Here is a 56353-nt window from a genome sequence, read left to right as displayed (position 1 = left end):
CGAACTCGACGTCGAGATCCACCGCGCGCAGCACGTCCTGGCCGAGCACGACCGGAATGCTGGTACCCGCCATCCCCTCGACTGGAGACAGATCGTAGCTCGAGATATCGACATGGTGGAAGGTCGCGGCATCCAGCTCGAGATCGTCGAGCCGGTAGAGCGTGCCCGTCATGTCCTGGGTGAAGGTGGTCGCAACGACGGCGCCGACATAGGGCAGATCGAGATCGAGTGCGAGATCGTGGCGGACGACGCTGCGGCTGGCCCCGCTGTCGAGCATCGCGCGGAACGGCCGGCCGTTGAGCCGGGCCGGCAGGGTCAGATAGCGGCTGGTAGCCAGATCCAGCCCATGCCACGCGCCGACCGCACCATCTCTCATGCCGCGGCCGAGAGGGCCGTTGAAGGCGGCCTTTGCCTGACCGGCTAAAGCGAAAGCCCCGACACCGGCCCCAAACTGCAAGAGAGCCTCACGACGAGAGACGCTGGACACACTATTCTCCGCAGACCGGAGCTAATATTCCGGCCGATAATGAAGTGATCATCGACAATTTTCTGTCGCCGGGGACAGAACGACTTTGCATCGCCCTGTTGGTAGCCCCTCTCCTTTGAACGAGAATGGATATGAGACTTCATTTCGGATCGGGAAAGTGAAATTCCTTTCACTGCCGTCCCAACCCTTATGGCGGCTTACGGGGCCCGGATGCGCGCCAGGAATCCGGGCCTTCCGTTTCATCAGAAGGGATAATAGCGGAAGCTGACGAAGGCCATGTTCTGGCTTGCATGCGGTGCTCCGCCGACACCCACGAAGAGTTGGCGCTGCGTGTAGCTGTATTGGAGGCCGATCTGGGCGCGGCCGAACGGCCCTTGATAGAATTTGTCCCAGACGCCGGCGGTGAGCTGCCGCACCCGGCGGCTGTTGCCGCCGCAGGCGCCGCCCTCGATGAAGCAGCCGCTATTGTCGGCGGTCGGCAGGCCGATGCCATAGGCGCCGCCGAGCAGCTTGCGCTCCTGCTGCTCCTCACCGGCGAACCCATATATGTCGAGCGCCTTCGTCGCATGCAGCGTGAGCCCGGCGAGCAGCATATATTCGTTGATCGGATGGATCCGCCCGTCCGCCGCGAAGGTTACGTCCGGAAGCTGCGCCGAGCCATAGCGACCGATGCCCTTGCCGGTCATGCCGGAGAATTGGGCGTCAAGCAGATGCGGAACGACCTGAAAGACGATGCCGCCGCCATAGCCATAGCCATGTCCGGTCGTGCTACCGCCACCATTGAGATGCGCATCGAAGTTCCGGACGAGACCGAAGCCCTCGATATGCAGGCTGTGTCCCGCAATCTCGCCCTCATAAGCGACCTTGCCGACAAAATCCGGCACGTGGTTGATCGAGAGGGAGTTGGCCGCATCGAAGCCAGAGCCCGCACTCACTACGTTGGTGACGGTGGAGGGCACCGTACCGCCGAAAGTGGTCTGCGGATTTTCGGCCGAAACGGCCACCCACAGGCGATGATCCAGGAAATCGCCGGTCAGGCGGACCTGCGGCTGCCGCGCCCAGACGAAGCCGGGCACATATTGCGCATCGATCTGCGGCGGGGTCAGCTCGTTGCGCGGCGTGATGCCCTTGGTGTTCATCGTCACCAGCGACCAGTTCTGCCCGGCCAGCAGATGCCAGCCATGATCGCCGCGCGTCCAGTCGATCGATCCATAGAGGTTGCGGATGCGCGGGTTGAAGCTGTTGCTCTCGTTGGAATTGGCGGTCTGCGCGCCGCCGAGGAAATCGAACTCGCCGTACATGGCCAGCTTCACGGACGGATTGACCGCACCTTCGGCCAGGAAGGACAGGCGGCTCTGGCGGGCTGAGAAGCGGCCTTCGGACTCATGCGAGGCGCGGTTGTTCGGGAACGGTATGGCGAAGCTGGACGCCATGTCGTTGCCCTGGAAATGCTGGCGATACATGCCGGCCAGTTCGAGGAACCCGCCCGGCGTGATGGTGAGCCCGCGATAGTAGAATTTGTCGGCATGATGCGCCTTTTCGGTCGCCTTCGCGACTTCGCCCTGCACGGTGGCAGGCACCGCGGCGAGCTGTGTCTGCGTGGCCGCCTGATCGGTCTGGATCGTATGAACCTGATCCTGCGTCGCCTGGATCTGCTGGCGCGTATCCGCCTGTTCGGTCGCCTGCCCCGAAACCTGCGCCTTCAGCGACTGCACTTCGGCCTGGAGCGCGCGAACCTCGTCCAACAGCTCCCGGTTAGAGACGCCCGCTGCATGCAGCGACTTATGCGTTGCCGCGAAAGCCTGCGCATCGAACAGGCACGTGGATGCGACAGCGGCAAACAATGCCACCCGGATATTCATATATCTTCGCCCTTTTTAGTGAGGTGTAGTGACCGACGTCGCCGATAAGTTTATGTTGTTACACTAATATTACATTTAATTTTTAGAGAAGTTCACACGGTATTTTATCGCCGTAATTCCGCCGAACCTTGATGCAGTGAAATTAATTTCACCTGGAAATCGATCGATGAATATTCGTAGTGAAATTAATTTCACCTGACATCCGGCGATCGATTCATTGCATATGCTTTGATGACAAGAGCGCATTGCAGCGCTATCGGAACGCTATGTTGGTTTTCGACCTTCGACCGGGCAACCGGCTGGACGACAAGATGTGCACGGTCGTTTGCCGCGCGTCCTGCCGCACGAGGTCCTGTTAAGCCCATGTCACGCATCCTGGTCGTCGAGGACGACGAACCGACCGCCCTTGAAATCAGCACGGAGCTCGCAGCCCACGGCCACAAGGTGACCCGTGTCGGCAATGGCACCGAAGCGCTCGATCGTGCGATCCGCGAACCGTTCGATGCGATCACGCTCGATCGCATGCTGCCGGGCATTGACGGGCTCACCTTGGTCTCCCGGCTGCGCGAGCGGCGCGTGATGGTGCCCGTGCTGATGATCAGCGCGCTCAGCGACGTCGACGAGCGCATCGCCGGGCTGCGCGCTGGCGGCGACGATTATCTGGTGAAGCCCTTCGCCGCCTCGGAAATGGCAATGCGCGTCGAGGTGCTGCTGCGGCGACGCACGGATCCCGCGGAAAGCGCCATATTGCAGGCGGGCGCGGTCGAGATCGACCTCATCCGCCGTAAGGTGTATGTGGATCAGGAGCCCGTGCGCCTGCTGCATCTGGAGTTCAGGCTGCTGGAATTTCTCGCGCGTCACCAGGGCAGCGTCGTGAGCCGGAGGATCATCTTCGAGCAGGTATGGGGTTATTATTTCGATCCGGGCGCCAATCTCATCAACGTGCACATCGCCCGACTCCGCAAGAAGCTGGACCGGCCCGGCCGTCCGTCGATCATCACGACGGTGAAAGGTGAAGGCTATCGCCTCAATGCTGTCTGACAGGCTGCGGCTGCGGGACATCCGGAGCACGAGCACCTTCCGTCTGACGGTGCTGTTCGGTGTCATATTCACGATCGGCGTCGCGGCCCTTCTCGGCCTGATCTACGGCCTCACCGCGCACGAGCTGAATGCGCGCAGCGATCGCATCCTGCGCCTCAAGGCCGCCCAGCTCTCCGAAATACCGCCTGCCATGCTGGTCCAGCGGCTGCGCACGGAGCTGGATTACAACACCAGCGCGCTCAACTATCTGGCGCTGCGCGACCGGAGCGGCAGGATCGTGATCGGCAATATCGAGCCGCCATCCGATCTGCGCCTCGACAAGCCGGTCGACATCGCACCCCGACCCGGCCTCCCCCGGCCACTGCGCTTGCTGGCGATCCGCACGGACAGTGGGGAGACGCTGTATATCGGGCGCGATATCACTCCCTTCGCCGATCTGCGCCAGCGCGTGCTCGCCATATTGATCGTCAGCGGGCTCTCGATCGCCGCGCTCGTCTTCGCCAGCGCGATCGCACTGAGCGTCGCGCCGTTGCGCCGCGTGCGCGATCTGCAAAGCGCCTGCCGCGAAATCGGCGCCGGCAATCTCGACATGCGCATGCCGATCCTCGGCCGCGGCGACGAACTGGACCTCCTCGCGGAGACGGTGAACACGACGGTCGAGGAAGTCGGTCGCGTGGTGGCACAGGTGAAGCAGGCGACGGATGCCATCGCCCACGATCTGCGCACCCCGCTGACCCATCTCAGGAACCGGCTCGACCGCGTGCGCCACGATGGCCGTCTGCCCGCCGACCTCGCCTCGGCCGTCGATCTCGCGTCGGCCGACCTGGAAGAGGTGCTGGGCCGCTTCGCCGCCCTGCTGCGCATATCGGAGTTCGAGGCCGGACGGCGGCAGGAAGCATTCGGCCCCGTCCAGCTCGGCCCGCTTCTCCACGGAATATGCGATCTCTACGAACCGCTCGCCGAGGACGGCTCGATCATGCTGTCGCTGGACATCGGCATGGACGTGACCGTGCACGGTGACGAAAAGCTGATCTTCGAGGCATTGAGCAACCTCGTCGACAATGCACTCAAGTTCACGCCGCCGGGCGGAATTGTGGGCGTCACGCTGATCCGCGACGAAACCGGGAATCGCATCGAGGTACGCGACAGCGGCCCCGGCATCGCCGCCGACGAACGCAACGCCGTGCTGCGCCGCTTCCATCGGGCAGCCGACGCAGCGGAGATCCCCGGCCTCGGCCTGGGCCTCAGCGTGGTCGCCGCGATCATGCATCTCCATGGCTTCGGTCTTGAACTGGACGATGCCCATCCCGGCCTGCTGGTACGCATCCGTTGCCCGATCAGGCAGGACACCGGGCAGCATGTCCCGACGAATGACGATAGGCAATGATCTCAAATCATGCCGTCATGCCCGCCTTCGCAAAAACTGCGGTCAGGATCGATTAGGAGATGACGATAGATTGATACGTCATCCCAGCGAAAGCTGGGATCGCTATCTTCTTCGAGCGTTTCACCTTGTCGAACGCGATCCCAGCTTTCGCTGGGATGACGAACTTGATTCGATTCAGATTCTTCCAACTCCAAATATCATCCCGCTCCAGACCTAGACCATCTCTGCCAAATCGAAGCAACTCCGATCCGAATAGGCAGTGAAATTCATTTCACTAGCTCCCGCCGGCGAAATCGATCACTGACGGCTTCGTCGACGGCACACCGATGTGGCACTAAACCCCGCCAGCCGGTGACCGTCGACACCCCAGCGATTTGAGCGGGTCGTAATGCTCCATCTGGTTAAGCTTGCCCTGAGCAAGCCTTATACTTTCGTCGTTCTCGCGATACTCATCCTTCTCTCGGGCTCTATCGCCTGGATGACGACGGCGACCGACATTTTTCCGGACATCAAGATCCCCGTGATCGCAGCGGTCTGGACCTATCGTGGATTGCCGCCCGAGGATATGGCCGGACGCGTCGTCTATTATTATGAGCGCCAGCTCTCGACGACGGTCAACGACATCGACCATATCGAAAGCCAGTCGCTGAACGGCATCGGCATCGTGAAGATCTTCTTCCGGCCGGGCGTCGACATCCGCACCGCGACCGCGCAGGTGACCTCCGCATCGCAGACCGTGCTGAAGCAGATGCCGCCGGGCATCACCCCGCCGCTGATCCTGAACTACAACGCCTCGACCGTGCCTATCCTCCAGCTCGCTTTGTCCTCGCGGACGCTGACCGAGCAGAAGATCTTCGATCTCGGGCAGAATTTCATCCGCCCGGCGCTGGCTTCGGTGCAGGGCGCCGCGATCCCTTCGCCCTATGGCGGCCGCGAGCGGCAGATCCAGATCGATCTCGATCCGGACGCGCTGCAGGCGCACCGCCTGTCCGCCGCCGACGTCGGCACCGCGCTGGCCGCGCAGAACCAGATCGTGCCGGCCGGCACCGCCAAGATCGGCCAGTTCGAATATAATCTCCATCTCAACAACAGTCCCTTCGTGATCGACGATCTCAATCGCCTGCCGATCAGGACTGTGGACGGAACCACGATCGAGATGCGCGACGTCGCGCATGTTCATGACGGCTCGCCGCCGCAGCGCAACGAAGTCCGGGTCGATGGCCGTCGCGCAGTGCTGATGACCATCCTGAAGAGCGGATCGGCATCCACCATCGCGATCGTGGAACAAGTGAAGGCGCTGCTGCCCAAGCTACGCGAGACACTGCCCGCCGGGCTCGACGTCGCCGCCCTCTCCGATCAGTCGCTGTTCGTGAAGGCGGCCGTGTCCGGCGTAGTGCGCGAAGGCGTGATCGCGGCCGCGCTCACCTCACTCATGATTCTGATGTTCCTCGGATCCTGGCGCTCCACCGTGATCATCGCGGCCTCGATCCCGCTCGCCATCCTGGCCGCCGTCGCTGCGCTGGCCGCGGACGGCGAGACCTTGAACATCATGACGCTCGGCGGCCTTGCGCTCGCCGTCGGCATCCTCGTCGACGATGCGACGGTGACGATCGAGAACATCAACTGGCATCTGGAGCAGGGCAAGTCCGTGCGCCAGGCGATCCTCGACGGCGCGCAGCAGATCGTCGGGCCCGCCTTCGTCTCGCTGCTCTGCATCTGCATCGCCTTCGTGCCGATGTTCTTCCTGCCCGGCGTCGCCGGCTTCCTGTTCGCGCCGATGGCCAAGGCGGTGGTATTCGCGATGATCGCCTCCTTCGTCCTCTCGCGCACGCTGGTGCCGACGATGGGCAATTACCTGCTCCGCGATCACGGCTCCGCGCATACCGCCGAGATCATGGTCTCGCACGATGCCGGCGCCGGCCGGCCCGAGACGCAGAACCCGTTCCGCCGCTTCCAGCAGCGGTTCGAGCGGCGCTTCGAGCAGGTGCGCGGATATTATGTGGCTCTGCTCGATTATGCGCTCGCCCACCGCCGCCGCTTCGTGCCCTGCTTCCTGGCGTTCGTCCTCCTGTCGTTCGCGCTCATTCCGATGCTCGGCCGCAATTTCTTCCCGTCGGTCGATGCGGGGCAGATCAGCCTCCATGTCCGCGCGCCCGTCGGCACCCGCATCGAGGAGACGGCGGCGCTGTTCGATCGCATCGAATCCCGCATCCGCGCGACCATCCCGCAGAAGGAGCTGGTCTCGATCGTCGACAATATCGGCCTGCCGGTCAGCGGCATCAACCGCGCCTACTCCAATACCGGCGGGGTCGGCCCGCAGGACGGCGACATATTGATCACGCTCGGCGAGGGTCACGCACCGACGGCAGGCTATGTAAAAACCCTGCGCAAGCTGCTGCCCACCGTTTTTCCCGGCTCGACCTTCTCCTTCCTGCCGTCTGACATCATCAGCCAGATCCTGAACTTCGGCGCACCCGCTCCGATCGACGTGCAGGTCACCGGCCCGGACGTCGCCGCCAATGAGCGCTTCACCCATGCGCTGATGGCGCGGATGAACCATGTCGCCGGCATTGCCGACGTGCGTTTGCAGCAGGCCAACGACTATCCCGAGCTGGCCTTCGACGTGGATCGCAGCCAGGCCGACCGGCTGGGGATCACCGAGAATGACGTGACCAAGAGCCTATCGGTCAATCTTGCCGGCAGCTTCCAGGTCGCCCCGGCCTTCTGGCTCAATCCGAAGAACGGCGTCTCCTACCCGATCGTCGTGCAGACGCCGCAATACCGGCTCGATTCACTCTCGCAGATCGACAACATCCCGGTCACCGGCAGCGGCCGCGGCGATTTCCAGATCCTCGGCGCCCTCGGCACCATGCACCGGCAGCCCTCTCCTGCGGTGGTCTCCCACTATGCCGTCCAGCCCGCCTACGACATCTACGCGACCACCCAGGGCCGCGATCTCGGCGCAGTCGCGGGCGACATCCAGGCCATCGTCAAATCGATGGAGGCGCAGCGGCCGAAGGGCGCGACGATCGCGATCCGCGGCCAGGTGGAGACGATGAACACCGCCTTCACCGGCCTCATCCTCGGCCTCGCCGGCGCGATCGTGCTGATCTACCTGCTGATCGTCGTCAACTTCCAGTCCTGGACAGATCCGGCCGTGATCGTCTCGGCGCTGCCCGCGGCGCTCGCCGGCATCGTCTGGATATTGTTCACCACCCATACGCCGCTCTCCGTACCGGCGCTCACCGGCGCGATCATGTGCATGGGCGTGGCGACGGCGAACTCGGTGCTGGTGGTCAGCTTCGCCCGCGAAAGGCTGGCGATGACCGGCGATGCGATCCGCGCCGCCGCCGAGGCCGGGGCGACCCGCTTCCGTCCGGTGCTGATGACCGCGCTCGCCATGATCATCGGCATGGCGCCGATGGCGCTCGGCCTCGGCGAGGGCGGCGAGCAGAATGCCCCGCTCGGCCGCGCCGTGATCGGTGGCCTTCTCTTCGCGACCATCGCCACGCTGATCTTCGTGCCGGTCGTCTTCAGCATCGCCCACCGCAAGGACCGGCGCGTCTTCGACGCACCCCCCGCCCAGCCCCGTGAAGGAGAGCCGGCCTATGCCTGACGGCACGCCGCCCGCCGCCCCCAAGCATCTGAAGACCGCAGCTATCGGCGGCGGCATCCTCGCCGTCGCCATTGTCGCGGCTGGCCTCGCCACCCGCGCGAGCGACGCCAGCGAGGCCCAGCACTGGTCCGACGCGCGCGCCACGGCCACGGTGCAGCTCGTCGCGGCCAAGCCAGCCGCCGCATCCAGCGCGCTGGTGCTACCCGGAACGATGGAGGCGTGGAACGCCGCGAAAATCTATGCGCGGGTCAACGGCTATGTGAAGGCCTGGTACCACGACATCGGCAATCCGGTCGGCGACGGTACGCCGCTCGGCACGATCGACACGCCCGAGCTCGACCAGCAGATCGCCCAGGCGCGCGCCGACCTTTCGAGCACGCGTGCCAATGCCGGCCTCGCCCGCAGCACTGCGGCCCGCTGGAACGACCTGCTCTCCAGCAATTCCGTCTCGCACCAGGAGGCGGACGAGAAGAACGGCGACCTGGCGGTCAAGAACGCAGCGGTGCAGGCGGCCGAGGCCAATCTCCAACGGCTGCTGGCACTGAAGCAGTTCGCCACGCTGCGCGCGCCATTCGCCGGCATCGTCACCCAGCGCAACGCCGATATCGGCGATCTCGTCGGACCCGGTAGCAGCGGCCAGCAGGCGCTGTTCACCGTCGCGGACGTGCACCGCATCCGCCTCTATGTCAGCGTGCCGCAAATCTATTCGGCGGCGATGTGGCCTGGGCTCGCCGCGACGCTGACAGTGCCCGACTATCCGGACCGCAGGATCGAGGCCACCGTGATCGGCGCGGCCGGCGCGATCAACAGCCAGACCGGCACACAGCAGGTACAGCTCGTTGCCGATAATCGGGACGGGCTGCTCAAGCCCGGCGGCTACGGCCAGGTCGCGTTCGACGTGCCAGGCCAGGCCGGGCTGGTGCAGATCCCGTCGAGCGCGCTCGTCTTCCGCGCCGACGGCACCGAGGTCGCCATGGTCGGCCCCGACAATCGCGTGCGCATGCGGCCGATCCATCTCGGCCGCGATCTTGGCGGCACGGTCGAGGTCACTGCCGGCCTCCGCCCGGCCGAACGCATCATCGACAATCCACCGGATTCGATCGGCAATGGAACGCCGGTCACCATCGGGCGCCAAAATGGCTGACCGAAGGCGGACATTCGGCAGCCTTGCCGCGATGGCCACTGCGCTTGCGGGCTGTTCGATGGCGCCACCCTACCGGCCGCCGGTCGCGGCGGCGCCCGCCGCGTTCAAGGAAGCCGGCCCCTGGCAACCGGCGGCTCCGGGAACAGGCCCGTCGGTGGACTGGTGGAACGCGTTCGGCGATCCGACGCTCGCCGCGCTTGAGGAGCGGCTGGGCAAGGACAATCCCACCCTGGCCGGCGCGCTCGGCCGCTATGACGAGGCGCGCGCCTATTTGGCGCAGGCCCGCAGTGGTCTCTTCCCCCAGATCGGCGTGTCCGGGGACGTCACCCGCAACCGCCAGTCGGACAATCGCCCGCTGCGCGGCGCCAACCAGCCGGACCTCTATCCCGCCGATACGGTCGGCGGCATGGCGAGCTACGAGCTCGACCTGTGGGGCCGCGTGCGCAACAGCGTGGCCGCCGGCCGTGCCGACGCAGAGGCCAGCGCCGACGATCTCGCCGGGGTGCGCCTCAGCCTGCAGGCTCGGCTGGCCGATGCCTATGTCGCGCTCCGGGGTTATGATCTCGAGGCCGACATGCTGGCCCGCACGGTCGCGGCCTATGATCAGGCCGATGCGATGACCGAACGGCGTTTCCGGGGCGGCATCGCCTCCGAGATCGATACCGGCCGCGCTGGCGCGCAGCTCGCCGAGGCGCAGGCGCAGCTTGCGGACGTGCATGCCTCTCGCGCGCTCACCGAGCATGCGATCGCCAGCCTCGTCGGCACGCCCGCCTCCCAGTTCACCCTGCCGCCGGACTCGGTCCAGCTCACCCTGCCGGACGTGCCGATGATCCTTCCTTCCGCCCTGCTCCAGCGCCGGCCGGACGTGGCCGCCGCCGAACGGCGCATGGCCGCGGCCAATGCCCGCATCGGTGTCGCCAAGGCTGCCTTCTTTCCTTCGATCACGCTCGATGGGATCGGCGGCTTCCAGAATACCGGCCTGCCGGGCCTGCTCTCCGCGCCCAACGCCTTCTGGTCGATCGGGCCGAGCGCCGTGCTGACCCTGTTCGATGGCGGCCGCCGCCGGGCCCAGCTCGCCGCGGCTCGGGCACGGTGGGACCAGGCGACCGCAGATTATCGCAGCGGCGTGCTCCAGGCGTTCCAGGAAGTGGAGGACAATCTCGCCCGCCTGTATCATCTCGGCATCGAGGCGGAGGCCGAGGATCGTGCGGTCCGGCAAGCCGGCCTCGCCGAAGCCCTTTCCACCAACCGCTACGACAAGGGCGCCGTCAGCTATCTCGACGTCGTCACCGCCCAGACGACGGCGCTGCGTACGCGCCGCCAGGCCATCCAGCTGCGCACCCAGCGCCTGCAGGCCAGCATCGGCCTGATCCGCGCGATCGGCGGCGGCTGGCAGGCCCCCGCCCGATCTCCCCTGCGCGAAACCGCGACCATCCCCACGAAAGGACAAGGCTCATGATGCCCGCTCAGATGCTTCTCGCAGGCGCCCTGCTGGCGATTTCGGCAGCCGCCTCCCCGGCCCTCGCCGACGGCAGTGCGGCCGGCGCTCTCACCTTCCGGCACCTCGAATTCGAGCAGCCGCGCGATCCGCTGCTGAGCAGTAACCCGGTGTTCGGCGACGTGCACCATACACCCGCCGATCAGCTCGCGCCGGCCGCGGCCGCAATCCGTGCAGCGGTTCCCGCCGGCACGCCGCGTGCCATGGCGGAGGCCGCTCTGGTTCGTGCCGGCGCGCGCTGCTCGGCGCTGGATGCCGGCACCGAAACCTGCAGCTATCACGATCTCGAAACGGTCGACGAGTTTTCCGACGACGTCGTTTGGAAGGTCGGTCTCGGCTTCGACGGCGACCGGGTCGACGCCGTCTCCGTGGACCGCGCCTGGCAGCGCCACTGAAACGCCGCCGGACCAACGCACGTCTGGGCATCGATCTCAGCCCGAGGCGGTGCATGTGCCGAAGCGGGCGGGTGACAAAGAGTTCATGGAACATTGCGCCACCGTCACGGCTTCGCTGCGACGGAAAGGATGTACCATGCATGTGCGTTCCGTCGGCCCGGCGAGGCCCGCCCTTTGAACATATCGCATGACGAAAGACGCAGCATTCTGGAGCGCACCCGCGCTCTCAAGATGGCGCGGTCGGTGCACGCCTATGTCCGGGGCAACACCGCCAAATTCTATGAATGGTTGGAGCGCTCGCCGGTCGCGCGGGAGATACCCCAAGGGCCGCCAATATGGATATGCGGCGATTGCCACCTCGGCAATCTCGGCCCGCTGGCGGACGCGGAGCGGCGGATCGACATACAGATTCGCGATCTCGATCAGACCGTGATCGGCAATCCGGCCCATGATCTCATTCGCCTGGGCTTGTCGCTCGAAACCGCGGCGCGCAGTTCCGATCTGCCGGGCGTCACCACCGCCCGGATGGTCGAGGCGATGATCGAGGGTTATGCGCGGGCGCTGGTGCCCGATGGCGACAATGTGATGGAGCCCGACGTCGTCCGCTCCGTCCGCCGTCTCGCCGCCGGCCGCCGCTGGCGTCACCTCGCCAAGGAAAGGATCGAGGATGTCGAACCGAGCATCCCGCTCGGCAAACGTTTCTGGAAGCTGACCGATACGGAATGGGATGCGCTGCGGGCGTTGTTCGCTGAGGACGCCGTTCGCGACCGGTCCTTGGAACTGGCCGGCCTCGGACCGAACGGACGCATCCGCGTCGTCGACGCGGCCTATTGGCGGAAAGGCTGCAGTTCGCTCGGCAAGCTGCGTTATGCCGTGCTGCTTGGCGTAGCCGAAAAGGGCGCGAAACATGATCGGCTCGCACTCGTCGACATCAAGGAGGCAGTCCCGCCCGTCGTGCCTACGGCACCGACCGCCGTCATACCCGAGGATGCAGCCGAGCGTGTGGTGACCGGCGCACGCGCCCTTTCGCCCAATCTGGGGGAACGCATGATCCCCGCCCATCTCCTGTCACGCCCGGTCGTGCTCCGTGAGCTGGCGCCTCAGGATCTCAAGATCGAAGTCGAGCAATTTTCAAGAAAGCAAGCGGTCGCCTCTGCGGCCTATCTCGCTTATGTCGTCGGCCTCGCCCACGCGCGCCAATTGTCGCTGGACGAGCGATCCGAATGGCGGAAACAGCTCATCGGGCGGCGCGACGGCAATCTCGATGCGCCTTCCTGGCTCTGGAGGAGCATCGTCGAACTGGCCGGCGCACATGAGGCTGGCTATCTCGATCATTGTCGGCGCTTCGCACTCACCGCGACCGAAGATTAGGAAAAATCGCGGCCTGCGAGCTTCACTATCGGTTCAGGCGCCGTTTGGCAGGCCCGTTCGCATGCAACGCAGCGCGCTCGCACTGTTCTTACGCAGCGTTGAAGCTTTGGAATACGCAAATCCAGAGGGGAAAGGACGTCCCCATCCGAGCGTTAGGATGACTACGCTCCTCCCTCTCAGAAATGATGGGTGCACATAGCAAGCAGAAGAATGATCGGAATAGGAATACCGATCGCATAAAGAAGTATCGAGCGCATGCTATCTCCGTCGAAGACTATCGATAAGGATCAACGATCGGCCGCGCCGAAATTTCCATTCGTCTCCGCCGATCTCCCCAATCGGCTTGCCCCTGAGCCATCCCTTGCGCAAAAGCCGGCGATGACCTCTCCAATATCCTCGTTGTGAAGGAGTATCGATGAAGCGCACCCGGCTCGTTCAGTTCGCGTCCGCCGCAGCCGTCCTGGGCGTCGCTGGCGCTGGCCTCTATTTGCGCCGCACCCGGCCGGACGTGATCAACCCGGCCGTGCCGGAACCGGCCAGGACGGTCTCGCTGGATCGCTATCTCGGCCGCTGGTTCGAGATTGCGCGGCACGAAAATCGCTTCGAGAAAGGGCTGGAGGCGGTGACAGCCGACTATGCGCTGCTGCCCGACGGCAAGATCGAGGTGATTAATGGCGGGCGCAAGGGAAGCCCGCAAGGCGCACCGAGAACGTCGCGGGGGCGAGCCATCGTGGTCGACACCGTCTCGCGCGCGAAGCTGAAGGTCTCTTTCTTCGGTCCACTCTATACCGGCGACTATTGGGTGCTCGATCATGACGACGACTATCGCTGGTCGATCGTCGGGGAACCGAGCGGACGCTATCTCTGGCTGCTCGCCCGCGAGGCCACGCCCGCGCCGGAACTGGTGGTGGAGCTGCTCGATCGCGCCCACGCGCTGGGCTATGACCGGACCCGCCTCAAGCTGACGCAGCAGGTGTGACGCCACGGCCGCTACCAACGCCACCGGAGCCGAGCGGCGCAACCGGCGCCCCTCGGTTCCGACAGGATGGCGCGATCAGGCCAGCGCGGCCGTAACGATGATCTCGACCTTATAGTCCGGCGTCGCCAGCTTCACTTCACCCGTCGCGCGGGCCGGCGGGTTGTTGCCGCCGATCCACGGCTCCCACACCGCGTTCATCGCGGCGAAGTCGGACATGTCGGCAAGCCAGATCGTCGCCTGCAGCAGGCGCGAGCGATCCGTGCCGGCCTCGGCGAGCAGCGCGTCGATCGAATCGAGCACCGCCTTGGTCTGGGTGGTCACATCTTCGCCCGGCGCGCCGATCTGGCCGGCCAGATAAACGATGCCGTTGTGGATCACGGCCTGGCTCATGCGGGAATTGGAATGCAGTCTCTGTATCGTCATCTGACAGTCTCCTTGATTCGGGGCGAAGGCCGGGACGCATAGCGGCTGATACCGAGATCGGTCGACTCGATCGGTGGCTCCGCGCCGCCGACGATGCTCGCGATCAACCGGCCGGAGCCGCAGGCCATCGTCCAGCCGAGCGTGCCATGGCCGGTGTTGAGGAAAAGATTGCCGATCGGCGTCGCGCCGACGATCGGCGGCCCGTCCGGCGTCATCGGCCTGAGGCCACTCCAGAAGCTCGTCTCGCCCGCCTTTGCCGCGCCGGGGAAGAGATCGCTCAGACAGTGCAGCAGAGTCGCCTCGCGCCGCGCCGGCAATGTCCGGTCGAAGCCCGATATCTCGGCCATGCCGCCCACCCGGATGCGGTTGCCCAGCCGCGTGATCGCGATCTTGTAGCTTTCGTCCAGCAAGGTCGAAACCGGCGCGCGCGACTCCTCCTCAATCGGGACGGTGATCGAATAGCCTTTCACCGGATAGACCGGCAGGCGCAGGCCGAGCGGACGCAGCAGCGCCGGCGAATAGCTGGCGAGCGCGACCAGATAGGCGTCGCCGCGGATCAGCCCGTGATCCGTCTTGAGGCCCGTAATCCGTCCCCCCTCCTCCACCAGAGCGTTGATCGCGGTGCCATAACGGAAGCTGACGCCCCGCGCGGCGAGCCATTCGGCAAGCGCGGTGGTGAAGAGGCGGCAGTCGCCTGTCTCGTCGCCGGGCAGGCGCAAGCCGCCGACGAATTTCTCCTTCGCGGCTGCGAGGCCCGGCTCGGCGGCCACGCAGCCGCCGCGATCGAGCAGTTCATACTCGACGCCATAGGAACGCAGCACCGCAATGTCGCTCGCGCTCGCATCGAGCTGCTTCTGCGTGCGAAAGAGCTGCAGCGTGCCCTGCGAACGCTCGTCATACCGGATGCCGAGCCGGCGGCGCAGCGCGACCAGCTCGTCGCGGCTGAACTCGGCGAGGCCGACCATGCGGCTCTTGTTGAGCGCGTAGCGCGAGGCGGTGCAGTTGCGCAGCATCGCGGCGAGCCAGCGCAGCATCGCCATATCGGGCTTCGGCCGCAGGATCAGTGGCGCATGCTCCATGAACAGCCAGCGCAACGCCTTCAGCGGAACGCCGGGCGCCGCCCAGGGCGAGGCGTAGCCGGGGGAAATCTCGCCGGCATTGCCGAAGCTCGTCTCCAGCGCCGGCCCCGGCTGTCGATCGACCACCGTCACCTCATGGCCGGCTTCGGCCAGATAATAAGCCGACGTCACGCCGATCACGCCGGCACCGAGAACGACCACCTTCATATCCGTGCTCCCGCCGCGACGATCTCCGCCGCCTGGTCCTCGACATGGACGCGCGCATGGCGCCGCCCGAGACGCGTCAGAATTTCATAGGAAATGGTGCCGGCATCGCGCGCCACGTCGTCGAGCGACTGGTGCGGCCCGAGCAGTTCCACGAAATCGCCCTCGCCCAGCGCCGTCGGCGGTAGATCGGAAATATCGATGGTAAGGCTGTCCATCGAGACCCGGCCGACGATCGGCAGCCGCTGCCCGTCTAACCAGGCGGCGCCGTTGCCGCCAAGGCTCCGCGGCCAGCCGTCCGCATAGCCGACGCCGATCGTCGCAAGACGGCGCCGCGTGTCCGCGACATAGTCGAGCCCGTAGCCGACGCCGGTTCCTTCCCCGATCTCCCGGATCTGGATCACCCGCGCATCGAGCGAGACGACAGGGCGCAGCGGCGGTGCCTGCGGTCCCGGCCGCGCCCCGTAGAGCGCGATCCCGGCGCGCACCACGTCGCAGTGGAAATCCGGCGACAGGAAGGTACCGCCGCTGTTCGCGATCGACGCCGGGACATCTGGAAACAGCGCCCGCGCGGCGCCGAATTGCGCCAGCTGCGCATCGTTCGCCGCGCGATCCGGCTCATCCGCGCAGGCCAGATGGGTCATCAGCAGACACAGGGAAATCTCTTCGCCAAACGACCGGTCCTGCGCGAGATCGGCCAATGCGGCGAGATCGAGGCCGAGGCGGGACATGCCGCTGTCCATCTGCAGCGCTGCCCGCAACGGCTTGCCGGCAGCCCGCGCGAAGGCACGCCAGCGGTCGAGCTGGCCGCGCCCATTGAGCACCGGCACGAAGCCCCATTCCGCGCACGCCGCTTCGCCGCCAGGATCGAGGCCGTTCAATATGTAGATGCTGCTGTCGATGCCGACCGCATCGAGCACGTCGAACGCCTCGCCGAGCTGCGCGACGAAGAAGATCCGGCAACCTTCGCGCGCCAGCGCCGCAGCCACCTTGGCCGCGCCGAGGCCATAGGCATCGGCTTTCACCACCGCGCCACACAGGGCGGGCGCGGCATGATCGGCGAGCGCCCGGTAGTTGGCGCGCAATGCACCCAGGTCGATCCTCAGCTGGCTCGAATAGCTCGGGCACGCGAATCTGGCCATGTCCCCCACCTCCCGGGTGAGGATAAGCAACATCCCTTCGAATTTTTCGCCACATTGACGCACAAATCTGCTCTAATAAGAGCATTTCGGCAGATTATTCGAACAGACGAAAGATCATATATGGCAGCCCTCGACGAGGCCGACCGTCGGATCCTCCGCCAACTCCGGCTCAACGCCCGCATCACCAACAGCGCGCTCGCGGCCGAGGTCGGCCTCTCGCCTTCCGCCTGCCTTCGCCGGGTCAAGCTGCTCGAACAGACCGGGGTGATCCGCGGCTACACCGCGATCGTCTCCGGCGCGCTTCCCGAGGAAGGAACGATCGCGATCGTGCAGGTGGAATTGGAACGGCAGACCGAGGAATTTCTCGCCCGGTTCGAAAATGCGCTGCGCAGGCATCCGGAAATCCAGCAATGGTATCTGATGACCGGCGCCGGCGATTACATACTCCATGTCCAGATCGCCGGGATCGAGGAATATGGCACCTTCCACCGCGACATATTGTCGCGGCTGCCCGGCGTGTCGCGCATCACCTCCAGCTTCGCGATGCGCAGCAATCGCCGCGCCTGAACCGCGCAAAAAAGAACCGACATGCCAAAGGGGGACGGCATGCCGGCTCGAGGAAGTGCAACCATAATGGTTCGACAGCGAAAGGGTTCCGTGTCCGTCGCGATTTTTTTCGCATGGGCGCGAACGGCGCTTCGTCCCGATACCGCGCATGGCCCGCGGTCAATCCTGGCGGCACCGCTCCACGCTGGTCATCACCGCGGTCCAATACATTGCGGCCTGGAAATCCCGTGCCGCGATCGCAACCGAGAGACGCTGGTCGACATGGGCGGCGGCATTGCGCCCATGCTCCTCGATCAACGCGCAAGCCGTGCGCTGGAGCACCACGCGCGCCTCGGAGGAAGCGCCGACGCCAAACTCGGCCACCAGCGTGAACAGATCCGGGAAACGCTCCCATGGCGCAGAATGTTCGCGCGGCGTGGGCTGACGAAGGGCTTGGGCCATGCCGCCAATCTAAGACTGTCTCGTCAGGCGGCAACGCGAACTGCCACCGATTTGGTGACATGGAATGGCGGAGTTAAGGTTCCAAAGCGGGAGCGCCCTATCCGCTTCCGCTTTCCGTAAACAATCTTCCTCCGTATTGGAGGATCGCCTGCGTCATCGGCAAGCCCGGACGACACCTGCCTTCCGGAATGTCGACCGAAGCAAGGGCTAGCGGGACGCCGGCGAGATTCATGCGCAGATATGCGCAACGCCTGTTGACCGCCGCGACGCCTGTTTCTATAGGGCCGCTCCACATCGCGCCACCGCGTTGTTGCCCGTGGGGCGGAGTAGCTCAGCTGGTTAGAGCAGCGGAATCATAATCCGCGTGTCGGGGGTTCAAGTCCCTCCTCCGCTACCACCACCGCATTTCCAGACGTGCCCAGCATATCCCCTGATTTCCCGGGCGATTTTAACCTTATCTGGCCCCTGCCGTGTCTCTGCCCGTCTCACGACGCGCACCAGGCATCCGACCGATCGGCTCGGCTCGGCCGACGCGAAGCTCACTCCGTCATCAATTATTCGCACGTCCGAGCGTAGACTTGGCCGTCGTTGAGGGCGGCTTTTCGATAGCCAAAGCCAGCCGGATTGCCGCGCCTTCACCGCAATGATACGTTTCCGCAACGAGCATCGGTTTGGAGACAAGCATGAGAGTTCAACTCGCCCGGCTTTCGGTTGTTCTGCTCGCGGTAGCCATGCCGGCCGATGCTGCGCCTCCCACAGCCAAGGCCGACGCCGCCAAGTTCGACACGGCGGTGATGGCAGGTCACGCAACGATCCTCGCGCTCGCCGGGCGTACCCCCGTTCTCAAGGCGACCACGGTCGGCTGCACCTCTCACCTGAAAACGGCGAAGGATGACTTCGAAATCGACTGGTCCAGTTCCTCGATCAACGGTGCCCTAACGAAGGGTGCGACGCTGATGATCAGCGAGGGGCCGACGCAGGATTTTGCGGTAGATTTCGCTGTCCGCTCCCAGATCGCGATCGCGCGCGCGGCAGGCGAGCGTCTTTCGCAGAGCTGCGGAGGATAGACGCGCGGCTCCGGCTACCGACCAGCCTTTGGAACGAAGATGCGGGCGGCGTCGCCCCTGCAGCGCCCGATTGCAGATATGTTCAGCGGCGAATTTCCGACCGCCGTTCTTGCCGTGTCCGTCGAGGGCGACATGTACCACCACCCACGGCTCCCGGGCGACGACTGCTGAGGTCACTATGCGCCCGGCGACCCGCACTTCACGAACTTGCCCTTCGCATCGCGGCATCCGGCTTTCGCACTGACGACCGAGGCAGTGGCCATCAAGGCGAAGCCGGCTGCGATAGTTGATTGCAAGCCCGCTCGATCCGGTTTCTAAAGACGATGGCGCCCAGCGATTTGAGGTGGGCACCATCGTCGACCGTCAGGCCCGGCCCGGTCACGGGCGCGACATAGGTAAAGCTGTGCGCAACGGCCAGATCGCGAATGGTTGCCGACGCGGCAGCGCTGTTCGGCACGCCCATGAGCATCGTCTTTGCCACGGGCAGATGGTTGAGCAGCTCGCTATATTTTTGCCGGAACTCGGCGATCCCGGCGCCGGCCCACACGTCGTTCGTTCCGACCGCCACCAGGATCATATGCGGGCGTAGCCGTTTCAGAATGCTTTCCGCAAGAAATTGCACGTCGCCGATCTTGCCGCCGCCGATGCCCGCGTTGAAGGAGGTGCCGCAGACGTCGGACAGGTAGACTGACTCGACGATGCTGTCGCCCAGAGCGACGAAATTCTGGGGTGGCGCGATCGCGGCGTTGAGTTGGACCATCGCCCTTCGTTTCGCTGTGTAGCTGGTCGCGTGCGCAGTCGCGTGGCGCTTATGCTGGACCCACAGGAAGGCGGAGATCGCGATGAGAGCGGCTGCGGCGCCAATCAGTGTCTTTCGAATTAGCGGAAGACGCACAGCTTCCCTCGAAAGTTCTGATCAGCTTCCAGCCTGTGCGTCGCTGATCCACGGCTTGCTAAGTGGTGCGGCGAACATTCGCGTTTGGCTTGGCGTTCGGACGGCGGAGGCATTCGAAGAGGACTCGATAGAGATCCGGCAGAAATGTGATCTTGGCGAACGCAGGATGACATTTCGATGGACGACGAATGGCCAAAAAGACACGGAAACGCTCCTCGCGCGCATCGCTCGGCCACTAGCCTTGGGCGGGTCCACTATGTTTGAACATGGTGCCATGGCCGCCGCTGACGATGATGATTGCGCTCGCATCCCGACGTTCGATCAAAAGCCAAATCGCGCCATCCGGTAATCGCCTATGGTTCCGTTTCGTCCAAAACCGCTCTAGGGCAGTCGCGGACCAGAACAGGTGGAGGGATCATTGGATCGGTACGACGTGCTCATTGTAGGGGCCGGACATGCCGGCGCACAGGCTGCCGTCATGCTGCGTCAGCAGAAGTTCGAAGGAACGGTGGCGCTGCTCGGCGACGAGCCGGAGCCGCCTTATGAGCGTCCGCCGCTGTCCAAGGATTATTTCTCCGGCGAGAAGCCGTTCGAGCGTATCCTGATCCGTCCCGCCGCCTTCTGGGGAGAGCGCAACGTCGATCTGCTGCTGAACCGGCGCGTTACCGCGGTCGATCCCGCGGCGCACAGCGTGACTCTCTCCGACGGCAGCACGATCGGCTACGGCAAGCTGATCTGGGCGACCGGCGGCAGCCCGCGGCGCATCTCTTGCGCCGGCAGCGACCTTGCCGGCGTGCATTCGGTGCGCACCCGTGCCGATGTCGACAAGATGATGGACGAGCTCGCCTCCACCACCAATGTCGTGGTGATCGGCGGCGGCTATATCGGCCTCGAGGCTGCCGCCGTGCTCGCCAAGTTCGGCAAGAAGGTCACCGTGCTGGAAGCGCTCGACCGCGTGCTCGCGCGCGTCGCGGGCGAGCCGCTGTCGCGCTTCTACGAGGCCGAGCACCGCGCCCATGGCGTCGACGTACGGCTCGGCATCGGCGTCGACTGGATCGAGGGCAAGGACGGTCATGTGACCGGCGTGCACCTGTTGGACGGCGAGCATCTGCCGGCCGACATGGTGATCGTCGGCATTGGCATCATCCCCGCGGTCGAGCCGCTGCTCGCGGCCGGCGCCCAGGGCGGCAACGGCGTCGACGTGGACGGCTATTGCCGCACCAGCCTGCCGGACATCTATGCGGTCGGCGATTGCGCGGCGCACGACAATGATTTCGCGGCCGGTGCGCACATCCGGCTCGAATCGGTGCAGAACGCCAATGATCAGGCGAATGTCGCCGTGAAGCACATCCTCGGCGGCGAAGACGTCTACCATTCCGTGCCCTGGTTCTGGTCCAACCAATATGATCTGCGCCTGCAGACCGTGGGCCTTTCCACCGGGCACGACCAGGCCGTGGTGCGCGGCGACATCGCCAGCCGCAGCTTCTCGATCGTCTATCTGAAGCAGGGCAAGGTCATCGCGCTGGACTGCGTCAATGCGACAAAGGATTATGTCCAGGGCCGCGCGCTCGTGCTCGGCGGAATCGCTGTTTCCGCCGAACAGATCGCCAACGCCGAGGTTCCGCTGAAAAGCCTCGCCGCGGCGTGATTCTTCGAGCGGAACCGGAGGCCGGCCCTGTCGTTCCCGGATCGAACGACTGAGGAACTGGGGCTGGCCGAAGGGCCTGCTTCGCATCAAGGACCACGGAGGCACGCAATGGAGCTTTCGGTTTCGCTCGACACTATTTGCCGCATCATCGTTCGCGCCCGCGAACTGGAGGCGCAGGTGCCATCCACCGATCCCGACGAGACCGACGAGGAGGTGGCCGACGCGGACGACGCATATGCGGTGCTCGTCGACGAGGATAATCAGGCTGTCGAAGCCGAGGTGCTTTCGCTGCTCGAGGATCTGGCCGACGATCAGATCGCCGAGGTGCTAGCGCTCGCCTGGGTCGGCCGAGGCACCTATGACGCCAGCGAGTGGGACGATGCGCTGGAGGCCGCAAGCGATCCCGATGCAGAGAGCCCTACGGACCAGCTGCTCGAAATGCCGCTGCTGGCCGCCTGTCTCGATGCCGGGCTTGCTGCGTTCGATCTCTCCTGCGAAGGCGTCGGCCAGATCGATTGATTCGAAGGAGCGGCGATGCTGATCGTGCTCGTGCCCGGGCTGATGAACGATGGCTGGGTGTGGCGCCACCAGATCGGACCGCTCAGCCGCATCGCGCCCGTGGCCATCGCCAGGACCGACGGCTGCGACACGCTGGCCGCGATGGCGGAACGAGTGCTGGCGATCGGCAATGGGCCGCTCTGCGTCGTCGGCCATTCGATGGGCGCGCGCGTCGCGATGGAAGCCGCGCTGCAGGATCCCCGGCGGGTGGCCCGACTCGGCCTGCTGAACTCCGGCATGGGGCCGCCGACGCCGGGCGAGGCGGAAGGCCGGATGCGGCTGGTAGCTCTGGCCCGCCAGGCAGGCATGGAGGCGGTGGCGGCCGAGTGGCTTCCGCCGATGCTGGGTGCCGCCGGCGCTGCGTCGGAGGGGCTGGTGGACGGCATCACCGAGATGCTCCGCCGCTGCACGCCGGACGCCTTTGCTGCGCAGCAAAATGCCCTGATCCACCGTTCCGACCGCCGCCCCGCGCTTTCCGGCCTGCCCTGCCCCGTGTTTCTCGCGACCGGTGACGAGGATCGCTGGTCGAGCGCCGACGTGCACCGCGAAATGGCTTCGGAGATCCCGCTTGCCACCCTCCGCATCGTCGCAGGGTCCGGCCATTTCCTCCCCGTCGAGGCGCCGGATGCGCTCACGGACGTGCTGCTGGACTGGCTGCGCGACTGATCGGCGTCACTCGCGCGTGTGTCGGTATTGGTAGGACTGCGCGCAACGCCGTCCTGCTGGACAAAGCCGCCGTCAAATGCTTGTTTCTTGCCTCTGAATTGGGGGGATAGGACATGGCTGATATCGACACGCCCAAATCTTCGGCAGAACAGTGCGACACCGCGCGCCGCGAGGCGCTGCGCAAGCTCGGCACTTATGGCGCCGTGACCGGCGTCGGCCTGCTCGGGCTGATGACCGCGACCAAGGCACCCGCAGCAAGCTTTGCCGAAGACACGCACTCCTCCGACACCAAGCGCCTTGCCTGAAACTCTCGCGCGACGGACGGCAGAAGGACGCGCCCCATCGGCGGGCCCGACCGCATCCCGCCGTTTTCGTTCCTATGACGGGGGGCTGGTGGTGCTCGTCCCATCGAGCCAGCAACTCCTCGTCTTCGACCGGACGATCGCAGACCTGTGTCCGGACGAGATCGTCGACAGCGATCAGTGGCGCGATCTGACCGCGTTGCCGGCGGATCTGCGCGATGCAATCGAGACGTTCATCGAGCCTGCGGCCGAACAGCCGCCAGCTGCGGAACGACTCATGCCGCGACCGGCAGCACCGCCCCGATGCTGGAGCGCGCAGGTCGATCGGCTGACGCTCCATTTCGCCGTCGACGATGCCGCGCTGGCCGCGATGCTGACGAAGCTCTTCCCTCCCGCCCCGGCTGCCATCGACGGATCGAGCATTCAGATCGCCATCCGTGGCGATGGCGCGGCAGCAAGCGTGATCGTCGATGGCGAATGCGTGCTGGCGATGGAAAGCGCCGATCTCGCCATCGGCGCGATCAGCCAGGCCATAGTCGCCCGGCTCCACACCGACACGCCCCTTCTCGCCACGCTGCACGCCAGCGCCGCCGCCCTTGGCGATCGGGGATTGGTCTTCGCGGCGCCTTCGGGCAGCGGCAAGAGCACGCTCATCGCCTATCTGTCGCAAAACGGCTTCGATTATCTCGGCGACGATCTCGCCGCGCTTTCGCAGGACGGCGATCTGCTGCCCTGGCCCGCGGCGATGAGCATCAAGCCGGGAAGCTGGAATCTCCTGCGAAGCTTCTATCCCGCGTTGGACGACGCCGCATCGCAGGACGTGCGCGGCAAGCGGGTGCGCCTGCTCCGGCCCGCGCGACCGCGCAGCACGCCGGTGCCGCTGCGCGCGATCCTCTTTCCGCGCTACGAGGCAGGAGCAGAGCCGCGCCTCACCCCCATCACGCCGCTCGAAACCTTGGCACGGCTGGTCAACGATCGCGTCTGGATCGGATATCCGCTCCGCGAGGATGCGATCGATCGTCTGCTCGGCCTGATCCTGCGCACTCCCCGCCATCAGCTGGTCTATGATCAGCTGGAGGATGCCGCGGCGCTGGTCGGCACGCAAAGCGGCCCCATGTGACCTGTCCCGCGGAACCGCGTCCCCGCGATGCGTGGGAGATGCGGCTGCTGCTCGCCGCCTGCCTGCGCCCGCTGTTCGGCGGCGAGGCGCCGGCCGCTATTTCCCATCCGGATTTCGACTGGGAAGCGCTGATCCGCCATTCCGGGGATCATCTCACCACGCCCGCGCTCGCCTGCGCACTGCGTGGGCAAGCCGGGCTGCCGGACGAGGTGCGCGCCTATTTCGAGGCGCTGCTGGCGCTGAATGGAGAGCGCAACGCACAGATTCGCGCAGCGATGCCGGGCCTCGCGGCCGCGATCAACGGATGCGGCGCCACACCCCTGCTGCTCAAGGGCGCGGCGATGCTGATGGGCGGGATCCACGCCGATCCGGCGGCGCGCGTGCTCGGCGACATCGATCTGCTCGTCCCCGCCACCTGGATCGAGGCCTGCGTCGCCGCGACTGCCGCGATCGGCTATGCACCGGTGCCCGGCCACGCGACCGCGCATCACGCCACGCCGCAGCTCAACCGCGAGACGGGCTGCGAGATCGAGCTGCACCATCAGCCGGTGATGATCCACCTCCGCGCGCTGCTCGGCGCCGAAGAGATGGCCGACGGTGCGCGCAGCATCGATTGCGGCGGAGCGATCGCGGCCGTTCCGAGTGCCACCCATCTTGCCCTCCACGCCATCGTCCATTCGGAACTCGGCGATCAGAATGGCCCCCTCGCCCGCCTTTCCTTTCGCACCCTGCTCGATCTCGCCGCCCTCGCACGGCAGCCGGTTCCGCCCGACTGGCAGGCGATCGGTGAGCGGCTGGAACGCCATGGCCACGGCTCCATCTGGTCGGGCATCCGCGCCCAGCTCCACAGCCTGCTCGGCGTCAGTATCGGTGAAGGGCCAGTCCCCGCGCTGCCCGATCGCTATCGGCTCGCCGTGGTCGATGCGCGCCATCGCCTTGCTGCGCGGATCCGGTTCCGCGCAGCGCGGCGATATCATCGCTTCCTGGCGGAACCGGCGACCATGTTGGAAGTGCTGCGCCCCGGCTGGTGGCGCCGGCGCTGGTCCGATCTGCGTTCGCTCGCAAACCGATAGGCAGGAAAACGATCTTCCGAATCATGCCGAGCCTGTTTCAGCATGAGGGGGGAGAAGAAGTGACTACAATCAGCCGCGATCGCGCAGCAATCGCTGCTGCTCGCGCTTCCAGTCCCGTGCCTTGGCGGTATCGCGCTTGTCGTGCAGCTTCTTGCCGCGCGCCACCGCCAGCTCCACCTTCGCCCGGCCGCGCCCGTTGAAATAGATGGAAAGCGGCACCAGCGTCATGCCTTCGCGGGTGATCGCATTGCGCATCCGCTCGATCTCGCGCTCGTGCAGCAGCAGCTTGCGGGGACGCTTCGGCTCATGGTTGAAGCGGTTGCCATGGCTGAATTCGGGGATATTGGCGTTGACCAGCCACACCTCGTGATCCTTCACCTCGGCATAGCTCTCCGCGATCGATCCCTCGCCGAAGCGCAGCGATTTCACCTCGGTTCCGGTCAGCGCGATCCCGGCCTCGTAGATGTCGTCGAGGAAATAGTCGAAGCGCGCGCGCCGGTTCTCGGCGACGGTCTTCGCTTTCTCGAAGGAGGCAGGACGCGGACGGGCCATGGCGTCAGACCAGACCCGCATGAGCGAGCGCGGCGTCGACCGCCTTGCGGCTCGCTTCGCTCGGCCAGGTCATCGGCAGGCGGATCTCGCTCGGGAAATCCGGCCGGACACGCGTCATCGCATATTTCACGGGGCCCGGAGACGCATCGCTGAACAGCGCCGCATGCAGCGGGAACAGCCTGTCCTGCAGCGCCAGCGCCTCGTTCCACCGCCCCTCCAGGCAAGCCGCCTGGAAATCGGCGCAGAGCTTCGGCGCGACGTTCGCCGTCACCGAGATGCAGCCCCTGCCGCCCATCGCCATGAAGCCCAGCGCCATGTCGTCATTGCCGGAGAGCTGGCAAAAATCGGCGCCGCAGGCCAGGCGCTGCGCGGAGACGCGCTCCACCTTGCCGCTCGCATCCTTGACGCCGACAATGGTCGGCAGCTTCGCCAGCTGTCCCATCGTCTCCACCGTGATGTCGGTCACCGTACGTGCAGGAACATTATATATGATGATCGGCAAGTCACTGTTGCTTGCGAGGTGGGTGTAATGCGCGATCAGCCCGTCCTGATTCGGCCGGTTATAATAAGGCAGCACGACGAGTCCGGCGTTCGCGCCGGCCGCCTTGGCATGCTGCATATGCTCGAGCGCGACCTTGGTGTCGTTCGATCCGCATCCCGCGATCACCGGCACGCGGCCGGCCGCCTGCTCGACGCAGACCGCGACGACATGATTATGCTCCTCGATCGACATGGTCGCGCTTTCACCGGTCGTTCCGCACGGCACGAGCGCCGACGAGCCCTGCTCGATCTGCCAGTCGACGAAGGCGCGAAACGCCGCCTCGTCGAACGAACCGTCGCGGAATGGCGTCACAAGAGCGGGTATCGAACCGCTGAACATCCTACACTCCCTTCACGCCGCGCGATCGACGATGCATAATGATATGATGAAACCCCGGGGGGATCGCCGAGCGCCTGATAGGGATACGTCCCGCCTTCTGTCCAGCTTGCTCCGTGGCGGGCTGGCCGGAAGTCTCATCGCAATACCGCTTGCGCTGGGCGCAATGCTCGTCACGCCGGGCCAGATAGGTGCGCTGGTTCGGCTCGCCGGCCTGGGCGGCGCGCCCGCACAGGCAGCCGACACCTGGCAGAATGACAGCGTGCGCCAGGGCATTGCGCGCTGGACGTCGCTGCACCAGAGCGATTCCTACGCCTTCTCCGATTATGCCGGTTTCCTCCTCTCTTATCCCGGCTGGCCGGGCGAGACGGCGATGCGCAAGACGGCGGAACGGCGGATCGATCCGAACAGCTATTCGCCGGGCGAGGTCATCGCTTTCTTCGCGCGCTTCCCGCCGCTGACCCAGAGCGGCAACGCTCGCTATGCCGAGGCCCTGTCGGCTATGGGCCGCATGGCCGATGCGCAGGCCGCCGCGCGCAAGGCCTGGCTCGGCGGCGCGCTGTCGCCCGACGACGAGAGCCGCCTGCTCGGCCGATTCGGCAGCAGCTTCACCCAGGACGATCAGGACAGGCGGATGGAACGCCTGCTCTGGGATCGCGCGACGGCCGCGGCGCAACGCCAGCTCGCGCGGACCTCGCCGATCCGCCAGCCGCTCTTCGCCGCGCGCCTCGCGCTACAAGCCGGCCAGCCAGGTGCAGCCGGCATGATCGGCGCGCTCGGTCCCGCTGCGCTGCGCGATCCCGGCGTGATCGCCGATCGCACCCGCTGGCTGCGCGACAGCGGCCAGGGAGTCACCGCGCGCAGCTGGCTGTCGCAGCCCATGACGCTCGACCAGCTTCCGTTCGACGGCGAGAAATGGCTCGAGACGCTGCTGACGATCGCGCGCGGCGCGGCGGCCGACAATCAATGGACCTACGCCTGGGGCATCGCCTCGCAGGCGGATACCGCCTTTGCGCCGGGCACCGACGTGCGCCTGCGCACCCTCGGCGAACGCGACGATTATACCAGCCTCGTCTGGCTCGCCGGCATGGCGGCGCTCCAGCATCTCGGCCGCCCGGCCGATGCGGTGGGAATGTTCGATCGCTATGCGCGTGCCGCCAAGTCGCCGCAGACGCAGGCACGCGGCTGGTATTGGGCGGGCCGCGCTGCCCAGGCCGCGGGCCGGCCGATCGACGCCAACGGCTATTATGCCAAGGCCGCCGCGCATGGAGAGCAATTTTACGGCCAGCTCGCGGCCGAACGGCTCGGCCAGCCGGTCGCTCCACCGGTCGAGCCGGCGCAGGTGATGATCTCCGAATCGGATCGCGTCGCGTTCGAGACGAGCAGCATCGTGCGCGCCGCCCGCCTGCTCGGGCAGATGGGCAATTGGGAGGATCAGACCGCCTTCATCCGCGCGATCGCCGCCAATGCCGACAGCGACGCCGATCATCGCCTGGCCGCCGAGTTGGCACGGTCGATCGGGCGGCCGGATCTCGGCGTGATGATCGCCCGCAACGCGATGCGCGACGGGTCCAGCGACTATGTGCGCTCGGGCTTCCCGGAAATCTCCGTGCCGCCGGCGATGGAGCGGCAATGGACGATGATCCACGCCATATCGCGTCAGGAAAGCCAGTTCGATCGCGCTGCGGTCAGCCATGCCGGCGCGCGCGGCCTGATGCAGCTGATGCCGCGCACCGCGCAGGAGATCGCCGGCAAGCTCGGCATGCCCTATGATTATAACCGGCTGACCCAGGATACGAGCTACAACGTCATGCTCGGCTCGGCCTTCTTCGCCAACATCCTCGATCAATTCGGCGGCAATCACGTGCTGGCGGTCGCCGCCTATAATGCGGGCCCCGGCAATGTCCGCAAATGGCTCGCCGCCAATGGCGATCCGCGCATGCCGGGCGTCGACGTGATCAACTGGATCGAAGCCATTCCCATCTCCGAGACGCGCAACTATGTGCAGCGCGTGCTGGAAAATGCCGTGGTCTACGATGCGTTGAATCCCGATCGTGCCCGCATGCCGGAGCGCAACCGCCTCTCCGCCTATCTCGGCAAGTCCACGCCCGGCTAAGACCCCATCATGTCCGACAGACCCAATTATATCACGCCGCAAGGCTATCAGCGGCTGCGCGCCCGTTATGACGAGCTTTTCGCGGTCGAGCGGCCGAAGCTCGTCGAAACCATCTCCTGGGCCGCGGGCAATGGCGACCGCTCGGAGAATGGCGACTATATCTACGGCCGCAAGCGGCTGCGCGAGATCGACCGCGAGCTCAATTTCCTGTCGAAGCGGATGAAGGCCGCCCAAGTCGTGGATCCGGCCCGCCAGCAGGATCGCACGCGCATCTTCTTCGGAGCCACCGTCACCCTGGTCGACGAGGACGACCGCGAACGCACGGTCACGCTGGTCGGCGAGGACGAAGCGGATGCCTCAGCCGGACGGATCAGTTGGCGTTCCCCGCTCGCTTTCGCGCTGAAGGGCGCCGCCGTGGGCGACGTGCGGCGGGTGATGCTTCCGGCCGGCCCGCGCGAGCATGAGGTGCTCGCGATCAGCTACCCGAATTGACCGGAGCCCGCCGGTTCAGGCCGGCAGCACCCCCGCCTCGCATTCGTCCGTATATATTTCGAATCGCGTCAGCGTAGCCGGGCCAAAGCTCGTCGTGAGCGCGGCATCGGTCGCGTCGCGGCCGCGTGCCATCAATATCCTGCCGCGGCGCGGACGGTTGTGCCGGGCGTCGAACGTATACCAGCGGCCATCCAGATAGGCTTCGAACCAGGCCGAGAAATCCATGTCGCCAACCGGCTCCGGCAGATCCATGTCGCCCATATAGCCGGTGCAGTAACGCGCCGGCACGTTCATGCAGCGGCACAGCGCGATCGCAAGATGCGCGAAATCGCGGCAGACGCCGCGCCTTTCCTGATAGGCATCCCAGGCGGTCTTGGTCGGCCGCGCCTCGCTGTAATCGAACGTGATCCTCTCGTGCACGAAGGATATGATCTCCTGCACCATCGGCCAGCCCGGCGTCACCTGGCCGAACAGCACCCAGGCGATCTCGGTCAGGCGGTCGGTTTCGCAATAGCGGCTGCCGAGCAGATACAGCATCACCTCATCCGGAAGCTGCTCGATCGTCATCTGCCGGGCATGACGCGCGACGACATCCGGTTCGAACGGATCCTCGATGACGAAGCCGCAGGAGATCGTCATCGCGCCCGGCGGGAGCGTGAAACGCGTGCAGATGTTGCCGAAACTGTCGACATAGTCATAGAGCGGCACATCGGGCTGCGTCATGATCCGTTGCGAGGTGCGAAGATCGCGATTTCGGGTCGGATGCACGCTGAGCGAGGCGAGCATCGGCGTGGCATGCTCCGCACTGAAAGCTATGTCGTAACCGGCGCGAATGAACATCGGTTTCCTTTCTGGGCGGGCATTCACGATGCCCGGAACGTCACCACGGAAGCCTCGGTCGTAATCAGCAGTCCCGCGATCGAGGCAGCATCCTGAAGCGCCGTCCGGACGACCTTGGCAGGATCGATCACGCCGGACTGGAACAGGTTCTCGAAGGCCTCGCTCTGCGCGTTGAAGCCCAGATTCTCGTCATTCTGCTCGGCAAGGCGACCGGCGATCACTCCGCCATCATGCACGGCATTCTGCGCAATCTGCCGTAGTGGTTCCTGCAAGGCCCGGCGCACGATGCCGATACCGCGGGTCTGATCCTCATTATGTCCGGCGAGATCCCGCAGAACCTTGCCAGCGTAGAGCAAGGCGGTCCCGCCTCCGGGCAATATCCCTTCTTCCACCGCCGCCCGCGTGGCATGGAGCGCGTCGTCCAGCCGATCCTTGCGCTCGCGCACCTCGGTCTCGGTCGTGCCGCCGACCTTGATCACCGCAACGCCGCCCATCAGCGTGGCCACGCGTTCCTGCAGCTTTTCGCGGTCATAGTCGCTGGTGGTCGCCTCGATCTGCAGATGAATCGCCTGGACGCGCGCATGGATCGCATCGGTGGACCCAGCCCCGTCGACGATGGTGGTATCGTCCTTGTCGATCGAGATGCGCCGCGCCGTGCCGAGCATGCCGATGCCGGCGCTTTCCAGCTTCATTCCGAGATCCGCCGAGATCACCGTGCCACCGGTCAGGATCGCGATATCCTCGAGTGCCGCCTTGCGGCGATCGCCGAAGCCAGGCGCCTTCACGGCGGCGACGTTGAGGCCGCCACGCAGCTTGTTGATCACCAGCGTAGCCAGCGCATCGCCCTCGATATTTTCAGCGATGATCAGGAGCGGACGCGCACTTTGCGCCACCGCTTCGAGGATGGGCAGCAAGGGTTGCAGGTTGGAGAGCGTCTTGTCGTGCAGAAGGACGTACGGGTCCTGCTGTTCGACGGTCATCGTTTCGCTGTCGGTGACGAAATAGGGGCTCAGATAGCCGCTGTCGAACTGCATGCCCTCGACGATGTCGAGCGCGATATCGACGCCGCTGGATTCCTCGACGATGATGACCCCGTCTTTGCCGACCCGCTCCATCGCCTCCGCGATCTTGCCGCCGATCACCGCATCGCCATTGGCCGAGACGATGCCGACCTGCGCGATCTCCTGATTGTCGGATACCGGCTTGGCGCGTGCCTTGAGTTCGGCCACCACCCTGGACACGGCAAGGTCGATGCCCCGCTTCAGGTCCATCGGGTTCGCCCCCGCAGCGACCGATTTCAAGCCTTCCCGCATGATGATCTGCGCCAGCACGGTAGCCGTGGTCGTGCCGTCCCCGGCATGATCATGGGTTTTCGAGGCAACCTCGCGCAACATCTGGGCGCCCACATTCTCGAGACGATCCGGAAGTTCGATTTCCTTGGCGACGGTGACCCCGTCCTTCGTGATCCGTGGCGCGCCGAAGCTCTTGCCGATCAGGACGTTGCGCCCCCGCGGGCCGAGCGTCACCTTGACGGCGTTGGCGAGGATATCGACCCCGCGCGCGATCGCTTCGCGAGTTTCATGGCCGAATGTGACGTCCTTGGCTGACAATGGGGGAGTCCTCTCTGAGGCCCGCTGACCGGCGGGCGCAAGGGTGTGAATGGGGAAGGAGGCGCCATGCGTCGGCGCTCAGCGGCGTATCGCGACCCGTGCTGTTCCGGCGACGCTTGTGTTGCCCGCCGTGCCGCGATCGGGATTCTCACTGGGTTCTTCCGGCTCATTGTCATTGGGGCAATGGGGGGGCGGTTCGTCGGATGGCCCCTTGCCGGGGATCGCTTGCCGGCATCCGCTTCCGACGGGCATCCCGCCCGGAGCGCGTTCGATCGCATGCGCTCTCCGCCAGGGCACCGGAAAATGAGGGAAATACATCAGGTAAACTCCGGCTGAGCGGAAGCATGATATCTTCCTGTCACGAGATGCTCAGAAATTTCCTGTGATAGATTTGGCTACCACATCGCCTTCGGAGACTCTAATTATTTCGCACGAGAAGTTTTCCTCGCACTGCGTTTTCGTTTCGCCCCTCTGCTCGCACTTATAAATATATGAGCAGACGATATTTTCGGATTCTTGCTTCGTTTGATCAACGATTTGCGGTGTTGCTGCGAATTCGATTCTGCTATCGGATGAAACGAACAGCACATCGGTGAGCGCCGACACATCTCTCGCTTGATGTCGGCCGGAGCCCCCCACAGGCCTTTTCGGGAGCTTGCCATGGATCATCGGTCGGTCGGCGCCTATGGGCTGATAGCCCTCATTCTGATCATCATCGCCGCGGTCGTGAAATGGATGCGCTATCACGGCGCTGCGGAAAGCGCGCGCCGGAGGCTGCGGCAGGAAAATCGCGAATATGCGGACGGGAAGATAAGGAGCGTGCAGACGACGGGGCAGACGGACGAGGCCTCCGATCTGCCCTGAGCCGCGATCGAAGCTCACGGGAATGAACGCCGGCCGGCAAGCAAGCGAATGCGGCGCTCCCGCCGGAGCGACGGCGTTCAGTCCAGCTTGATATCGTCCCCGAACTGGGACCGGGCCAGTTCCGCCAGCTTCTCGGAAATCGGCGGCGGCTCCATCGGCACGGCCTTTTCGAGCCGGTCGACGATATAGTTCAGCGCCTTGATCCGTGCCGCCTTCTTGTTGTTGCCGTCGATCACCGTCCAGGGCGCCCAGCGCGTGTCGGTGCGCCCGAACATGTCGTGCATCGCATCCAGATAATCCGCCCGGCGCGCGCGATTGCGGAAATCGTCCGCGCCCGTCTTCCAGCGTTTCCAGGGATGCTGCAGCCTCGATCTAAGCCGATCGTCCTGGGTTTCCTGGGTGATGTGAATGAACAGCTTGATGATCGTCGTGCCGCTGTCCTTCTGCTGCGCCTCGAACTCGTTGATCTCGTCATAGGCGCGCCGCCACTCCTTCTCGGTGCAGAAACCCTCGACCCGCTCGACGAGCACCCGGCCATACCAGGTGCGGTCGAACACCGCGATCTCGCGATTGCCCGGCAATCTGTTCCAGAAGCGCCAGAGGAAATGACGCGCCTTCTCTTCATCGGTCGGTGCCGAGATCGGCCACACCTCGAAATGGCGCGGATCCCATTCGGCGGTCAGCCGCTGGATGATGCCGCCCTTGCCCGCCGCGTCCCAGCCTTCGAACGCAATCACGCTGCGCCGGGCGTGAACGATGTGCGCCGCCTGGACATGGGCAAGCCGCTTCTGCACCTTTGCCAGCGCCTCGTCATAATCGCCGTCGAAAGCGGCGCCCTTCTCATAATCCGAAAGATCAATCGCCATGGCCTCACCGCTTCTCGGGCGCGGCATCCTTCCCGTCGCGGGCAGGCGCGCTCCCATACTTGCATAAATGCGCAGAGATTGCGGAAAGGTGCATGCGAAACAAGACCCGGCTTCAGCCGGCGGGCCCGGCTCTGCCCACCGTCGGCAGATGCCAGTGATAGGCATGGGCCAGCATCCGGATCGCGATGCAGGCGAGCGCGGCCACGATCGCACCCACCCTCGGCCGCACCCCCGCAAGCCGTCCGACGACCACGATCACCGCCGCGCTGAGCGCCGCCGTGGCATAGACGTCGGTGCGGAAGACGCGCGGCACCTGGTTGATCGCTATGTCCCGCAAGGTCCCGCCTCCCGCCCCGCTGACCGTGCCGAGAAAGGTCGCGACGAGCGGATGGATGCGATGGACAAGCGCCTTTTCGGTGCCGGCAACGGCCGCCATGGCCAGTCCCGCCGCGTCCAGCGCCACCATCAGATCGTCCGGCACACGGGCGATGGCGGCGTGGAAGATCCAGGTGACGAGCGCCGCCGCGATCACGATCGCCGCATAATGCCAGTCCGCCACTGCCGCCGGCGGCGTCGCCCCGATCAGCAGATCGCGGATCATCCCGCCGCCGAGCGCGGTCAGGAAGGCGAGCACGATCACGCCGACCGGGTCGAAGCCGACCGCCAGACCCGTCAGCGCCCCTTCCACCGCGAACAGGAACGTGCCCGCCAGATCGGCCGTCCGCACCACCTGCGCCGCCCCAACGGTGGCAAGCGCCATCACACCCTCCCCGCCAGCTCAAGCCGGCTCGAAGCTTTCCGGGCAGCTGTCACAGCAGCGCATCATAGCCCGCGGCATTGAACTGGATCATACAGAAACCGTGGCCGAAAGGATCCGCCAACATGGCGATACGGCCATAGGGCGCCTCCCGCGCCTCTGCTTCCACGATCGCCCCAGCCGCGACCGCGCGGTCCAGCGCCGCATCGAGATCGTCGACGACGATATCCGCGTGGATCGGCGTCCAGTGCCGATCGTAACGCCGCGCGTCACCGCCCGCCCCGATCGTCCCCGCGGCCTTGCGCAACAGATAGAGCGGCGTCGGCCAGCCCAGCAATTCGACGAAATCGTCCCCGAACCGCCGCCCGACACGCAGCCCGAACGCCGCGACGAAGAAACGCTCCGCAGCGTCCACATCGGAAACGTCGATGTTGATCAACAGACCGGTCATCGCGGCGCAAGGTGATCGGTCTTTCGCCCCGAGGTCAAGCCGGGACGATCATGGCCAAAGGATCTCGCTTTCTGCATGAAATCTGCACGATGCGCTGTCACATCGTCTGTCGATGAAGGACAGACATGTCGGATCGTGGCGGCGACGAATCTGGGGCGCAGTCTTTGCCATAGCCATCGCGGTGGTGGCCGAAGCTTTCCTCGCGATTCCCTGGTGGACGCCTTATTGCGACGAACTCGCAGACGGACCCGGCGCATTCGGCCGGGGTTTTCCGTTGCCTTACTTCGAACCGTCGACGGTAACGTCGATGGATATCTTCCTTTTCGTGCCAGCCTATCTTTGCAACATCGCGATTTTGGCGGCGTTGTTCAGCGTCCCGCTCATAAGGCTGTTGCATTGGATGGAAAGGTGGCGGCCGATCGCGCGCCGAGCCGTGCTGCTGCCCATCGCATCGCTGCTCTGCCTATCGATGGCCGCTCAGGGCTTGATGTTCGCCGGGCTCGCAATCCCAGCCACCATTCCCTCCAGCGGGCGATATGTGGATTATCGCCCCTTGGTGCTGATGGACGGCAAAGCACATATGCCCTGCGATCATTAGCCGAAATGCCTTGCCGTGCGACAAATCCGGCCTCGGCACATCGACGCGAAAGCTCCCGCGCCGGCTACCCTTTCGAGCGTCAATGCTTCGACGGCTCGACGATCCGGATATTCAGCTCGCGCAACTGCTTGGCGGTGACCGCGGACGGGGCGCCCATCATCAGGTCCTCCGCCTTCTGGTTCATCGGGAACAGCACCACCTCGCGGATGTTCGGCTCGTCCGCCAGCAGCATGACGATGCGGTCGATGCCCGGCGCCGATCCGCCGTGCGGCGGCGCGCCATATTTGAACGCATTGATCATGCCCGAGAAATTCGCGTCGACTTCCTCGCGCGTATAGCCGGCGATCTCGAACGCCTTGTACATCACGTCGAGCTTGTGGTTCCGGATCGCGCCGGACGACAGCTCCACGCCGTTGCAGACGATGTCGTACTGATAGGCGAGGATATCGAGCGGGTCCTTGGTCTCCAGCGCCTCCAGCTCGCCCTGCGGCATCGAGAAGGGATTGTGGCTGAAGTCGATCTTCTTGTTGTCCTCGTCATATTCGAACATCGGGAAATCGACGATCCAGCAGAATTCGAAGCGCTTCGGATCGATCAGGCCGAGCTGCTCGCCGACGCGGGTGCGCGCGAGGCCGGCGAGCCGCGCCGCCTGCGCTTCCTTGCCGGCGGCGAAGAACACGCCGTCGTCCGGCCCGAGGCCGAGCGCCTCGGCGATCCTGGCCATGCCCTCCTCGCCATGGTTCTTGGCGATCGGCCCGCCGAACTCGCCGCCCTTGCGCGTGGCGTAGCCGAGCCCGGCAAAGCCTTCCGACTGTGCCCAGGCGTTCATGTCGTCGAAGAATTTCCGGCTCTTCTCGGCCGTGCCCGGCGCCGGAATGGCGCGCACGACGTCTCCGCTCTCGACGATCGAGGCGAAGCGGCCGAAGCCCGATCCGACGAAATGCTCGGAGACGTCGCTGATCAGGATCGGGTTGCGCAGGTCCGGCTTGTCGTTGCCGTAGCGCAGCATCGACTCGCGATAGGGAATGCGACGGAACGGCAGCGCCGAGACCTGGCGGTCGCCGGCAAATTCCTCGAACACGCCGTGGAGCACGGGCTCCAGCGTCGCGAACACATCCTCCTGGGTGACGAAGCTCATCTCGAAATCGAGCTGGTAGAATTCGCCCGGCGAACGGTCGGCGCGGCCGTCCTCGTCGCGGAAGCAGGGCGCGATCTGGAAATAGCGGTCGAAGCCGGCGACCATCAGCAGCTGCTTGAACATCTGCGGCGCCTGCGGGAGCGCGTAGAATTTGCCCGGATGCACCCGGCTCGGCACCAGATAGTCGCGCGCGCCCTCGGGGCTCGACGCGGTCAGGATCGGCGTCTGGAACTCGGTGAAGCCGCTGTCGATCATCCGCTTGCGGATCGAGGCGATCACCGAGGAGCGCAGCATGATGTTGGCATGGATGCGCTCGCGCCGGAGGTCGAGGAAGCGGTAGCGCAGGCGGATATCCTCGGGATAGTCGGCCTCGCCCGCCACCGGCAGCGGCAACTCCTGTGCGGCGGATTGCACGCTCACCTCGCGCGCGAACACCTCGATCTCGCCGGTCGCGAGACCGGGGTTCACCGTGCCCTCGGCGCGCGCCTTCACCACGCCGTCGATCGTGACGACCGATTCCACCCGCACCGACTCCAGGATGGGCAGCGCCGCAGAATCCGCATCCGCGACGATCTGGGTGATGCCGTAATGATCGCGCAGGTCGACGAACAGCACCCCGCCATGGTCGCGCTTGCGATGGACCCAGCCCGACAGGCGGACGGCGGCGCCGACATCGGCGGCGCGCAGTTGAGCGCAGGTGTGCGAACGATAGGCGTGCATGGGCGGTGGACTCATCAACTTTTAGGTGATTTTTCGCGAGCGTCGCGCTTCGCGGAGCAACCGCGCCTTGTCAAGCGGCGCTGCGTCTCTATGGAATTCCCGGATGCATATCCATCCGCTGATCACCGACAGCGTCACGCTTGCCGATCTCTGCTCCCGCCTCGCCCAATCGCCATGGGTGGTCGTCGATACCGAGTTCATGCGCGAAAACAGCTACTGGCCGGACCTTTGCCTTCTCCAGATCGCCGACGCGCACGAGGCTGCGGCGATCGACCCCAAGGCACCGGGCATCGACCTGACGCCGCTGCTCGATCTGCTGGTGAACAATGAGGACGTGCTCAAGGTCTTCCACGCCGGCGGCCAGGATCTCGAGATCGTCCACAATCTGACCGGCAAGACCCCGCACCCGCTGTTCGACACGCAGGTGGCGGCGATGGCGCTCGGCATGGGTGAGCAGGTGGGCTATTCGAACCTCGTCGAAGGCTGGCTGGGCGTGAAGCTCGACAAGGGCGCCCGCTTCACCGACTGGAGCCGGCGCCCGCTCGACAAGCGCCAGATCGATTATGCGATCGGCGACGTGACCCATCTCGCCGCGATCTTTCCGCGCATGCTGACGCGTCTGCGCGATACCGGGCGGGGCCAGTGGCTGGATCAGGAGATGGATCGGCTGGGCGATCCCTCCAGCTACATCAACCTGCCCGAGCTCGCCTGGCTGCGCATCCGCATGCCGACGCGCAACCCGCAGGTGCTCGGCCGCCTCAAGGCGCTGGCCGCCTGGCGCGAGCGCGAGGCCCAGAGCAAGAACCTGCCGCGCGGCCGCATCGTCAAGGACGAGACGCTGGCCGACATCGCCTCCCATCCGCCGCGCGTCCAGTCCGATCTCGCCAAGGTGCGCGGTCTTTCGGCAAGCTGGGCCGGCAACGACATCGGCGGCCGGATGATGGCTGCGATCGAAGCGAGCACGCCGCTGTCCGACGACGAACTGCCGCCGCGCGAGGACCGGAAGCCGGGCCTCGGCAAGGAAGGCGCGCTGATCGCGGACCTGCTGAAGCTGCTGCTCAAGATCCGGGCGCGCGAGGCGGATGTGGCGCCGCGGCTGATCGCACGGGCCGATGATCTGGAATTGCTCGCCGCCGGCCGCCGCGATGGCCTGCAGATCCTCGAAGGCTGGCGCTTCGACCAGTTCGGCCGCGATGCGCTCGATCTCGTCGAGGGGCGGCTCGCCTTCGGCGTCAAGAATGGCCGGCTGGTCATGACCCGGACAGCCGACGCCTGACCAGGCCATGGTCGCTCGGCCTTGCGTGCTGAGCCTGTCGAAGCACTCCCTTTGTTCTGGTCGATGAAAAGGGCGAAAAGGGCTTTCGGCAAGCCCGGCCCAAACGGACATGAGCAGATCCGCGGCGAATGGGCGTCAGTCGGTCATCATCACCGCGCGCAGTCCGAAGGCGGTCGCCAGTGCCTTGTGCCGCCGCTCGACCGCCTCCCCGTAGAGCGGCAGATCGCCTCGATCGAGATGCAGCACGAGCCCGCTCTCGCGCAACACCAGGCGGCTGCCCTGCAGCGGCTCGGCGACGCCCCCGGACAGCCGCTGCCCGAGCCGCATCGCGAGACCCCAGCGCTCTGCGCGCGCAATCTCGTCGGGCGTGCAAAGCTGGGCGATGACCGGGATCATGCCGGATCCACCGAAGCTGACATATAGTGCCTGGCCGATCATCGCGCGGCCACGGGCATCGACGCCCACCCAGTTGCCGTGCAGCCCGACATCAAGTCCGCGTTCGGCGCGAAATTCTGGATGGGCGTGCCAGCCCACGTCGGCCAGCTGGCACGTGGCGTGGCGCAGGCGCGCATCCTGCACGCTCTCTCCGGCAAAGAGCGGCGCGATCCAGCGGTCGAGCAGGTCGCCATGCTCCGGAAAACGCCCCATCATCCGCCCTTCCTCGCGCGTGGCGACGATGAGCGGATCCTGATCGCGGATATGATCGGCCAGATCGCTGTGGATCAGCCCCTCGCGCAGGCCGTAAGCGGACACCACCATCTCGCTGGACTGGAACTGTTTCGTCAGCAGAGCGAGCAGCAGCGATGCGTTGGCGAGATCGGGTATGCGCGGAACGGACAATCCCGGCACCTCGCGCAGGCGCTTGCGATCGATATGCGCCAGCACGCGAACGAGCCTGCGGGCGCTGTCCGGCGCCATCCGGTAATGATGGACGATCGGCAGCGGATAATCCGTCAGATGCATGTCCAGCCGCGCCACCGCGCGCCAGGATCCGCCGACCATGTAGAACGGCAGCCCCTTGCCCATCCCCTTGAAGCCGGCCTGATCCAGCGCCTTGGCCAGCGTCCGTTCCAATGCCCGCTGGCCTTTGCGGCGGATCGAATCGATCCGCAACACGCCCAGCGGAAAGGATGCGCGCTCGTGGATCTTGCCGCCGGCGACGCGCACCAGCTCGAGGCTCCCGCCGCCAAGATCGCCGACGATGCCGTTCGCGTCGGGAATCGCCGAGAGCACGCCATGTCCCGCCATCCGCGCCTCGTCGCCGCCGGATAGTAGTTCGACCTCGAAGCCTTCGTCGCGCAGCCGATCGAGGAATTGCGGCCCGTTCGACGCATCGCGCACCGCTGCGGTCGCCACCGTGCGCAGCCGCCCCACGCGCATTTGGTCGGCCAGGCAGCGATAGCGCGATAGTGCGCTCAGGGCGCGCTCCACGGCCTGGGGATCGAGCGCGCCGGTCTGCGCAAGACCACGGCCCAGGCCAGCCAGCACCTTTTCGTTGAAGAGGATGGAGGGGATCCGCGCCGGGCCGTCATAGACGACCAGACGGATCGAGTTGGATCCGATATCGATGATGCCGAGCCGGCTTGCGCGCAGCTCGGCTTCATCGCGCCGGCGGAGGAGCGTCACTGTCGACATGCGGAGGTCCGATTAGCGGGAATCGAAACGCGCCGAAAGCCGCTCGGGCATCGTGCGGAAAAGTGGGAACCGGCTCTCCGCACAAAGGATGCGACCGCGAAGGCTTGGAGCAAGCTGCGCGACTCCCTTATCGCACAGCTTGCTCTAAGCGCCACGCCGCAGGCTCAACTTAGGAACCGAGGCGCTGTCATGGAGCGCATGCCCGCGGCCGGACAGCGAGGGATTGGTCATGAAATAACGGTGAAGGTTGAATGGCTTGCCGTCCGCACTGACCCGCTCGTACGATCCATCCGGGTTGAGCGTCCAGCTCTGCTCATTGTCGATCAGATTGGCGACCATCACCTGATCCAATATCTGCGCGTGCACCGTGGGGTTCTCGATTGCGAGCATATACTCCACACGCCGGTCGAAGTTGCGCGGCATCCAGTCGGCCGAGGAGATGAACACCTTCGCCTTCTTGTTCGGCAGCCGCGCGCCATTTCCGAAGCACATGATCCGGCTATGCTCGAGGAAGCGGCCCACCACCGATTTCACCCGGATATTGTCCGAAAGACCGGCGACACCCGGACGCAGGCAGCAGATGCCGCGCACGACCAGATCGATCTCCACGCCAGCCGCGCTAGCGCGGTACAGCTTCTCGATGATGATCGGATCGACCAGCGAGTTCATCTTCGCCCAGATCGCCGCCGGCCGGCCCTCGCGGGCATGGTCGATCTCGGCATCAATCAGCGCCGCCAGCTTGTCGCGCAGGCCATGCGGCGACATGGTGATCATTTCCAGCCCGGTCGGCTCGACATAGCCGGTGATGTAGTTGAACAGCTGCGCCGCATCGCGGCCCGCGCGTGGATCCGCGGTGAAAAAGCTCAGGTCCGTGTAGATACGGGCCGTGATCGGGTGATAGTTGCCAGTGCCGAAATGGCAGTAGGTACGATACCCCTCGCCCTCTCTGCGAACCACCATCGAGACCTTGGCATGGGTCTTCCAGTCGATGAATCCGTAGACCACCTGCACGCCGGCGCGCTCGAGCTGCGAGGCCCACATCAGATTCTGTTCTTCGTCGAAGCGTGCCTTGAGCTCGACGACGGCAGTGACCGACTTGCCCGCCTCCGCGGCGTCGACCAGCGCGCGGATCACCGCAGACTGCTTGCCTGCGCGATAGAGCGTCTGCTTGATCGCCACCACGTCCGGATCCGCCGCCGCCTGCTTCAGGAAAGCGAGCACCACTTCGAACGTCTCATAGGGATGATGGACGACGATGTCCTTGGACCGGATGGCGGCGAAGCAATCGCCGTCATGCTCGCGTATCCGCTCGGGAAAGCGCGGGCTGAACGGCGGGAATTTCAGATCCGGACGATCCTCGTCGACCAATTGCTCGAGATCCGAGATGCAGAGGAAATCGCACGTATCCATGAAGATCGCGTCGTTGCCGCTGATCTCTTCGCGCACTTCTTCCAGCGCCTCGGGCAAGCCCGCCTCTGTCTCGAGCCGGATCACCCTGCCCTTGCGGCGTCGCTTGATGGCACTGCGGAAATAGCGAACGAGATCCTCGGCTTCCTCCTCGACCTCGATGTCGCTGTCGCGAATCAGGCGGAAGGCGCCGCGGCCGATCACCTCGTAGCCGGGAAAGAGCACGCTGGTGAAGCGACGGATCACCGTATCCACCGCCACATAGAGCGCGTCCGGACCAGGCAGCCGGATAAAGCGTTTCAGCGTCGAGGGCACCATCACCAGCTCGCGAATCGGCTCCCCGTCGGAGAGGCGCTTCAGGTCGAAGATCAGGGTGAAGCCCTTGTTCGGGATGAACGGGAAAGGGTGCGCCGGATCCAGCGCCTGGGGCGTCAGCACCGGGAAGATCTGCTCGCGGAAATGCTTCTCCAGCCAATCGGCGATCTCGCCCTGTACCTCGATGCCGCGCAGCACCTTGATGCCGGCGCTGAGCAGATCCGCCCGCAGGTCGCGCCACACGCGCTGCTGCTGCTCCATCAGCGCATCGGCGCGTTCGGCGACGGCGGCAAGCTGCTGCGCGACGGTGAGGCCGTCGGCGGAGCGGGTGTCGACGTCCTGGACCAGCTGCCCCTTCAGCCCCGCCACGCGGACCATGAAGAACTCGTCCAGATTATTGCCGGAAATGGAGAGGAAGCGGAGCCGCTCCAGCAGGGGATGCGCGGGATTGCACGCCTCTTCCAGCACCCGCTGATTGAAGCTCAGCCAGGACAATTCCCGATTGAAATAGCGATCCGCGAGCGCGATCGGCGGCGGCGCGTCTTCGAAAGCCGCCTCGACGGGGGTGGCACGGCGGGCGGCAGACATCTCATCCATCGTGACAGATTACATGCGAATCTATGACACGTCGATGACACCCGCCTTGGCCAGTGCCCGGCGCGCCATACGTACGCCGATGCGCGTGCGATCGCTCAGCGACTCGCTGTCGATCGCCTCGACCGCGCGCTGGATGCCGACATAGCTGCGCTCGATCCGGGCGAGCAGAAAGGCGGAAAGATCGGGCGGCGCAGGCAATCCGCGCGCGCCCAGCATGCGCTCGATCAGCGCGACGAACAGCGCATCGTCCGGCTCCTCGATAGCGACATGGGGAGTGGCCATCATCCGCGAGCGCAGGTCCGGCAACGCGATCTGCCAGACCGGCGGCGGCTGATCGGCGATCGCGAGCAGCGGCCGCCGGGTCTCCTGCGCGCGATTCCACGCGTGGAACAGCTCCTCCTCCGGACGCCGCTCGGCATCGTCGATCAGCGCGCCGCCCGTTTTGGCGGCGAAGATCCGGCCGAGCAGGCTACGGCCGGACTTGCGCGGGCCGGTGAGCAGCGTGACCGGAACCGGCCAGAGCGACCAATGATCGAGATGACGCACCACCGCGGCATTCGCCGCGGATCGGATGAACGCGTTCTCGTCGTCTCCCGCCGGCCATTCGAACGGCAGGGCGAACTGGCTCATTGCGCCGGCGCCGTCCCCGTCTCGGGGGTCGGCCCGCTTCCGCGCCGCAGCCTGAGCGTGCCGCCGATATCCTCGACCCGCCAGCCGCGCGCTGTGAGGGCGATTCGCAGGGCCGCCGCATCGCCCTGGAACGTGATCCGGATCACCGAGACACCGCCCAGCGCCAGGCTGGTCGTCGCCGCCGAGCGCACGCCCGGCACGGAGCGCAGCGTCGCCTCCGCCTGGCCGACCGAGGCCGCATCGGGCGTATCGACCTGAAGGGTGTAGCCGGTGCCGACATCGCTCGTCGCTGCGGTGATCGCCGCATCCGCCTCCGCTTCCATGGCATTGGCGGTCAGATCCGCCTCCACCGGCTGCTCGACGACCAGCGACTTGTCCGGGTTGAGCATCGCCGAGGCGAAGGCGCGCGAATAGACGGCGTCGATACGCTGCACACCCTCGTCGAGCATCTTGGGAATGCCGTCGCTATTGTCGGCGCGCAGCGTGAAGCGGTCGAGCACCGTCGAATCAGGGCCGTGGCGCGCGGTGAAGGTAGCGGTCGCCGGGCCGCCGGGCCAGGATCGATCGATTCGCACTTCCGGCACGAGCACGTCGGCGGCGCCATATTGATCCAGCAGCATGCGCCACCAGCTCCGCCCGCGCCGATTCGCCTGCGCGGCATTCAGCAGCAGCGGGTCCGATCCGGTGCCGCTGACGCGGACATAATCCACCACGCTGCCGCCCGAGCGGAAGCGAGCCCAGGCCTTCTGCCATTCGTTGCGCGTCTCGAAGGTGGTCGGCGTCGAACCGTCCCACTCCACCGGAATCACCAGCATCGGCGCGGATCGCGCGCCCTGCCCGCCTACGCCGAGCAGCTGGCCGGTGCGCGCGCGATCGAACAGGATGCCCAGCCGGGCGATATAGCGGGTGGGCGAGATCTGCTCATCCTCGACGACGATCCCCGCGACGATCGAATCGAGCGTCGAATCGGGCAGGCCCGGCGCGGCGGCAGGCGTGCCGCCATGCGTCTTCGCCCACAGCATCTTCCAGCCGCGGCGCTGCGCCTCATGCCAGGCCGCAGTGCGTGCCGTATCGGCGTCCTTGGCCGCGACATCGACGGCAACGCCCGATACTTCGAGACTTTGCGAGCTGTCGATCGGCGGCACGCCGCGATCCCCCTCGATCTGCGCGACCACCGCCGCTGCCCCGCAAAACAGCAGCGCCAGCACGAACGTCATGGGGTGGAGGAGGCGCTTCGAGAGGTTCACGCTGCGCCTTTTGGCGACTTGCCCGTGGAAATCCAAGCGCGATGTGTTTAGGCGCTCATCCCATGGCATCAGATGAACACTATACCTACGCGAAGGCGGGCGTTTCGATCGCCGCCGGCAACGCGCTCGTAAAGGCGATCGGGCCGCTTGCGCGCTCCACCGCCCGCCCCGGCGCCAACGCCGATCTGGGCGGCTTCGGCGGCTTCTTCGATCTCAAGGCCGCGGGCTATTCCGATCCGCTGCTAGTCGCCGCCAATGACGGGGTGGGCACCAAGCTCAAGCTCGCGATCGATGCGAACCGGCATGACGGCGTCGGCATCGATCTCGTCGCCATGTGCGTCAACGATCTCATCGTGCAAGGTGCCGAGCCGCTGTTCTTCCTGGACTATTTCGCTACCGGCAAGCTCGACGGCGGCGTCGCCGAAGCGGTGATCGCCGGCATTGCCGAGGGCTGCCGTATCGCCGGCTGCGCGCTGATCGGCGGCGAGACCGCGGAGATGCCGGGTATGTACGGGCCCGGCGACTATGATCTCGCCGGCTTCTGCGTCGGCGCGGTCGAGCGCGAGAAGGCGCTGACCGGCAATCGCGTCGCGGCGGGCGACCTGATCCTCGGCCTCGCCTCCTCCGGCGTCCACTCCAACGGCTATTCGCTCGTCCGCCGTCTCGCTGCGGACAAGGGCTGGAAGCTCGATCGACCCGCCCTGTTCGATCAGGAGGTGCTGCTGATCGATGCGCTGCTCGCGCCGACGCGCATCTATGTGAAGCCGCTGCTGCCGCTGGTCCGCGCCGGCCGCATCCATGCCCTCGCCCACATCACCGGCGGCGGCCTGCTCGAGAATATCCCGCGCGTCCTGCCCGAGGGGCTGCACGCTCATGTCGATGCCGACGCCTGGCCGCAGCCGCGGCTGATGGCCTTCCTGCAGGCGCAGGGCAATATCGAGCCCGGCGAGATGGCGCGCACCTTCAACTGCGGCATCGGCATGGCGCTGGTCGTCGCGCCCGACGAGGCGGCCGGTGTCGCCCAGGCGCTGGAGGAAGCCGGCGAGACGGTGCTGCGCATCGGCCACATCGCCGCGGGCGAGAAGGGCTGCACCGTCGCCGGCTCGTCGGAAGCCTGGAGCGCACGCGATGCCTGGTCCGCGACCCATCTTGGCTGAGGCTTCGCTCTTACCCTCTCCCACTTGCGGGAGAGGGCTTCGGAAAGCACGTTAAGTGACCTCCCTGCCCAAAGCCCGGGTTGCGGTGTTGATCTCCGGCCGGGGCTCGAACATGCTGGCGCTGGCCGATGCTGCCGCCGATCCCGCCTGCCCCTATGAGATCGTGCTGGTCGCCTCCAACGATCCGGAGGCGGCGGGCCTCGCCGCTGCCGCCGCGCGAGGCATCCCCACCTGGGCGCAGTCCCACAAGGGCATGAAGCGCGCCGAATTCGACGCGCTCGTCGATGCGCGGCTGCGCGCGGCCGGCGTCGAGTGGATCGCGCTTGCCGGTTATATGCGCATCCTGAGCACGGAGTTCATATCCGGCTGGGAGGGCAGGATGCTGAACATCCACCCCTCGCTGCTGCCCAAATATAAGGGCCTCGATACCCACGCCCGCGCCATCGCGGCGGGCGACGGCGTCGGCGGCGTCTCCGTCCACCTCGTCACCGCCGAGCTCGACGACGGCCCCGTGCTGGCCCAGGTGGAAGTTCCCATCTTTCCCGACGACACGCCCGATACGCTCGCCGCGCGGGTGCTGATCGAGGAACATCGGCTCTATCCGCGAGTCTTGGCGCAGATGGTGACGCGATGAGCCCCGATCCGGATGCCGACCTGGCACGGCTGCGTACCATCGCGCTCGCCCTGCCCCGCGCGATCGAGAAGACGTCGCACGGCATGCCGGTCTTCTTCATCGACAAGGGCAAGAGCTTCGCCTGGTTCATCCACAATCATCATGGCGCCGGCATCACGGCGGTCGCGATCAAGACGAGCGGCGCGGAGGAACAGGCAATGCTGGTGGAAACCCGGCCGGAGCTTTATTATCGCCCCGCCTATCTGGCGCCGTCCGGCTGGATCGGCCTGCGCCTCGACGTGGACGAAAGCGATTGGGATCATGTCGCCGACCGGGTGGCGATGAGCTGGCGCCTGGTGGCTCCTCAAAGGATAGCCCATCTTGTCTGAAACGACGCCCCCTTGGGAAAAGCGCACGGAAAAGCAGGTGAAACAGGAACAGGCGGCCGAAGCCGCAGCAATCCGCCGCCGCTGGATCAACCTCGGCGAGGTACTGGCGGTGGTCGCGGTGATGATCTCCGGCCTCACCTTGTGGAACAGCTATCAGGAACGCGCCAACAGCGAAGCCGATCGGGCGAAAAGCGAGCAGAAGGCCGATGCCCAGTCCGGCACGCTGGTCCTGCGCGCGACCATCGCCAAGGAAGGCCGCCGGCTCTCGCTCGCGGCCATGGCCGGGGACCAGGCGATCCAGAGCCAGACGATCAGCTTCCCGAGCGCGCTCGGCGTGTCGCCGGTCGACACGGCCGGCGATCCCCGCATCGAGTCGGGATGGTTCGAGAGCGAGCTGCACAAGGCGCGCAAGGAAGCCGGGCTGGACGAGAAATCGACCGGCGACGCGCGCCTGCCGATCCTGGTGAAGACGCAATTCCTGTCGAACGGCGAATTGAAGAACGACAGCGCGATCTATGATCTCGGCTATCGGATCAGCAGCGGCTTCCTGAGCGGCACCGACGTCCGGATGCGCGGATTGTCGCTGATCCGGCGCGGTGTGACCGGCGATGGGCAGAAGCAGATCGACGCGATCTGGGATAAGCAGGCGAAGACGAAATAGCGGCACCCCGCTGCGACGAGGTGCCTGCCGGTCAAACGCGTCATCCCGACGAAAGTCGGGATGACGGCATCTTTACAAACGTTCCAGCTTTCGCCGGTGTGACGCGCAATGCGTCAGCCGACGATCTCATCCGGCTGGAAGAAGAAGGCGATCTCGATCGCCGCATTCTCCGCGCTGTCCGAACCATGGACCGAGTTCGCCTCGATCGACTCGGCGAATTCCTTGCGGATCGTGCCGGCGTCGGCATTGGCCGGGTTGGTGGCTCCCATCACTTCGCGGTTGCGCGCGACGGCATTCTCGCCCTCGAGAACCTGCACGACGACTGGGCCGGACGTCATGAAGCTGACGAGATCGTTGAAGAAGGGGCGCTCCTTGTGGACGCCGTAAAAGCCCTCGGCCTGCTCCTTGCTCATGCGGATGCGCTTGGAAGCGACGACGCGCAGGCCGGCCTCTTCCAGCTTCGCGGTGACGGCGCCGGTCAGGTTGCGACGCGTGGCGTCGGGCTTGATGATCGAAAAGGTGCGTTCGGTCGCCATGGCCGAGCGTGCTCCATCTGTTGTGTCTATGGGAAAGTGGCGGCTCTCTAGTCAGGATCGCCGCATCGTTCAAGGGCGGGGATCAGCGCCCGTTTGGGAATGCGCCTTCGGTGCATGCCTCGAAATGCGTTCTTCCGCGCATTTGCAAGCAGGTTCTCAGCGCCCGACGCCGAACAGCCCCGTCAGCGAACGGTCCAGCATCATCAGCTGCCAGAGCAGCCGGCCATGGTCCATCCGCCCCGCCTTATGCTCCCCGGCCACGCGGGCAAGCGTAGCGCCGTCGAACCAGCCGGTCTCGGCCAGCGCCGATCCCTGCGCGATCGCGTCTGCCTCGGGCGCGAGGGGACCGCGGAACCAGGCGCTGATCGGCGTCACGAAGCCCATCTTGCGGCGATAGAGTATCTCGTCCGGCAGATAGCGGCGCAACGCCTTCTTCATCAGCCATTTGCCGGTTCCCCCGCGCACCCGCAGGTTCGGCGGCAGTGTCGCGGCGAATTCGATCAGGCGATGGTCGAGCAGCGGCTCGCGCGCTTCCAGGCTCACCGCCATGCTGGCGCGATCCACCTTGGTCAGGATGTCGCCCGGCAGCCAGATCTTCATGTCGGCATATTGGGCACGGTCCAGGGCGTCGCGCGCCGGGGCCGCCCGCATCGCCGCGATATAGCGGTCCTCGGCGCGATGCCCCTGCAGCGCCTGCGCGGCGAGCGGGGTGAACAGCCGCCGCCGCATCGCCGGTCCGGTCACGCCGACGGAGCCGGCATAGGCTTCCTCCGCGGAACGGCCGAGCGCCTGCAGCGTCGTCTTGGCGCGCAGCGGCCGCGGCGCCCAGTCGAGCTTGGGAAAGACGTCGCCGAGCGTACCGAGGCCCCGCCGCAGGGCGGCTGGCAGCAGGCCGCGCATCCGCTCCTCGCCCGCATGAAAGACATAGCGGCGATATCCCGCCAGGGCCTCGTCCGCACCGTCGCCGGAAAGCGCGACGGTGACCTTTTCCCGCGCAAGCTCGCAGACCCGATAGGTCGGCAGCGCCGAAGCGTCGGCGAACGGCTCGTCGAACGCATGGACCAGCGTCGGGATCAGCCCGAAGTCGGTGGCGGCGACCCGGCGCGTGCGATGATGCGTAGCGAAGCGCTCCGCGACCAGCGCGGCATAGCGTGTCTCGTCATGATCCGCCTCGTCGAAGCCGATCGAGCAGGTCTCGACCGCGCCCTTGCTGACCTCCGCCATCAGCGCGACCACCGCCGAGCTGTCGACGCCGCCGGACAGGAAGGCACCGAGCGGCACGTCCGCGATCATGCGCGATCGCACCGCCTGGCGCAGCCGATCGACCAACTCCTCTTCCAGCGCCGCCTGTGATCCCGTCGCCCGATTGGCGAAGCTCAGATCCCACCACTGGCTGGGCCGGGGCATCGGCTTGCCACGCTCCAGCAACAGGCCGTGGCCGGCGGGCAATTTCTTCACCCCCGCCACGATGCAGGCGTCATCGGGCACGTAGCCGAGCCCCAGATAATCCTCGACCGCGCTCAGGTCCGGCGCGCGGCGGAACAGCGGGTGGGCGAGGATGCCCTTGAGCTCGGAGGCGAACAGCACGCATCCGTCGGACAGCTCGGCATAGAAGAGCGGCTTCACGCCCAGACGGTCGCGCGCAAGGAACAGGCTGCGCCGGTCGCCGTCATAGAGCGCATAGGCGAACATGCCGTGGAAACGCTCCACCGAGGCCGGCCCCCATTGCCGCCAGCCGTGGAGGATCACCTCCGTATCGCTGGACGTGCGGAAGACATGGCCCAGCGCCTCCAGCTCGGCGCGGACCTCCTGGAAATTATAGATCTCGCCGTTGAAGACGGTGACCAGCCGGCCGTCCGGCGTCGCCATCGGCTGATCGCCGGTCGAAAGATCGATGATCGAAAGACGGCGATGGCCGAGGCCCACGCCCGGCGCGGTCCACACGCCCGATCCGTCGGGTCCGCGATGGGCCAGCGCGTCGGTCATCATCGTCACGCGCGCGGGATCGACGGGCTTGGCCGCCGGGAGATGGAAGATGCCGGCGATGCCGCACATGAAGATATGTCCTCAGCGGGGCGGAACGAGGCGGTCGGCGAAGGTATCGACCGGGCCGAGCGCGGCGAGGAAGGCGTCGATCGCCGGGCGCGCGCTGCGCCCCTGCGCCGGCTGTTCAGCCGAGACGAGGATCGCCATCGCACGCTGCTGGCCCCCCAGCAGACGCAGCTTCAGCGTCTCCAGCTTCACGCGTGTTTCGCTCCCCGTCGTGATTCCGCCGATCCGATAGAAGGTCGCGACCTCACGGACAACCGGGCCGGGCGCCGAAATCCGGAAAGCGCGTCCTTCTGGCGGCGAGGCGGTGTTGTCCGTCCACGCCCACTGGCTGTCGGGATCGACCGCGCCGTGGCCATAGCCGACCAGTTCATGCCCCTCGCTCTGGCTGCCATAGACGGCGACGGCGAGATCCACCGATTGGCCGGCTCCGTTGGTGTAACGCTGGATGAGCCGCAGGTCGGCGCCATCGTAGCGCGGCCGCCAGAAATAGCCGGTCTCGTGCGTCTGGCGCCATCCGGGCAACTGGGGCAGGCCCGTCAGGGCCGGTATCGGCGTACGGCCACTCGCCGCGATCGCCGCGGACCATCCGACCGGAAGCAACGCGATCGCCACGGCGCCGATCGTCACGGGCAGCAGCCTCGTCCGACCGGGCAGACGATCCGCCCATGCCTGGATTGCCGGCGGATCTATCCACGGCTCGGTGACGCCGCGATCGAAGAAGGGCCAGCCCAGACCCATCATGATGGCGATTACGATCGCGAAGAAGATCCAGCCATAGACGACATGATCGAAACCCACCGCGAAATCGGCGCTGGTCAGGTGCGCGACATAGATGGTGCCCCAGGCGCGCAGCCCGTTGGCGAGGATCGGCACCACCGCCGCCGCCGCCATGAACAGCGCCCGGCGGGTCCAGCTCTTGAAGCACACGTTGCAGACCAGCACGCCATAGGCGAGCATCGCGATCAGGAACTTCACCCCCGAACAGGCTTCGGCGACCTCGAAATATCCGTTCGGAATGGTGATGAAGACGCCTTCGATATGCGCCGGCACGCCGAACAGATGGAGCAGCGCCATGCACATCTGCGCCGTGATCGTCTGCAGCGGCGGCACCAGCCCCTCCCCCGCCGGGACGAGGAAGAAGAGGTAGCAGAGCGGAAACAGCAGTCCGCGCGCCACCGCTGGCCCGAGGCAGGCGACCACCGCGCCCTGCAGCATCAGCACGAGGCCGTAATGCCGCGCGACCGAGACGCCCGCAGCATGGCCGAGCAGCCAGCCGAGCGCGCCCGCCGCCACGATCAGCAATCCCGGCGCCCAGCCCACCGGCTCCAGCCGCTTCACCTCGGATGCGCGCTGCCATACCAGCCAGGCGATGATCGGCGGGATCAGCAGGCAGTGCTCGAAGGTGGAGCTCGTCCACCACAGCTCGACGATCTTGGCCGCGTCGCTGAAGAAGATCAGCAGCAGCGCGGCCCAGAGCAGTGCCAGCGCGACCAGCGGCCGGCGCCAGTGCGGCATGCCCTCGCTGGCGCGCGGCATGATCGGCCCGGCCGCGGCGGGCCGGATCGGCGGAGCCAGACTCACGCCGCCGCCCCGGCGGGTGCATCGTGATCAGTCGATTCGCCCCGACCCAGCATGCCGGGCAGCGGCGCAAGCCGTGCCTCCCAACCATAGCGCGCCTCGACAAGTGCACGAGCGGCCATGCCGATCTCCCGCGCCCGTGCCGGATCTGCGATCAGCGCACAGACCGCATCCGCTTCGGCGGCAGGCACGGCGACGATCAGATCGCGACCGTCCTTGGCGTCGATGCCCTCGAAAGCGGCTGGTGAGGCGACGACCGCCTTGCCCATCGCCATTGCCTCCAGCACCTTGTTCTGGATCCCGCGCGCCAGCCGCAGTGGTGCCACCACGACGTCCGCCGCCTTCAGCCAGCTACGGATGTCGACCACTGCGCCGGTGACGATCACGCCAGGCTCGTCCGCAAGACGCAGCACCGAACGGGCCGGATTGCGTCCGACGATCGCGAAGCGCGCGGCCGGATAGCGCTCGCGGATACGCTGCAAGGTCTCCATGGCGAAATCCGTCACCGCCTGGATGTTGGGCCGATAGTCCATCTGTCCGGTGAAAACGATCAGCGGCCCCGCCTCGCTATGGTCCATCTCGGCCGGCGCGACGTCGGCATCGGGGCGGAAGAACACCAGATCGATGCCGTTTTCCAGCGCACACACCTGCCTGCTGCCGATACCTGCGAATGTGCGGAACAAGCGGGCCTCCGCCTCGCTGACGAACAGGCTGAGGTCCGCGCGCATCGCGGTTCGCCGTTCAAATTCGTAGAGGCTGCGCGCCTCGCGCCGGTACAGCCAGCGCATCGGCATGCGCGAGGCCTCGGCATAGGCCGCGAACTTGGCTGAATCCACGTCAACGAAATCCATCACGAACCTGAGGCCGAGCCGGTTTGCCGGCACAAACTGCGCCATCTGCCCCGAATAGGCGAAAATCGTATCGACCGGTTCGTCCTCCAGCGTCCGCTCGACGAAAGCCTGCATCGTCGCACTCTCGAACGCCGCCACCGAGGCTGGCCGGCGCCGGATCAGAGACCGGGCGACCGCACGCGGCTGCGACACGCGCCGCTCCTCGACATGCAGCTTCCCGACCAGCGGCCGCAATGCTTCGGCATGGGCCGCATCGACGCCATTGTCGGCGAAGGTACCGACATGCACGCGGCCCAGGCGGGTCATCGCGCGCAGGAGGTTCCAGCTGCGGATCTTGTCGCCGCGATCCGGCGGAAAGGGCACGCGATGCGCCAGGAAGAGGATGTCGCCCATCAGCCCAGCCCCCGCGAGATGGCCGGTCCGAGCCGATTGGCGAGCCACAGCGGCAGCTTCTGCCAGAGCGCGACCTGCATCCGGTATTTGGGGCTCATCGGATTGATCTCGCGCGGCCCCTCCCCTTCCGCCGCCTTTACCGCATAGCGCAGCGGCGCCGGCTCGAAGCCCCAGTTGCGCTTGAAGGCGAAGGCCCCCGTGCCGAACTTGGAACGGCCGAAATCAAAGTGGGTGCAGCCGCGCCGGCGCGCATGGTTCATCAGCGCATAATACATCATGTCGTTGGCGCGGAAGGTACGCGCGGCCCGCGTGCCGCCACCCCAATAAGGCATCACGGCGCCGCCGTGATAGAGGCTGAGCACGCTGGCGAGCGGCTGGCCGTCCTTGCGCACGGTGAGAATGTCCGCATCTGCCCCGAAACCATCCAGCACCGCATCGAAGAGGCTGCGCGGGAAGACGGGCGTACCGAGATTGCGCACGCTCTCGGCATAGACGCCATAATGGGCGGCACGATCGGCGGTACCCGTGCCGACCTCGACGTCGAGATCCAGCCCCAGCGCCTTGCGCACCTCGGCGCGCTGCTTGCGCGGAATTGCGAGCAGTTCCGCCTCGTCGTCGGCCGCGAGCGGGCGGACGAAGCCCGCATAGGTGCTCTCGCTCGCCGGCCAGTCCGCAGGCAGCATCCCGCCGCGCAGCTCGACAGAGGGGCAGCTGAGCCGCACCGCGAGGATCCAGGCCTCCTCGGCGAGCCGCGCGAGCGTGCGGTCGTCATCGGCCAATATCCCGCCGCCGACCGCGAACGGCGACGAAACCAGCGCACGGCCGAACAGCGGAGAATGGACCTCGCCCAGCGGCAGCACGCCAACGATCCGGCCGGCGCTTTCGGCGATCAGATAATGGCTTTTCTGCCGGCATCCCCTTGCCACTGCCTCGTTCCACGCGGTGAGATGGAAGGGCGTGCCCTCGGCATGCCCGCGGACATAGGCATCGATCCGCTCATGATCGGCCGCGTCCGCCAGGCCGGTGCGCACGGCAGGGATCGGCTGCTCCATCGTCATGGCCGCAGCGGCGCCTGGCCGGCGACGACGGCGTCCACCCTGCCCCACGCGAATTCGCCGAGCAGGCGGCGCAGCTTGCCCTCCATCGCCGCCAGCCGGCTGAAGTGGCGAATGCGCGAGCGCAGTGGCGCGCCGGGCACGCGCGGCTGGTCCGGATCGATCTCCCAGGGGTGGAAATAGAATATCGCCGGCCGGGCTTCCTCGCCATTCACCTGTCGGATCGCCCAGCGGGAAAAGCCGTAGGGCAGCATGCGAAAGAAGCCGCCGCCGCCTGCCGCCAGCGTGCGCCCGCGGAATTTCGCGGTGGTGACCGGCAGCTCGATCAGATCGGCATCCGCCAGCGGCCGCCAGGCGAAGCGCGGCGCATCCGGCCAGCCATAATGATCGTGCGCGACCGGCGCGATGCTCGAGGAATAGGCATAGCCCGCCTCCGCCAGCACGCCATGCGCCCAGGGCGTGCGCGCGTCGATCGAGAAACTCGGCGCGCGATAGCCGGTGACCGCCACTCCCGCCGCATCCTCGATCGCCGTTCGGGCACGGACGAGATCGTCGCGAAACTGCGCGGCGGTCATCGTGAAGACGCGCGCATGATCCCAGCCATGGCTGGCAATCTCATGCCCCTGGTCGACGATCCGGCGAATCAGCGCGGGATAGCGATGCGCCACCCAGCCCAGAGTGAAGAAAGTCCCCTTGACGCCGGCGCCTGCGAAAAGCGCCAGCACCTTGTCCGTATTGGCCTCGACGCGCGGCACCAGCCGGTCCCAGTCCTCACGGGCGATCGTCGTTTCGAACGCGCCCACCTGAAACGCGTCCTCGACGTCCACCGAAAGCGCATTCAGCATTACGCCTGCCCCCGCATGCGTAAGTCTCAGGCGACGCCGGAACGCACCGCATCCCAGCGCGGGCGCGGCTCGTCGCTCTCGACCCAGTCGACCAGCAGGGTGAGTACACGGCGTAGCGCAGCCTCCTGCGCCTTCAGCTTGGCTTCGAGCTGATCGATCCGCGCCAGCAGCTCGGGATCGGGCGCGGCCGGCGTCGGCGCTTCAGGCACCGCGTGAAAGCGCGGCGGCGAGGCCGGCTGCGCGAGCGGCGCCGGATCGGGAACGGCGACCGGGCGAAGGCGCGGCGCCTGCTGCGTGTCGAAGCTGAGCTGCTGGTCGTCGCTCAACGTGTCGCCGGCCATGTCCGCGATCACCGCTTCGACCGCCTCTCCATCGATCTCCGCCAGGTCTTCGAGAGCGCCGAACAGCATGATGCGCGCGGCGAGCGCGTTCACCTTGCGCGGCACGCCGCCGGACCAGCGGTAGATGGCCGTATAGGCGTCCTGCGTGAATTTGGGATTGCCCGTCCAGCCGACCAGCCCGAGCCGATGCACGATATAGGGTTCGATCTCGTTCGCGCCCATCGGCTCGAGATGATGGGTGGCGATGACGCGCTGGCGAAGCTGCTCGAGCTTGTCGGACTTCTGCACCCGCTCGCGAAATTCGGGCTGGCCGAGCAGGAAGATCTGCACGAGCGCATGGCCGCCGGTCTGGAAGTTGGAGAGCATGCGCAGCTCCTCCAACGCGGACACCGGCAGGTTCTGCGCCTCGTCGACGATCAGCAGGGTGCGCTTGCCGCCCCGCGCCTGGTCGATCAGGTGACGCTCCACCCGGTCCAGCAGCTGCGCCTTCTCGACGCCTTCGGTGGCCAGCCCCAGGCCCTGCGCGGTCAGGCGGAGGATATCGTCTCCCTCCACCTGTGTCGAAACCAGGTGGATCGCGTTGAGGCGGGACTTGTCGACCGTCGCCATCAGATGGCCGACCAGCGTGGTCTTGCCCGCGCCGATGTCGCCGGTGATGACGATGAAGCCTTCTCCCTGGGCAAGGCCATAGCCGAGATAGGCCATCGCCTTGCGATGCGTCTGGCTTCCGAAATAAAAACGCGCGTCGGGCGTGAGCTGGAAGGGGCGCCCTGTCAGGCCGTAATGATCGCTATACATCTCGCTTCCCTTCTAGAATGAGTAGCGCATGCCGACCTGCGCCGCACCGGAGACGACGTCGTCCGCCTGCTTCTGGTCATAGGCATAAATGCCTAACGACGCCTGAGCGCTCAGCCGCTCACCGAAGGTGTGATAATAGGTGCTTGTTCCGCCATATGCGAACACGTCTGAGGAATTGACGATGCCAGGGTTATACCAGGCGGCGTAAAGCGCGCCGGTGATGCCGGACGAGCGGGTCAGCTCGCGCGTCAGGGTGAACTCGCCGGTCACGCTCCTGTCCGTCACGCCGTTGACGGTGAAGATGCTGCCATAGACTGGCGCGATGTAGCGGCGCTCGGCATAGCCGATGCCGACGCCCATCGTCCAAGGCCCGCGGCGCGAGGAAAACAGCGCGTTGACGCCGCGTGCCCGGAAATTCTCGGTGCTCACCGATTGCAGCGCGTCCTCCAGGCAGCCTCCGCTGCCCGGCGTCGCTCCGAAGACGCATCCGTTGACGTCGCCGCCGAATGGATTGCGCGTGACCTGGAAGTTGGTCGGCAGCGCTGCGACGTCGCCGATCAGCTGGCGTCCGAAGCTTTCGATGCCGTTATAGACGCCGATCTGCAGCCCGGAATTCTCGCTCACCCGATAGTCCAGCGATCCGGTATAGGCGGTCTGGCCGTAACGCTTGCCGACGCGGGCCTGCAGCGTGGCGCGGGGGCTCGGCCGCCAGATCACGCCGACGTCCCAGATCAGGCCGTCCGTGTCGTAATAGGTGAGGCGCGGCGCGCTCTTGTCGGTCACGTAGCGGCCGTTTCCGGTCGTTACCGGGTTGCCCGCCGTATCGCGCAACACCGGCCGTTCGGCTATGTTGATTTTCTCGTATCCGACGCCGCCGGTCAGCGCGATATGCGCGGTCACGGGCACGGTCACGTCCGCGCGGACATATTTGCCGTCATAGCGCTGGTCGAGCTGGGAAGCGTCCTCGTGCTGCCAGCCGCCGGAGATGGTCCAGCCGAACGGAAGCCGGCCGGATTGCATGCCGATGCTCGCCTGCACGTTCTGCACGGTCGAATCGTCGAACTGGTCGAGTCGCTGGGAGCCCGTAGGGAGCAGGACGCTGTTCTTGTCCTCCACCTTCACATAGCCGAG

At 66.0% G+C, this 56353-nt stretch carries 51 protein-coding genes, 1 tRNA gene and 1 pseudogene (2 of these 53 running past the window's edge); 25 read left to right on the top strand and 28 right to left on the bottom strand.

The features are described from left to right. Both GQY20_RS14500 and GQY20_RS14495 read right to left on the bottom strand, forming a co-directional pair. A protein-coding gene (locus GQY20_RS14500) for an aspartyl protease family protein (protein ID WP_157217810.1) crosses the window boundary here: on the bottom strand, positions 1-376 show its 5' end (the start). Its footprint begins 716 nt before the window's first position; 376 of the gene's 1092 nt are visible here — the first part of the coding sequence; its start codon is at positions 374-376; its stop codon lies beyond the left edge, outside the window. Positions 377-729: 353 nt separating this feature from the next. Next, on the bottom strand, positions 730-2349 hold the full coding sequence (locus GQY20_RS14495; RefSeq protein ID WP_157217809.1) for a hypothetical protein: 1620 nt from the start codon (positions 2347-2349) through the stop codon (positions 730-732). 363 nt (positions 2350-2712) lie between these two features. Here GQY20_RS14495 and GQY20_RS14490 point away from each other — a divergent pair, with 363 nt between their 5' ends. Together GQY20_RS14490 and GQY20_RS14485 are read left to right on the top strand one after the other, a co-directional pair. After that, positions 2713-3390: a response regulator transcription factor gene (locus GQY20_RS14490; RefSeq protein WP_157217808.1), complete on the top strand. Its 678-nt coding sequence runs from the start codon at positions 2713-2715 to the stop codon at positions 3388-3390. Further along, positions 3380-4777 (top strand): sensor histidine kinase, encoded by a 1398-nt coding sequence (locus GQY20_RS14485; RefSeq protein ID WP_157217807.1) that lies wholly within the window; start codon positions 3380-3382, stop codon positions 4775-4777. Before GQY20_RS14490 ends, GQY20_RS14485 begins: the two co-directional genes overlap by 11 nt. Before the next feature lie 2 nt (positions 4778-4779). Here GQY20_RS14485 and GQY20_RS14480 read toward each other — a convergent pair whose 3' ends face one another. After that, positions 4780-4971, bottom strand: a complete 192-nt coding sequence (locus GQY20_RS14480; protein ID WP_157217806.1) for a hypothetical protein — start codon at positions 4969-4971, stop codon at positions 4780-4782. Between the two features lie 194 nt (positions 4972-5165). Between GQY20_RS14480 and GQY20_RS14475 the strand changes: the two genes are divergently transcribed. From GQY20_RS14475 to GQY20_RS14450, 6 genes are all read left to right on the top strand, one after another. Continuing rightward, positions 5166-8393, top strand: coding sequence for an efflux RND transporter permease subunit (locus GQY20_RS14475; protein WP_157217805.1), 3228 nt, complete (start codon positions 5166-5168; stop codon positions 8391-8393). After that, entirely contained in the window at positions 8386-9537 is a 1152-nt protein-coding gene (locus GQY20_RS14470; protein WP_157217804.1) for an efflux RND transporter periplasmic adaptor subunit, read from the top strand. Before GQY20_RS14475 ends, GQY20_RS14470 begins: the two co-directional genes overlap by 8 nt. Beyond that, entirely contained in the window at positions 9530-10996 is a 1467-nt protein-coding gene (locus GQY20_RS14465; protein ID WP_157217803.1) for an efflux transporter outer membrane subunit, read from the top strand. Before GQY20_RS14470 ends, GQY20_RS14465 begins: the two co-directional genes overlap by 8 nt. Then, complete coding sequence (locus GQY20_RS14460; protein ID WP_157217802.1) at positions 10993-11430, top strand: hypothetical protein; 438 nt, start codon at positions 10993-10995, stop codon at positions 11428-11430. Before GQY20_RS14465 ends, GQY20_RS14460 begins: the two co-directional genes overlap by 4 nt. 174 nt (positions 11431-11604) lie before the next feature. Next, positions 11605-12801, top strand: coding sequence for a DUF2252 family protein (locus GQY20_RS14455; RefSeq protein WP_269769740.1), 1197 nt, complete (start codon positions 11605-11607; stop codon positions 12799-12801). A gap of 415 nt (positions 12802-13216) precedes the next feature. After that, the gene (locus GQY20_RS14450) at positions 13217-13780 is read left to right on the top strand and encodes a lipocalin family protein (RefSeq protein ID WP_157217800.1); all 564 of its coding nucleotides are present in this window, start codon (positions 13217-13219) and stop codon (positions 13778-13780) included. A gap of 75 nt (positions 13781-13855) precedes the next feature. Here GQY20_RS14450 and GQY20_RS14445 read toward each other — a convergent pair whose 3' ends face one another. The 3 genes from GQY20_RS14445 to alr are packed head-to-tail and all read right to left on the bottom strand — an operon-like array spanning position 13856 to position 16628. Then, positions 13856-14203, bottom strand: coding sequence for a RidA family protein (locus GQY20_RS14445; protein WP_157217799.1), 348 nt, complete (start codon positions 14201-14203; stop codon positions 13856-13858). Beyond that, positions 14200-15489 carry a D-amino acid dehydrogenase gene (locus GQY20_RS14440; RefSeq protein ID WP_157217798.1) on the bottom strand — a complete coding sequence of 430 codons (1290 nt, stop codon included), beginning with the start codon at positions 15487-15489 and terminating at the stop codon, positions 14200-14202. Before GQY20_RS14440 ends, GQY20_RS14445 begins: the two co-directional genes overlap by 4 nt. Beyond that, complete coding sequence (alr, locus tag GQY20_RS14435; protein WP_157217797.1) at positions 15486-16628, bottom strand: alanine racemase; 1143 nt, start codon at positions 16626-16628, stop codon at positions 15486-15488. The genes GQY20_RS14440 and alr overlap by 4 nt, the downstream gene beginning before the upstream one ends. Positions 16629-16748: 120 nt before the next feature. Between alr and GQY20_RS14430 the strand changes: the two genes are divergently transcribed. Then, entirely contained in the window at positions 16749-17195 is a 447-nt protein-coding gene (locus GQY20_RS14430) for an Lrp/AsnC family transcriptional regulator (RefSeq protein WP_157217796.1), read from the top strand. A gap of 159 nt (positions 17196-17354) precedes the next feature. Here the strand turns inward: GQY20_RS14430 and GQY20_RS14425 are convergent, their stop codons facing one another. Continuing rightward, the gene (locus tag GQY20_RS14425) at positions 17355-17636 is read right to left on the bottom strand and encodes a hypothetical protein (protein ID WP_157217795.1); all 282 of its coding nucleotides are present in this window, start codon (positions 17634-17636) and stop codon (positions 17355-17357) included. 320 nt (positions 17637-17956) lie between these two features. On the opposite strand from GQY20_RS14425, the gene GQY20_RS14420 reads away from it, so the two are divergent. Beyond that, positions 17957-18033, top strand: a tRNA-Met gene (locus GQY20_RS14420). A gap of 286 nt (positions 18034-18319) precedes the next feature. Next, a complete protein-coding gene (locus tag GQY20_RS14415) occupies positions 18320-18703 on the top strand; it encodes a hypothetical protein (RefSeq protein WP_157217794.1) in 384 nt (127 codons plus the stop codon). Positions 18704-18965: 262 nt separating this feature from the next. On the opposite strand, the gene GQY20_RS14410 is transcribed toward GQY20_RS14415, so the two are convergent. Then, positions 18966-19463 carry an SGNH/GDSL hydrolase family protein gene (locus GQY20_RS14410; RefSeq protein ID WP_157217793.1) on the bottom strand — a complete coding sequence of 166 codons (498 nt, stop codon included), beginning with the start codon at positions 19461-19463 and terminating at the stop codon, positions 18966-18968. 553 nt (positions 19464-20016) lie between these two features. Here GQY20_RS14410 and GQY20_RS14405 point away from each other — a divergent pair. The 6 genes from GQY20_RS14405 (at position 20017) to GQY20_RS14380 (ending at position 24965) form a co-directional block, all read left to right on the top strand. Continuing rightward, the gene (locus GQY20_RS14405) at positions 20017-21246 is read left to right on the top strand and encodes an NAD(P)/FAD-dependent oxidoreductase (RefSeq protein WP_157217792.1); all 1230 of its coding nucleotides are present in this window, start codon (positions 20017-20019) and stop codon (positions 21244-21246) included. Between the two features lie 108 nt (positions 21247-21354). Beyond that, positions 21355-21765 (top strand): DUF3775 domain-containing protein, encoded by a 411-nt coding sequence (locus tag GQY20_RS14400; protein ID WP_157217791.1) that lies wholly within the window; start codon positions 21355-21357, stop codon positions 21763-21765. Between the two features lie 15 nt (positions 21766-21780). Next, positions 21781-22470: an alpha/beta fold hydrolase gene (locus GQY20_RS14395; protein WP_157217790.1), complete on the top strand. Its 690-nt coding sequence runs from the start codon at positions 21781-21783 to the stop codon at positions 22468-22470. A 113-nt stretch (positions 22471-22583) separates the two neighbouring features. Beyond that, entirely contained in the window at positions 22584-22775 is a 192-nt protein-coding gene (locus GQY20_RS14390) for a hypothetical protein (protein ID WP_157217789.1), read from the top strand. A gap of 88 nt (positions 22776-22863) precedes the next feature. Then, positions 22864-23892: a hypothetical protein gene (locus tag GQY20_RS14385; protein ID WP_157217788.1), complete on the top strand. Its 1029-nt coding sequence runs from the start codon at positions 22864-22866 to the stop codon at positions 23890-23892. Between the two features lie 38 nt (positions 23893-23930). Continuing rightward, positions 23931-24965 (top strand): nucleotidyltransferase family protein, encoded by a 1035-nt coding sequence (locus GQY20_RS14380; protein ID WP_198350956.1) that lies wholly within the window; start codon positions 23931-23933, stop codon positions 24963-24965. A 69-nt stretch (positions 24966-25034) separates the two neighbouring features. Here the strand turns inward: GQY20_RS14380 and smpB are convergent, their stop codons facing one another. Continuing rightward, a complete protein-coding gene (gene smpB, locus GQY20_RS14375; RefSeq protein WP_157217786.1) occupies positions 25035-25517 on the bottom strand; it encodes an SsrA-binding protein SmpB in 483 nt (160 codons plus the stop codon). A gap of 4 nt (positions 25518-25521) precedes the next feature. Further along, positions 25522-26397, bottom strand: a complete 876-nt coding sequence (gene dapA / locus GQY20_RS14370) for a 4-hydroxy-tetrahydrodipicolinate synthase (RefSeq protein WP_157217785.1) — start codon at positions 26395-26397, stop codon at positions 25522-25524. Between the two features lie 46 nt (positions 26398-26443). On the opposite strand from dapA, the gene GQY20_RS14365 reads away from it, so the two are divergent. Both GQY20_RS14365 and greB read left to right on the top strand, forming a co-directional pair. Then, a complete protein-coding gene (locus GQY20_RS14365) occupies positions 26444-28510 on the top strand; it encodes a lytic transglycosylase domain-containing protein (protein WP_198350967.1) in 2067 nt (688 codons plus the stop codon). A 9-nt stretch (positions 28511-28519) separates the two neighbouring features. Beyond that, entirely contained in the window at positions 28520-29002 is a 483-nt protein-coding gene (gene greB, locus GQY20_RS14360; RefSeq protein ID WP_157217784.1) for a transcription elongation factor GreB, read from the top strand. A 15-nt stretch (positions 29003-29017) separates the two neighbouring features. Here the strand turns inward: greB and GQY20_RS14355 are convergent, their stop codons facing one another. Both GQY20_RS14355 and groL read right to left on the bottom strand, forming a co-directional pair. Then, positions 29018-29842 carry a transglutaminase-like domain-containing protein gene (locus tag GQY20_RS14355; protein WP_157217783.1) on the bottom strand — a complete coding sequence of 275 codons (825 nt, stop codon included), beginning with the start codon at positions 29840-29842 and terminating at the stop codon, positions 29018-29020. 23 nt (positions 29843-29865) lie between these two features. After that, a complete protein-coding gene (gene groL / locus GQY20_RS14350) occupies positions 29866-31452 on the bottom strand; it encodes a chaperonin GroEL (protein ID WP_157217782.1) in 1587 nt (528 codons plus the stop codon). 660 nt (positions 31453-32112) lie between these two features. Here groL and GQY20_RS14345 point away from each other — a divergent pair. Then, the gene (locus tag GQY20_RS14345; protein WP_157217781.1) at positions 32113-32316 is read left to right on the top strand and encodes a hypothetical protein; all 204 of its coding nucleotides are present in this window, start codon (positions 32113-32115) and stop codon (positions 32314-32316) included. A 77-nt stretch (positions 32317-32393) separates the two neighbouring features. Here the strand turns inward: GQY20_RS14345 and GQY20_RS14340 are convergent, their stop codons facing one another. From GQY20_RS14340 to GQY20_RS14330, 3 genes are all read right to left on the bottom strand, one after another. Next, positions 32394-33182 carry a polyphosphate kinase 2 family protein gene (locus GQY20_RS14340; protein ID WP_157217780.1) on the bottom strand — a complete coding sequence of 263 codons (789 nt, stop codon included), beginning with the start codon at positions 33180-33182 and terminating at the stop codon, positions 32394-32396. A gap of 112 nt (positions 33183-33294) precedes the next feature. Further along, on the bottom strand, positions 33295-33942 hold the full coding sequence (locus tag GQY20_RS14335; RefSeq protein ID WP_157217779.1) for a trimeric intracellular cation channel family protein: 648 nt from the start codon (positions 33940-33942) through the stop codon (positions 33295-33297). Between the two features lie 49 nt (positions 33943-33991). After that, a complete protein-coding gene (locus GQY20_RS14330; RefSeq protein WP_157217778.1) occupies positions 33992-34390 on the bottom strand; it encodes a VOC family protein in 399 nt (132 codons plus the stop codon). A 112-nt stretch (positions 34391-34502) separates the two neighbouring features. Here GQY20_RS14330 and GQY20_RS14325 point away from each other — a divergent pair, with 112 nt between their 5' ends. Next, entirely contained in the window at positions 34503-34988 is a 486-nt protein-coding gene (locus GQY20_RS14325) for a hypothetical protein (RefSeq protein ID WP_157217777.1), read from the top strand. 79 nt (positions 34989-35067) lie between these two features. Here the strand turns inward: GQY20_RS14325 and aspS are convergent, their stop codons facing one another. Beyond that, positions 35068-36846, bottom strand: a complete 1779-nt coding sequence (aspS, locus tag GQY20_RS14320; protein WP_157217776.1) for an aspartate--tRNA ligase — start codon at positions 36844-36846, stop codon at positions 35068-35070. Positions 36847-36949: 103 nt separating this feature from the next. Between aspS and rnd the strand changes: the two genes are divergently transcribed. Next, complete coding sequence (rnd, locus tag GQY20_RS14315; protein ID WP_157217775.1) at positions 36950-38122, top strand: ribonuclease D; 1173 nt, start codon at positions 36950-36952, stop codon at positions 38120-38122. 135 nt (positions 38123-38257) lie between these two features. On the opposite strand, the gene GQY20_RS14310 is transcribed toward rnd, so the two are convergent. The 4 genes from GQY20_RS14310 to GQY20_RS14295 all read right to left on the bottom strand — a co-directional run bounded on the left by GQY20_RS14310 (position 38258) and on the right by GQY20_RS14295 (position 43953). Beyond that, positions 38258-39757 (bottom strand): Ppx/GppA family phosphatase, encoded by a 1500-nt coding sequence (locus tag GQY20_RS14310; RefSeq protein WP_157217774.1) that lies wholly within the window; start codon positions 39755-39757, stop codon positions 38258-38260. Positions 39758-39901: 144 nt separating this feature from the next. Next, positions 39902-42067 (bottom strand): RNA degradosome polyphosphate kinase, encoded by a 2166-nt coding sequence (locus GQY20_RS14305; protein WP_157217773.1) that lies wholly within the window; start codon positions 42065-42067, stop codon positions 39902-39904. A gap of 30 nt (positions 42068-42097) precedes the next feature. Further along, positions 42098-42706 carry a P-loop NTPase family protein gene (locus GQY20_RS14300; protein WP_157217772.1) on the bottom strand — a complete coding sequence of 203 codons (609 nt, stop codon included), beginning with the start codon at positions 42704-42706 and terminating at the stop codon, positions 42098-42100. Beyond that, positions 42703-43953 carry a heavy-metal-associated domain-containing protein gene (locus GQY20_RS14295; protein WP_232476051.1) on the bottom strand — a complete coding sequence of 417 codons (1251 nt, stop codon included), beginning with the start codon at positions 43951-43953 and terminating at the stop codon, positions 42703-42705. The genes GQY20_RS14300 and GQY20_RS14295 overlap by 4 nt, the downstream gene beginning before the upstream one ends. A gap of 62 nt (positions 43954-44015) precedes the next feature. Between GQY20_RS14295 and purM the strand changes: the two genes are divergently transcribed. The 3 genes and pseudogenes from purM (at position 44016) to GQY20_RS14275 (ending at position 46773) form a co-directional block, all read left to right on the top strand. After that, on the top strand, positions 44016-45110 hold the full coding sequence (purM, locus tag GQY20_RS14290; RefSeq protein ID WP_157217771.1) for a phosphoribosylformylglycinamidine cyclo-ligase: 1095 nt from the start codon (positions 44016-44018) through the stop codon (positions 45108-45110). 64 nt (positions 45111-45174) lie between these two features. Next, positions 45175-46112, top strand: a pseudogene (gene purN / locus GQY20_RS33020) (phosphoribosylglycinamide formyltransferase). Next, positions 46105-46773: a hypothetical protein gene (locus tag GQY20_RS14275; RefSeq protein ID WP_232476049.1), complete on the top strand. Its 669-nt coding sequence runs from the start codon at positions 46105-46107 to the stop codon at positions 46771-46773. Before purN ends, GQY20_RS14275 begins: the two are co-directional and overlap by 8 nt. A gap of 113 nt (positions 46774-46886) precedes the next feature. On the opposite strand, the gene ndk is transcribed toward GQY20_RS14275, so the two are convergent. The 8 genes from ndk to GQY20_RS14235 form a co-directional block, all read right to left on the bottom strand. After that, positions 46887-47309, bottom strand: coding sequence for a nucleoside-diphosphate kinase (ndk, locus tag GQY20_RS14270; RefSeq protein ID WP_157217769.1), 423 nt, complete (start codon positions 47307-47309; stop codon positions 46887-46889). A gap of 156 nt (positions 47310-47465) precedes the next feature. Beyond that, entirely contained in the window at positions 47466-49364 is a 1899-nt protein-coding gene (locus tag GQY20_RS14265) for an XrtA/PEP-CTERM system amidotransferase (RefSeq protein ID WP_157217768.1), read from the bottom strand. Between the two features lie 12 nt (positions 49365-49376). Continuing rightward, positions 49377-50876, bottom strand: a complete 1500-nt coding sequence (xrtA, locus tag GQY20_RS14260) for an exosortase A (protein ID WP_157217875.1) — start codon at positions 50874-50876, stop codon at positions 49377-49379. A 62-nt stretch (positions 50877-50938) separates the two neighbouring features. Then, a complete protein-coding gene (locus GQY20_RS14255; RefSeq protein ID WP_157217873.1) occupies positions 50939-52186 on the bottom strand; it encodes a TIGR03087 family PEP-CTERM/XrtA system glycosyltransferase in 1248 nt (415 codons plus the stop codon). Next, entirely contained in the window at positions 52183-53241 is a 1059-nt protein-coding gene (locus GQY20_RS14250; RefSeq protein ID WP_198350955.1) for a FemAB family XrtA/PEP-CTERM system-associated protein, read from the bottom strand. Before GQY20_RS14250 ends, GQY20_RS14255 begins: the two co-directional genes overlap by 4 nt. After that, on the bottom strand, positions 53238-54083 hold the full coding sequence (locus GQY20_RS14245; protein WP_157217767.1) for an XrtA system polysaccharide deacetylase: 846 nt from the start codon (positions 54081-54083) through the stop codon (positions 53238-53240). The genes GQY20_RS14250 and GQY20_RS14245 overlap by 4 nt, the downstream gene beginning before the upstream one ends. Positions 54084-54109: 26 nt before the next feature. After that, the gene (locus GQY20_RS14240; protein ID WP_157217766.1) at positions 54110-55222 is read right to left on the bottom strand and encodes an XrtA/PEP-CTERM system-associated ATPase; all 1113 of its coding nucleotides are present in this window, start codon (positions 55220-55222) and stop codon (positions 54110-54112) included. A gap of 12 nt (positions 55223-55234) precedes the next feature. Continuing rightward, positions 55235-56353: the 3' portion of a hypothetical protein gene (locus tag GQY20_RS14235; protein ID WP_157217765.1), read on the bottom strand. 501 nt of this gene lie beyond the right edge of the window; the window shows 1119 of its 1620 coding nt (coding positions 502-1620); its start codon lies beyond the right edge, outside the window — the gene reads right to left on this strand; its stop codon occupies positions 55235-55237.

Origin of the sequence: Flavisphingomonas formosensis (assembly GCF_009755815.1) — a bacterium.
Taxonomy (GTDB): Bacteria; Pseudomonadota; Alphaproteobacteria; order Sphingomonadales; family Sphingomonadaceae; genus Flavisphingomonas; species Flavisphingomonas formosensis.
This window is presented reverse-complemented; position numbering and strand designations above follow the sequence as displayed.

What these genes read in the sequence shown, in the direction of transcription:
- GQY20_RS14495 (WP_157217809.1), bottom strand. Translation starts at nt 2,349, where the DNA reads ATGAATATCCGGGTGGCATTGTTTGCCGCTGTCGCATCCACGTGCCTG.
- GQY20_RS14490 (WP_157217808.1), top strand. Translation starts at nt 2,713, where the DNA reads ATGTCACGCATCCTGGTCGTCGAGGACGACGAACCGACCGCCCTTGAA.
- GQY20_RS14485 (WP_157217807.1), top strand. Translation starts at nt 3,380, where the DNA reads ATGCTGTCTGACAGGCTGCGGCTGCGGGACATCCGGAGCACGAGCACC.
- GQY20_RS14475 (WP_157217805.1), top strand. Translation starts at nt 5,166, where the DNA reads ATGCTCCATCTGGTTAAGCTTGCCCTGAGCAAGCCTTATACTTTCGTC.
- GQY20_RS14470 (WP_157217804.1), top strand. Translation starts at nt 8,386, where the DNA reads ATGCCTGACGGCACGCCGCCCGCCGCCCCCAAGCATCTGAAGACCGCA.
- GQY20_RS14465 (WP_157217803.1), top strand. Translation starts at nt 9,530, where the DNA reads ATGGCTGACCGAAGGCGGACATTCGGCAGCCTTGCCGCGATGGCCACT.
- GQY20_RS14460 (WP_157217802.1), top strand. Translation starts at nt 10,993, where the DNA reads ATGATGCCCGCTCAGATGCTTCTCGCAGGCGCCCTGCTGGCGATTTCG.
- GQY20_RS14450 (WP_157217800.1), top strand. Translation starts at nt 13,217, where the DNA reads ATGAAGCGCACCCGGCTCGTTCAGTTCGCGTCCGCCGCAGCCGTCCTG.
- GQY20_RS14445 (WP_157217799.1), bottom strand. Translation starts at nt 14,203, where the DNA reads ATGACGATACAGAGACTGCATTCCAATTCCCGCATGAGCCAGGCCGTG.
- GQY20_RS14440 (WP_157217798.1), bottom strand. Translation starts at nt 15,489, where the DNA reads ATGAAGGTGGTCGTTCTCGGTGCCGGCGTGATCGGCGTGACGTCGGCT.
- alr (WP_157217797.1), bottom strand. Translation starts at nt 16,628, where the DNA reads ATGGCCAGATTCGCGTGCCCGAGCTATTCGAGCCAGCTGAGGATCGAC.
- GQY20_RS14430 (WP_157217796.1), top strand. Translation starts at nt 16,749, where the DNA reads ATGGCAGCCCTCGACGAGGCCGACCGTCGGATCCTCCGCCAACTCCGG.
- GQY20_RS14425 (WP_157217795.1), bottom strand. Translation starts at nt 17,636, where the DNA reads ATGGCCCAAGCCCTTCGTCAGCCCACGCCGCGCGAACATTCTGCGCCA.
- GQY20_RS14415 (WP_157217794.1), top strand. Translation starts at nt 18,320, where the DNA reads ATGAGAGTTCAACTCGCCCGGCTTTCGGTTGTTCTGCTCGCGGTAGCC.
- GQY20_RS14410 (WP_157217793.1), bottom strand. Translation starts at nt 19,463, where the DNA reads ATGGTCCAACTCAACGCCGCGATCGCGCCACCCCAGAATTTCGTCGCT.
- GQY20_RS14400 (WP_157217791.1), top strand. Translation starts at nt 21,355, where the DNA reads ATGGAGCTTTCGGTTTCGCTCGACACTATTTGCCGCATCATCGTTCGC.
- GQY20_RS14395 (WP_157217790.1), top strand. Translation starts at nt 21,781, where the DNA reads ATGCTGATCGTGCTCGTGCCCGGGCTGATGAACGATGGCTGGGTGTGG.
- GQY20_RS14390 (WP_157217789.1), top strand. Translation starts at nt 22,584, where the DNA reads ATGGCTGATATCGACACGCCCAAATCTTCGGCAGAACAGTGCGACACC.
- GQY20_RS14380 (WP_198350956.1), top strand. Translation starts at nt 23,931, where the DNA reads ATGCGGCTGCTGCTCGCCGCCTGCCTGCGCCCGCTGTTCGGCGGCGAG.
- smpB (WP_157217786.1), bottom strand. Translation starts at nt 25,517, where the DNA reads ATGGCCCGTCCGCGTCCTGCCTCCTTCGAGAAAGCGAAGACCGTCGCC.
- dapA (WP_157217785.1), bottom strand. Translation starts at nt 26,397, where the DNA reads ATGTTCAGCGGTTCGATACCCGCTCTTGTGACGCCATTCCGCGACGGT.
- GQY20_RS14365 (WP_198350967.1), top strand. Translation starts at nt 26,444, where the DNA reads ATGAAACCCCGGGGGGATCGCCGAGCGCCTGATAGGGATACGTCCCGC.
- greB (WP_157217784.1), top strand. Translation starts at nt 28,520, where the DNA reads ATGTCCGACAGACCCAATTATATCACGCCGCAAGGCTATCAGCGGCTG.
- GQY20_RS14355 (WP_157217783.1), bottom strand. Translation starts at nt 29,842, where the DNA reads ATGTTCATTCGCGCCGGTTACGACATAGCTTTCAGTGCGGAGCATGCC.
- GQY20_RS14345 (WP_157217781.1), top strand. Translation starts at nt 32,113, where the DNA reads ATGGATCATCGGTCGGTCGGCGCCTATGGGCTGATAGCCCTCATTCTG.
- GQY20_RS14340 (WP_157217780.1), bottom strand. Translation starts at nt 33,182, where the DNA reads ATGGCGATTGATCTTTCGGATTATGAGAAGGGCGCCGCTTTCGACGGC.
- GQY20_RS14335 (WP_157217779.1), bottom strand. Translation starts at nt 33,942, where the DNA reads ATGGCGCTTGCCACCGTTGGGGCGGCGCAGGTGGTGCGGACGGCCGAT.
- GQY20_RS14330 (WP_157217778.1), bottom strand. Translation starts at nt 34,390, where the DNA reads ATGACCGGTCTGTTGATCAACATCGACGTTTCCGATGTGGACGCTGCG.
- GQY20_RS14325 (WP_157217777.1), top strand. Translation starts at nt 34,503, where the DNA reads ATGAAGGACAGACATGTCGGATCGTGGCGGCGACGAATCTGGGGCGCA.
- aspS (WP_157217776.1), bottom strand. Translation starts at nt 36,846, where the DNA reads ATGCACGCCTATCGTTCGCACACCTGCGCTCAACTGCGCGCCGCCGAT.
- rnd (WP_157217775.1), top strand. Translation starts at nt 36,950, where the DNA reads ATGCATATCCATCCGCTGATCACCGACAGCGTCACGCTTGCCGATCTC.
- GQY20_RS14310 (WP_157217774.1), bottom strand. Translation starts at nt 39,757, where the DNA reads ATGTCGACAGTGACGCTCCTCCGCCGGCGCGATGAAGCCGAGCTGCGC.
- GQY20_RS14305 (WP_157217773.1), bottom strand. Translation starts at nt 42,067, where the DNA reads ATGTCTGCCGCCCGCCGTGCCACCCCCGTCGAGGCGGCTTTCGAAGAC.
- GQY20_RS14300 (WP_157217772.1), bottom strand. Translation starts at nt 42,706, where the DNA reads ATGAGCCAGTTCGCCCTGCCGTTCGAATGGCCGGCGGGAGACGACGAG.
- purM (WP_157217771.1), top strand. Translation starts at nt 44,016, where the DNA reads ATGGCATCAGATGAACACTATACCTACGCGAAGGCGGGCGTTTCGATC.
- ndk (WP_157217769.1), bottom strand. Translation starts at nt 47,309, where the DNA reads ATGGCGACCGAACGCACCTTTTCGATCATCAAGCCCGACGCCACGCGT.
- GQY20_RS14265 (WP_157217768.1), bottom strand. Translation starts at nt 49,364, where the DNA reads ATGTGCGGCATCGCCGGCATCTTCCATCTCCCGGCGGCCAAGCCCGTC.
- xrtA (WP_157217875.1), bottom strand. Translation starts at nt 50,876, where the DNA reads ATGCCGCACTGGCGCCGGCCGCTGGTCGCGCTGGCACTGCTCTGGGCC.
- GQY20_RS14250 (WP_198350955.1), bottom strand. Translation starts at nt 53,241, where the DNA reads ATGACGATGGAGCAGCCGATCCCTGCCGTGCGCACCGGCCTGGCGGAC.
- GQY20_RS14245 (WP_157217767.1), bottom strand. Translation starts at nt 54,083, where the DNA reads ATGCTGAATGCGCTTTCGGTGGACGTCGAGGACGCGTTTCAGGTGGGC.
- GQY20_RS14240 (WP_157217766.1), bottom strand. Translation starts at nt 55,222, where the DNA reads ATGTATAGCGATCATTACGGCCTGACAGGGCGCCCCTTCCAGCTCACG.